The organism is Lysinibacillus sp. KCTC 33748, from assembly GCF_002237755.1.
Lineage (GTDB): Bacteria > Bacillota > Bacilli > Bacillales_A > Planococcaceae > Lysinibacillus.
Genome location: NZ_MWSJ01000030.1, coordinates 1 through 57,671, shown reverse-complemented (window position 1 = coordinate 57,671; position 57,671 = coordinate 1). Strand labels below are relative to the sequence as shown.

Annotated in this window: 57 protein-coding genes, 3 tRNA genes and 1 rRNA gene (1 of these 61 running past the window's edge); 6 read left to right on the top strand and 55 right to left on the bottom strand. The window is 38.2% G+C overall.

Features of this window, described 5'->3' with window-relative positions:
• The 8 genes from lysS to B1B04_RS23160 form a co-directional block, all read right to left on the bottom strand.
• Nucleotides 1–297: the 5' portion of a lysine--tRNA ligase gene (gene lysS, locus B1B04_RS23195; protein ID WP_170939063.1), read on the bottom strand. Its footprint begins 1,206 nt before the window's first position; only the first 297 of its 1,503 coding nucleotides appear in the window; its start codon is at nucleotides 295–297; its stop codon lies off the left edge, out of view.
• A 267-nt stretch (nucleotides 298–564) separates the two neighbouring features.
• Complete coding sequence (dusB, locus tag B1B04_RS23190; protein ID WP_079563713.1) at nucleotides 565–1,605, bottom strand: tRNA dihydrouridine synthase DusB; 1,041 nt, start codon at nucleotides 1,603–1,605, stop codon at nucleotides 565–567.
• 82 nt (nucleotides 1,606–1,687) lie between these two features.
• Nucleotides 1,688–2,209, bottom strand: a complete 522-nt coding sequence (gene folK, locus B1B04_RS23185) for a 2-amino-4-hydroxy-6-hydroxymethyldihydropteridine diphosphokinase (RefSeq protein WP_079563712.1) — start codon at nucleotides 2,207–2,209, stop codon at nucleotides 1,688–1,690.
• Nucleotides 2,209–2,574, bottom strand: a complete 366-nt coding sequence (gene folB / locus B1B04_RS23180) for a dihydroneopterin aldolase (protein WP_079563711.1) — start codon at nucleotides 2,572–2,574, stop codon at nucleotides 2,209–2,211. The genes folK and folB overlap by 1 nt, the downstream gene beginning before the upstream one ends.
• Entirely contained in the window at nucleotides 2,574–3,428 is an 855-nt protein-coding gene (gene folP, locus B1B04_RS23175; RefSeq protein WP_079563710.1) for a dihydropteroate synthase, read from the bottom strand. Before folP ends, folB begins: the two co-directional genes overlap by 1 nt.
• 13 nt (nucleotides 3,429–3,441) lie before the next feature.
• Entirely contained in the window at nucleotides 3,442–4,281 is an 840-nt protein-coding gene (pabC, locus tag B1B04_RS23170; RefSeq protein ID WP_079563709.1) for an aminodeoxychorismate lyase, read from the bottom strand.
• Nucleotides 4,282–4,863 carry an aminodeoxychorismate/anthranilate synthase component II gene (pabA, locus tag B1B04_RS23165; protein WP_079563708.1) on the bottom strand — a complete coding sequence of 194 codons (582 nt, stop codon included), beginning with the start codon at nucleotides 4,861–4,863 and terminating at the stop codon, nucleotides 4,282–4,284. It abuts the gene before it with no gap.
• Complete coding sequence (locus B1B04_RS23160) at nucleotides 4,860–6,269, bottom strand: anthranilate synthase component I family protein (protein WP_481817197.1); 1,410 nt, start codon at nucleotides 6,267–6,269, stop codon at nucleotides 4,860–4,862. Before B1B04_RS23160 ends, pabA begins: the two co-directional genes overlap by 4 nt.
• A 267-nt stretch (nucleotides 6,270–6,536) precedes the next feature.
• Between B1B04_RS23160 and B1B04_RS23155 the strand changes: the two genes are divergently transcribed.
• Complete coding sequence (locus B1B04_RS23155) at nucleotides 6,537–7,385, top strand: copper amine oxidase N-terminal domain-containing protein (protein ID WP_079563707.1); 849 nt, start codon at nucleotides 6,537–6,539, stop codon at nucleotides 7,383–7,385.
• Nucleotides 7,386–7,541: 156 nt separating this feature from the next.
• Here B1B04_RS23155 and cysK read toward each other — a convergent pair whose 3' ends face one another.
• The 9 genes from cysK to B1B04_RS23110 form a co-directional block, all read right to left on the bottom strand.
• On the bottom strand, nucleotides 7,542–8,471 hold the full coding sequence (cysK, locus tag B1B04_RS23150) for a cysteine synthase A (protein WP_079563706.1): 930 nt from the start codon (nucleotides 8,469–8,471) through the stop codon (nucleotides 7,542–7,544).
• A 327-nt stretch (nucleotides 8,472–8,798) separates the two neighbouring features.
• Complete coding sequence (locus B1B04_RS23145; RefSeq protein ID WP_079563705.1) at nucleotides 8,799–9,770, bottom strand: peptidyl-prolyl cis-trans isomerase; 972 nt, start codon at nucleotides 9,768–9,770, stop codon at nucleotides 8,799–8,801.
• Nucleotides 9,754–10,635 carry an Hsp33 family molecular chaperone HslO gene (hslO, locus tag B1B04_RS23140; protein ID WP_079563704.1) on the bottom strand — a complete coding sequence of 294 codons (882 nt, stop codon included), beginning with the start codon at nucleotides 10,633–10,635 and terminating at the stop codon, nucleotides 9,754–9,756. The genes B1B04_RS23145 and hslO overlap by 17 nt, the downstream gene beginning before the upstream one ends.
• A 21-nt stretch (nucleotides 10,636–10,656) precedes the next feature.
• Nucleotides 10,657–11,424 carry a type III pantothenate kinase gene (locus tag B1B04_RS23135; RefSeq protein WP_079563703.1) on the bottom strand — a complete coding sequence of 256 codons (768 nt, stop codon included), beginning with the start codon at nucleotides 11,422–11,424 and terminating at the stop codon, nucleotides 10,657–10,659.
• A 244-nt stretch (nucleotides 11,425–11,668) separates the two neighbouring features.
• Nucleotides 11,669–12,502: an aldo/keto reductase gene (locus B1B04_RS23130; RefSeq protein WP_079563702.1), complete on the bottom strand. Its 834-nt coding sequence runs from the start codon at nucleotides 12,500–12,502 to the stop codon at nucleotides 11,669–11,671.
• A 129-nt stretch (nucleotides 12,503–12,631) separates the two neighbouring features.
• The gene (ftsH, locus tag B1B04_RS23125) at nucleotides 12,632–14,656 is read right to left on the bottom strand and encodes an ATP-dependent zinc metalloprotease FtsH (protein WP_079563701.1); all 2,025 of its coding nucleotides are present in this window, start codon (nucleotides 14,654–14,656) and stop codon (nucleotides 12,632–12,634) included.
• A 434-nt stretch (nucleotides 14,657–15,090) separates the two neighbouring features.
• The gene (gene hpt, locus B1B04_RS23120) at nucleotides 15,091–15,633 is read right to left on the bottom strand and encodes a hypoxanthine phosphoribosyltransferase (RefSeq protein ID WP_079563700.1); all 543 of its coding nucleotides are present in this window, start codon (nucleotides 15,631–15,633) and stop codon (nucleotides 15,091–15,093) included.
• 64 nt (nucleotides 15,634–15,697) lie between these two features.
• Nucleotides 15,698–17,104 (bottom strand): tRNA lysidine(34) synthetase TilS, encoded by a 1,407-nt coding sequence (tilS, locus tag B1B04_RS23115; RefSeq protein WP_079563699.1) that lies wholly within the window; start codon nucleotides 17,102–17,104, stop codon nucleotides 15,698–15,700.
• 31 nt (nucleotides 17,105–17,135) lie between these two features.
• Nucleotides 17,136–19,526 (bottom strand): SpoIIE family protein phosphatase, encoded by a 2,391-nt coding sequence (locus B1B04_RS23110; protein WP_079563698.1) that lies wholly within the window; start codon nucleotides 19,524–19,526, stop codon nucleotides 17,136–17,138.
• A 686-nt stretch (nucleotides 19,527–20,212) separates the two neighbouring features.
• On the opposite strand from B1B04_RS23110, the gene B1B04_RS23105 reads away from it, so the two are divergent.
• From B1B04_RS23105 to B1B04_RS23090, 4 genes are all read left to right on the top strand, one after another.
• Nucleotides 20,213–20,287 (top strand) — tRNA-Gly (locus tag B1B04_RS23105).
• Between the two features lie 10 nt (nucleotides 20,288–20,297).
• Nucleotides 20,298–20,374, top strand: a tRNA-Met gene (locus B1B04_RS23100).
• Between the two features lie 5 nt (nucleotides 20,375–20,379).
• A tRNA-Glu gene (locus tag B1B04_RS23095) sits at nucleotides 20,380–20,451 on the top strand.
• Between the two features lie 402 nt (nucleotides 20,452–20,853).
• A complete protein-coding gene (locus B1B04_RS23090) occupies nucleotides 20,854–21,105 on the top strand; it encodes a hypothetical protein (RefSeq protein WP_079563697.1) in 252 nt (83 codons plus the stop codon).
• A gap of 211 nt (nucleotides 21,106–21,316) precedes the next feature.
• Here B1B04_RS23090 and B1B04_RS23085 read toward each other — a convergent pair whose 3' ends face one another.
• From B1B04_RS23085 to metG, 25 genes are all read right to left on the bottom strand, one after another.
• Entirely contained in the window at nucleotides 21,317–21,763 is a 447-nt protein-coding gene (locus B1B04_RS23085) for a S1 domain-containing RNA-binding protein (protein WP_079563696.1), read from the bottom strand.
• Between the two features lie 133 nt (nucleotides 21,764–21,896).
• Nucleotides 21,897–22,361, bottom strand: coding sequence for an FtsB family cell division protein (locus B1B04_RS23080; protein WP_079563695.1), 465 nt, complete (start codon nucleotides 22,359–22,361; stop codon nucleotides 21,897–21,899).
• 17 nt (nucleotides 22,362–22,378) lie between these two features.
• Nucleotides 22,379–22,870 carry a spore cortex biosynthesis protein YabQ gene (gene yabQ / locus B1B04_RS23075; RefSeq protein ID WP_079563694.1) on the bottom strand — a complete coding sequence of 164 codons (492 nt, stop codon included), beginning with the start codon at nucleotides 22,868–22,870 and terminating at the stop codon, nucleotides 22,379–22,381.
• On the bottom strand, nucleotides 22,867–23,166 hold the full coding sequence (gene yabP, locus B1B04_RS23070; RefSeq protein ID WP_004229167.1) for a sporulation protein YabP: 300 nt from the start codon (nucleotides 23,164–23,166) through the stop codon (nucleotides 22,867–22,869). The genes yabQ and yabP overlap by 4 nt, the downstream gene beginning before the upstream one ends.
• Before the next feature lie 108 nt (nucleotides 23,167–23,274).
• Nucleotides 23,275–23,565 (bottom strand): RNA-binding S4 domain-containing protein, encoded by a 291-nt coding sequence (locus B1B04_RS23065; protein ID WP_079563693.1) that lies wholly within the window; start codon nucleotides 23,563–23,565, stop codon nucleotides 23,275–23,277.
• Between the two features lie 4 nt (nucleotides 23,566–23,569).
• Nucleotides 23,570–25,030, bottom strand: a complete 1,461-nt coding sequence (gene yabN, locus B1B04_RS23060) for a bifunctional methyltransferase/pyrophosphohydrolase YabN (protein ID WP_079563692.1) — start codon at nucleotides 25,028–25,030, stop codon at nucleotides 23,570–23,572.
• A gap of 9 nt (nucleotides 25,031–25,039) precedes the next feature.
• Entirely contained in the window at nucleotides 25,040–26,662 is a 1,623-nt protein-coding gene (locus B1B04_RS23055) for a putative polysaccharide biosynthesis protein (protein WP_079563691.1), read from the bottom strand.
• Nucleotides 26,663–26,810: 148 nt separating this feature from the next.
• On the bottom strand, nucleotides 26,811–27,347 hold the full coding sequence (gene spoVT / locus B1B04_RS23050) for a stage V sporulation protein T (protein WP_079563690.1): 537 nt from the start codon (nucleotides 27,345–27,347) through the stop codon (nucleotides 26,811–26,813).
• Nucleotides 27,348–28,250: 903 nt separating this feature from the next.
• On the bottom strand, nucleotides 28,251–31,763 hold the full coding sequence (gene mfd / locus B1B04_RS23045) for a transcription-repair coupling factor (RefSeq protein ID WP_079563689.1): 3,513 nt from the start codon (nucleotides 31,761–31,763) through the stop codon (nucleotides 28,251–28,253).
• A 198-nt stretch (nucleotides 31,764–31,961) separates the two neighbouring features.
• Nucleotides 31,962–32,189, bottom strand: coding sequence for an anti-sigma-F factor Fin (locus B1B04_RS23040; protein WP_079563688.1), 228 nt, complete (start codon nucleotides 32,187–32,189; stop codon nucleotides 31,962–31,964).
• A gap of 307 nt (nucleotides 32,190–32,496) precedes the next feature.
• Nucleotides 32,497–33,057: an aminoacyl-tRNA hydrolase gene (pth, locus tag B1B04_RS23035; protein ID WP_079563687.1), complete on the bottom strand. Its 561-nt coding sequence runs from the start codon at nucleotides 33,055–33,057 to the stop codon at nucleotides 32,497–32,499.
• Nucleotides 33,058–33,306: 249 nt separating this feature from the next.
• The gene (locus B1B04_RS23030) at nucleotides 33,307–33,897 is read right to left on the bottom strand and encodes a 50S ribosomal protein L25/general stress protein Ctc (RefSeq protein ID WP_079563686.1); all 591 of its coding nucleotides are present in this window, start codon (nucleotides 33,895–33,897) and stop codon (nucleotides 33,307–33,309) included.
• Nucleotides 33,898–34,445: 548 nt separating this feature from the next.
• Nucleotides 34,446–35,405: a ribose-phosphate diphosphokinase gene (locus tag B1B04_RS23025; protein WP_079563685.1), complete on the bottom strand. Its 960-nt coding sequence runs from the start codon at nucleotides 35,403–35,405 to the stop codon at nucleotides 34,446–34,448.
• Between the two features lie 24 nt (nucleotides 35,406–35,429).
• Nucleotides 35,430–36,800: a bifunctional UDP-N-acetylglucosamine diphosphorylase/glucosamine-1-phosphate N-acetyltransferase GlmU gene (gene glmU / locus B1B04_RS23020; RefSeq protein WP_079563684.1), complete on the bottom strand. Its 1,371-nt coding sequence runs from the start codon at nucleotides 36,798–36,800 to the stop codon at nucleotides 35,430–35,432.
• 263 nt (nucleotides 36,801–37,063) lie between these two features.
• Nucleotides 37,064–37,366 (bottom strand): septation regulator SpoVG, encoded by a 303-nt coding sequence (gene spoVG, locus B1B04_RS23015; RefSeq protein WP_079563683.1) that lies wholly within the window; start codon nucleotides 37,364–37,366, stop codon nucleotides 37,064–37,066.
• A gap of 300 nt (nucleotides 37,367–37,666) precedes the next feature.
• Nucleotides 37,667–38,041, bottom strand: coding sequence for a RidA family protein (locus B1B04_RS23010; RefSeq protein ID WP_079563682.1), 375 nt, complete (start codon nucleotides 38,039–38,041; stop codon nucleotides 37,667–37,669).
• Nucleotides 38,038–38,871, bottom strand: a complete 834-nt coding sequence (purR, locus tag B1B04_RS23005; protein WP_079563681.1) for a pur operon repressor — start codon at nucleotides 38,869–38,871, stop codon at nucleotides 38,038–38,040. Before purR ends, B1B04_RS23010 begins: the two co-directional genes overlap by 4 nt.
• 56 nt (nucleotides 38,872–38,927) lie before the next feature.
• Complete coding sequence (gene ispE, locus B1B04_RS23000; protein WP_079563680.1) at nucleotides 38,928–39,794, bottom strand: 4-(cytidine 5'-diphospho)-2-C-methyl-D-erythritol kinase; 867 nt, start codon at nucleotides 39,792–39,794, stop codon at nucleotides 38,928–38,930.
• Between the two features lie 463 nt (nucleotides 39,795–40,257).
• Nucleotides 40,258–40,437 (bottom strand): small, acid-soluble spore protein, alpha/beta type, encoded by a 180-nt coding sequence (locus B1B04_RS22995; RefSeq protein WP_079563679.1) that lies wholly within the window; start codon nucleotides 40,435–40,437, stop codon nucleotides 40,258–40,260.
• Nucleotides 40,438–40,551: 114 nt separating this feature from the next.
• The gene (gene veg, locus B1B04_RS22990) at nucleotides 40,552–40,812 is read right to left on the bottom strand and encodes a biofilm formation stimulator Veg (RefSeq protein WP_049667356.1); all 261 of its coding nucleotides are present in this window, start codon (nucleotides 40,810–40,812) and stop codon (nucleotides 40,552–40,554) included.
• Nucleotides 40,813–40,969: 157 nt separating this feature from the next.
• The gene (gene rsmA / locus B1B04_RS22985) at nucleotides 40,970–41,851 is read right to left on the bottom strand and encodes a 16S rRNA (adenine(1518)-N(6)/adenine(1519)-N(6))-dimethyltransferase RsmA (RefSeq protein WP_079563678.1); all 882 of its coding nucleotides are present in this window, start codon (nucleotides 41,849–41,851) and stop codon (nucleotides 40,970–40,972) included.
• Nucleotides 41,844–42,410 (bottom strand): ribonuclease M5, encoded by a 567-nt coding sequence (gene rnmV, locus B1B04_RS22980; RefSeq protein ID WP_079563677.1) that lies wholly within the window; start codon nucleotides 42,408–42,410, stop codon nucleotides 41,844–41,846. Before rnmV ends, rsmA begins: the two co-directional genes overlap by 8 nt.
• A gap of 270 nt (nucleotides 42,411–42,680) precedes the next feature.
• Nucleotides 42,681–43,901, bottom strand: a complete 1,221-nt coding sequence (locus tag B1B04_RS22975) for a G5 and 3D domain-containing protein (protein ID WP_079563676.1) — start codon at nucleotides 43,899–43,901, stop codon at nucleotides 42,681–42,683.
• Nucleotides 43,902–44,038: 137 nt separating this feature from the next.
• Nucleotides 44,039–44,809, bottom strand: coding sequence for a TatD family hydrolase (locus B1B04_RS22970; protein ID WP_079563675.1), 771 nt, complete (start codon nucleotides 44,807–44,809; stop codon nucleotides 44,039–44,041).
• 252 nt (nucleotides 44,810–45,061) lie between these two features.
• Complete coding sequence (gene metG / locus B1B04_RS22965; protein ID WP_079563674.1) at nucleotides 45,062–47,038, bottom strand: methionine--tRNA ligase; 1,977 nt, start codon at nucleotides 47,036–47,038, stop codon at nucleotides 45,062–45,064.
• 437 nt (nucleotides 47,039–47,475) lie between these two features.
• Between metG and B1B04_RS22960 the strand changes: the two genes are divergently transcribed.
• Complete coding sequence (locus B1B04_RS22960; protein WP_079563673.1) at nucleotides 47,476–47,754, top strand: AbrB/MazE/SpoVT family DNA-binding domain-containing protein; 279 nt, start codon at nucleotides 47,476–47,478, stop codon at nucleotides 47,752–47,754.
• Nucleotides 47,755–48,367: 613 nt separating this feature from the next.
• On the opposite strand, the gene rsmI is transcribed toward B1B04_RS22960, so the two are convergent.
• The 13 genes from rsmI to rrf all read right to left on the bottom strand — a co-directional run.
• The gene (rsmI, locus tag B1B04_RS22950) at nucleotides 48,368–49,240 is read right to left on the bottom strand and encodes a 16S rRNA (cytidine(1402)-2'-O)-methyltransferase (protein ID WP_079563671.1); all 873 of its coding nucleotides are present in this window, start codon (nucleotides 49,238–49,240) and stop codon (nucleotides 48,368–48,370) included.
• Nucleotides 49,237–49,500 carry a GIY-YIG nuclease family protein gene (locus B1B04_RS22945; RefSeq protein ID WP_079563670.1) on the bottom strand — a complete coding sequence of 88 codons (264 nt, stop codon included), beginning with the start codon at nucleotides 49,498–49,500 and terminating at the stop codon, nucleotides 49,237–49,239. Before B1B04_RS22945 ends, rsmI begins: the two co-directional genes overlap by 4 nt.
• A complete protein-coding gene (locus B1B04_RS22940; RefSeq protein ID WP_079563669.1) occupies nucleotides 49,484–50,233 on the bottom strand; it encodes a tRNA1(Val) (adenine(37)-N6)-methyltransferase in 750 nt (249 codons plus the stop codon). Before B1B04_RS22940 ends, B1B04_RS22945 begins: the two co-directional genes overlap by 17 nt.
• Before the next feature lie 63 nt (nucleotides 50,234–50,296).
• On the bottom strand, nucleotides 50,297–50,653 hold the full coding sequence (gene yabA, locus B1B04_RS22935; protein WP_079563668.1) for a DNA replication initiation control protein YabA: 357 nt from the start codon (nucleotides 50,651–50,653) through the stop codon (nucleotides 50,297–50,299).
• Between the two features lie 27 nt (nucleotides 50,654–50,680).
• Nucleotides 50,681–51,496, bottom strand: a complete 816-nt coding sequence (locus B1B04_RS22930) for a PSP1 domain-containing protein (protein ID WP_079563667.1) — start codon at nucleotides 51,494–51,496, stop codon at nucleotides 50,681–50,683.
• Nucleotides 51,489–52,493 (bottom strand): DNA polymerase III subunit delta', encoded by a 1,005-nt coding sequence (gene holB, locus B1B04_RS22925; protein WP_079563666.1) that lies wholly within the window; start codon nucleotides 52,491–52,493, stop codon nucleotides 51,489–51,491. Before holB ends, B1B04_RS22930 begins: the two co-directional genes overlap by 8 nt.
• Nucleotides 52,494–53,010: 517 nt before the next feature.
• Nucleotides 53,011–53,451, bottom strand: a complete 441-nt coding sequence (locus tag B1B04_RS22920; protein ID WP_079563665.1) for a YaaR family protein — start codon at nucleotides 53,449–53,451, stop codon at nucleotides 53,011–53,013.
• Nucleotides 53,452–53,539: 88 nt separating this feature from the next.
• Entirely contained in the window at nucleotides 53,540–53,869 is a 330-nt protein-coding gene (locus B1B04_RS22915; RefSeq protein ID WP_049667342.1) for a cyclic-di-AMP receptor, read from the bottom strand.
• A gap of 231 nt (nucleotides 53,870–54,100) precedes the next feature.
• Entirely contained in the window at nucleotides 54,101–54,730 is a 630-nt protein-coding gene (tmk, locus tag B1B04_RS22910; protein WP_079563664.1) for a dTMP kinase, read from the bottom strand.
• Between the two features lie 17 nt (nucleotides 54,731–54,747).
• Nucleotides 54,748–56,172 (bottom strand): aminotransferase class I/II-fold pyridoxal phosphate-dependent enzyme, encoded by a 1,425-nt coding sequence (locus B1B04_RS22905; protein WP_079563663.1) that lies wholly within the window; start codon nucleotides 56,170–56,172, stop codon nucleotides 54,748–54,750.
• A 90-nt stretch (nucleotides 56,173–56,262) separates the two neighbouring features.
• Nucleotides 56,263–56,799: an HXXEE domain-containing protein gene (locus B1B04_RS22900; RefSeq protein ID WP_079563662.1), complete on the bottom strand. Its 537-nt coding sequence runs from the start codon at nucleotides 56,797–56,799 to the stop codon at nucleotides 56,263–56,265.
• A gap of 229 nt (nucleotides 56,800–57,028) precedes the next feature.
• Nucleotides 57,029–57,463 carry an SRPBCC domain-containing protein gene (locus B1B04_RS22895; protein WP_079563661.1) on the bottom strand — a complete coding sequence of 145 codons (435 nt, stop codon included), beginning with the start codon at nucleotides 57,461–57,463 and terminating at the stop codon, nucleotides 57,029–57,031.
• A 115-nt stretch (nucleotides 57,464–57,578) separates the two neighbouring features.
• Nucleotides 57,579–57,671: ribosomal RNA gene (gene rrf, locus B1B04_RS22890) — 5S ribosomal RNA — on the bottom strand; the annotation flags it as partial.

Genomic DNA, 57,671 nt, shown 5'->3' with positions numbered 1-57,671 from the left:
ATGATCTTGGCGAACGTAAATTTGAATTTGGCCACCTAAATCTTGAATATGTGCAAAGCCAGCTTTTCCTTTACCGCGCTTCGTCATAATACGACCCGCAATAATTACCTCTTGTAGGTTTTCCTCTAGCTGCTCTTTTGTTTGATCTGCAAATTGTTCACGAACTTCTGGTGATAAATGCGTACGTTCAAAACGACTACCAAATGGATCTTGACCATTTTCTCGAATAGCCGTCATTTTTTGGCGTCTCACCAAAAGCTGATCATTTAATTCTTCTATGTTTGACACTTGATTCACTCCTTATTAAATTGTCCGCGTTGTGTTTATATCCATAATATTTCTATTGTACACAATTTTATTGCTGTAATCATCTGTTTCGCTTTAATTTCCATAAGAGAAAAAATGATTAATAATTCTAAAAATTGACGTTGGCAGAAAAATAGACGTCTCAAAAACAACGAGACGTCTTTTTAATGTAATCAATTATACCTCGACATAATTGCCGCTTCACTTTCGCTGAGTACCTCTATTTCAGCCGGTGTTTTGGACACCCGCTGAAAGAAGTTATAGAATTAATTCTTTTGCTTCTGGAACTATTAATGTAGATTCAAGCTCTTCATAGTCTTGCACAAGTCCATTTAATAATGCACGAAGCTCTACCGCAGTTTCTGTTTGGTTAATCGCTTTACGCGCTTTACCATTACCGCGAATACCTTTTAAATACCATGAAGCATGCTTACGCATTTCACGTACTGCCACACTCTCTCCTTTTAATTGCATAAGGCGTTCAAAGTGAAGCAAACACACATCAATTTTTTCACGTACACCTGGCTCTTCCTTTAGCTCACCAGTTTCAAGGTATTGAACTGTACGATAAATCATCCACGGATTACCTAAAGCTGCGCGTCCAATCATTACTGCATCTACACCAGTAGTATCAAGCATACGTTTTGCATCTTGAGGAGTTTCTACATCACCATTACCAAGCACAGGGATTTTCACATTTTCCTTCACTTGTCGAATGATATCCCAGTTTGCTTTTCCTTCGTACATTTGTACACGTGTACGTCCATGAACAGCTATTGCTGAAGCACCAGCACGTTCAGCAGCTTGTCCGTTCTCAACAGCAAAAATATGCTCGTCATCCCAACCAATACGCATTTTTACGCTGACAGGTTTTTTTACTGCATCGACAACAGCGGCTACCATTTCATACAATTTATTCGGATCTAAAAGTAAACGAGCGCCCGCTTCACATTTAATAATTTTATTAACTGGGCAGCCCATATTAATATCGATAATATCGGCAGTTGTGTTTTCATCTACATACTTAGCTGCTTCCACTAGTGTTGCTTTATCACCACCGAAAATTTGTAAAGAAAGTGGATTTTCACGCTCATCGATATAAAGCATGCCCAGTGTTTTTTCGTTCTTCTGGACAATCCCTTTATCACTAATCATTTCTGCATACACTAGGCCTGCCCCGAACTCCTTAACAGTTAAACGGAAAGCAGAGTTACAAATTCCAGCCATTGGTGCTAATACGACACGGTTGTCCATGACGATATTTCCAATTTGAAACGGTTTCTTAGTTGTCTGACTCAACGTTGTTTTCCCCCTTCTATAGGTTTTCACCTATTTCTATATAAAAGCAACCACAGGAGGCTTTAATTTAAAGATTAGAAACCTAATTAACGGACTGCATCATTTTTAACTTCGCTGATGCTTGCCATAAAGTTACACCTTCCTCTTCACTATCCATATGTTGCATTATATCGTGTGCCCTTCTCAGCTGTTCTCCAACTGGCGCAGGCGTAATTTCTATGAGTGGTACTAGTACGAAAGCTCGCTCATACATTCTTGGATGTGGCACAATTAAGCTTTCAGTTTCAATATTTTCGTGATTGTAGAGCAAAATGTCAAGGTCAATGATTCGAGGGCCCCATCGAAATTCACGAACCCGCCCTAGTTCACCTTCAACCCATTGGCAAATTTTTAGCATTTCGGAAGATGAATGGCTCGTTTTAATATGAACAGCAATATTTAAAAAGTCTGCTTGGTCAGTGTAGCCTACCGCTGCTGTTTCATAAACTGAAGAAGTTTGTACAACTTCAATTTCATCTTTACCCTCTAAAAGTTTAACAGCGTGTTGCAGGTTTTCAAATCGCTCGCCCATATTTGTACCGATCGATAAATACACATCATTCATTAGTAATCACCTCTCGTTACCTCTACTGACACCTCTTTATAATAACCATGTATCGGTGGGTCCGGCTTAATAAGCTCCACGCGTACACCCTTAACCTTTTCTGAGTATGTCTCTAAAATACTATTTGCTATTTTTGAAACAAGTGCTTCAATAAGCTTGAAAGGCTCACCTTCTACGATATCACGGCATAACGCATAAACCTCTGCATAGTTTACCGTATAGTCCAAGTCATCAGTCTCTCCAGCCTTTGTCATATCTACAGCAAGTGAAACATTGGCACGGAAGCGTTGACCGAGTGTTGTTTCCGCCGCTAAAACACCGTGATAACCGTAAAACTGCATATCCTTTAAATGAATATAGTCCATTACGCTTCCTCCTTGTAGATACGCTTACCTACTAAAATATCAGCCATGTGTGTCGCTCGTGCCATTTCCTTTACATCATGCACACGAATCATATGACAGCCCTTTTCAATCCCGTAAACAACCGTTGCACCTGTACCTTCTATACGCTCCTCAACAGGCAGCCTTAAGACATTACCAATCATTGATTTACGTGAAGTCGCTAGCAAAACAGGATAACCCATCGCTACCAATTCATCTAAATGCTGCATCATTTCAATATTCTGAGCAGTAGTTTTCGCAAAACCTATACCCGGATCTAAAATAATATGATTATCTGGTACACCTGCATTTCGGGTAATAGCAATACTCTTTTCTAAGTCGCTCTTAGCCGTCATCCAGAAATCAGTACCATAATCAGTATTTTCTCGATTATGCATTAAAATAATCGGTACATTTAAATCTGCAGCCACTTGGGCGATCTCAGGTTCAGCTTTCGCTCCCCAAATATCATTAATAATATGCGCACCAGCTTCAATAGCCGCTCGAGCTACGTTCGCTTTATACGTATCCACCGAGATAATTGCCGGTACTTCAGCTACTAACGCTTGAATAACTGGCACAATGCGTGCAATTTCATCTTCATCGGATATACGTTCATAGCCTGGTCGTGTTGATTCTCCGCCAACATCAATAATTTTAGCACCATCAGCTACCATTTTTTTCGCTTGTTCAACAGCTGCCTCAACATTATTAAACTTTCCTCCGTCTGAAAATGAATCCGGTGTGACATTTAAAATACCCATCACAAAAGTTTCTGCTGTATAGTCTAACGTGATACCGTTAATAGTTAATGTTGTTGTATAGTTTTCTAGCATGTAAACTCTCCTTCTATTCTTGTCCCACTTCATTGGCAAATGCTTCATGTAAACGCGAATAAACAGGCCCTTTATTGCCTAATAATAGCTTGCTCTCTAATTTAAGAATTGGAACAAGTTCTTGTATAGAGTTAGTAATAAAGCACTCCGAGCTTTCCTCTACATCCTCACTAGTAAAGAAACCTTCTTCCACCTTAATGCCCAGAGATTGTGCTCGCTCAATTACCCACGCTCGGATAATTCCGGGTAAAATACCCGTCTCTAAGGAAGGCGTATATAGTATATCATCTTTCACCCAAAAAATATTTGATGTTACACCTTCAGCAACAAAGCCATCTTCCGTTAAAAAGAAGCCCTCTTGTTGCGCTAGAGATGGCATCTCAAAACGCCCAAGAACGTTATTACCATAATGGTGCGACTTCACTCGAAGCCCTTTTTCAGGAGTGTTACGAGGTGTTACAAGCCATTGTGCGTTTTTTCCCATGCCTCGAGGTGTAGCATGTAATTCTTTGCGAAAAACAATAACATTCGGTTGTCTATATTCAGTAGGCTGTAAACCGATACTATGTTCTCCAGCTGAGACGTTTATACGGAAATAACCATCTTGTCCTTTGTCCTGCTCATTTAATAGTTGAACAACCTTAAGTAAATCCGCTTCGGTATAGGACATATGAATACGATATTGAGAAAGCGCCGTTTGCAACCTTTCAATATGTGCTTCCCAGTAAAACACCTTTCCTTTATACGTTCGAAACGTTTCAAAAAAGCCTAGTCCGTATAAGAATCCATGATCAAAAGGTGAAATGCGCAAATCCTGCGCCTCTACGTAGTCCCCATTCATCCAGCACAGCATTTACTTCGCTCCCTCAACATACAAATCTATAAACTGGCGTAGAAGCTTTTTACCTTGTTCTGTCATAATCGATTCAGGATGGTATTGCACTCCCTCAATTGGATAATCCTTATGACGAATGCCCATAATTTCGCCTTCTTCCGTCCATGCCGTTACTTCAAAACATGCAGGTAATGTTTCCTTCTCTACAATTAAAGAATGGTAACGAGTAGCTTCAAACGGATTTGGCATCCCCTTATGCAAACCTATCTCAGCATGGTGCACAGGTGATGTTTTACCATGCATTAAACGCTCAGCTCGTATAACATTCCCCCCGAACACTTGAGCAATGGCTTGATGGCCAAGACAAACGCCTAAAATCGGAATATTTCCCGCGAAATACTTAATAATGTTCAGGCTTTCACCCGCTTCATTCGGGCTGCATGGTCCAGGAGAAATGACAATCATATCTGGCGCAAGCTGCTCAATATCTTTCACCGTCAATACATCGTTTCTTTTTACTACTAATTCATGACCAAATTCCCCAAAATACTGTACAAGGTTATACGTAAAAGAATCGTAGTTATCAATCATTAAAATCATTTTGCTCGCTCCTCTGCCATTGCCTTCGCCTGCCACATCGCCTTCGCTTTATTTAAAGATTCTTGGTATTCTCTTTCCGGAACAGAATCAATAACAATGCCTGCTCCCGCCTGAATATGTGCTACTCCATCTTTAACAAATGCTGTACGAATGACAATATTAAATTCCATATCACCTGTATAGCCTAGCCAGCCAATCGAACCCGTGTATAATCCTCTTCTTACAGGTTCTAATTCTTCAATAATCTGCATCGTACGAATTTTCGGTGCACCTGTTATCGTTCCTCCTGGGAACATGGCACGGATAACGTCTGCATTGGTTTTCCCTTCAGCTATTTCTCCTCGTACATTGGAAACAATGTGCATCACGTGTGAATAGCGTTCAATCACCATGAACTCATCCACTTCGACCGTCCCATACGTAGATACTCTCCCTAAATCATTGCGCTCTAAATCAACAAGCATTACATGTTCAGCACGTTCTTTGTCGTTATCAATTAATTCCTGCGCTAACGCTAAATCCTCTGCCTCGGATTTCCCTCTTGGTCGTGTACCAGCAATCGGTCGAGTAGACAATTCGTTACCGTGACGCTTCACCAAAAGCTCAGGTGAACCAGAAACGACAGCAAAATCAGGTGCTTCTATATACGCCATGTACGGTGAAGGATTAAATGCACGTAACGCTTCATATACATCCATTGCAGTTGCGTTTAACTTTTTAGATTGACGTACTGACAAATTCACTTGAAATACATCACCTTGCGCTATGTATGTTTGGATCTTACACACCGCTTCCTCAAAAGCCGTTCCAGCGAATGATACTAACAGTTCACTTTCATCATTTACGATTTCTATAGCACTTGCTTTTTCAAATTTACGAGTAAGCAATCCTTCTTGCGCTGCCCCTTGCCACACATTAGCCCATTCCTCCAAATTCACATTACAGTCTGCTAGCTTCATAAGCGTGACATTATTTGTTTTCACATCGTGTACCGCCCAGCAATCAAACATATAAAAATAGATATCTGGTACATGTAAATCATCTATAGCAGTATTAGGCAACACTTCAATTTTACGAGCGTAATCGTATGCTACAAACCCAATAGCTCCACCTTGAAAAACAGGAAGCTCAGCATTATAAGAAACGTGATATTTCTCCACTAATTTCTCTAATAAATCGAGAGGCTCACCGTTTAAATTTTCAGTCTCACCATTTCTCCACTTTATAAGTAAACCATTCTCAACCGATTGTGCTGTAGCTAACGGATTCCAAGCAGCTATCGTAAAATTTCCTCCGCGTCCACTTTCTAAAAAAATATGTGCCTGTTGCGCTTCTGTTTGCTTCTTATAACTATAAAAAAACGAGTCTGCATCCATCGATATTGTTTTCGTAAGTATTGTCTTCAAGTTGCTATTCCCCTTTAAGTCATATGATGTGATTCCATCTTAACTTGAATATTGCTTTGAAGCGAATATTTTTCAAGTGTCATATAAAAATTACCTTCTTTCAGCACATGTCTTCTTGTAGCGAAAGCGAAGCGTCAGCAACGAATGGCTTTTGAATATATGTCTACTTTATTAATTGGCTAAAAGAAGGGCATTTGCTATACTAATAGCAAATAGAATTTTTTACAAATTGTGTATATTTATTTCATAAAAAGGAGCTGTTATACCATGAAAAAGCTTTTTTCAGGGGTTGTCCTGGCAATGATACTCACGCTGATTTCTCTACCTGCATATGCGGCACATAGCACTATTAAGATCGATGGTGTTGTCGTTACTACAGATGCGGCACCAGAGACTAAGAATAATCGAACAATGGTACCTTTGCGTGTTATCAGCGAAAATTTAGGAGCAACAGTAAATTGGAAAGACTCAAAAGTAACACTAACGAATAACAAAATGCAGATTACGTTACAACCGAATAGCAACACCGTTATAAAAAACGGTAAAACAGAGTTACTTGATGTCAAACCGTATTTAAAGAATAATAGACTATTTGTTCCTATTCGATTTATTGCAGAGACCTTTGGTTGCCAAGTCAATTATCAAAATTCCACAGTAACAGTGAATACTGAGCCATTGGTTATAAACAATGTAAAAGTAAAAGCTATTCAATATGAATACCATATGACAATGGGTGGGATCGTACAGCAGATCCAAGGAAACACCTATAATAAAGCCTTATATAAAGTTTTCAATGAAAATAAAGGAAAAGTTGTTGATGCCCCTGCTAACTATTCATGGCAAATTAATCTAGACGTTCCGGGTTCCTATTATAAGGATGGACAATATAATTTTATGAGTCATGAAAATAAAAGCATTCAACAGTTTGACCTTTATTCTTTAAATGGACCCTTCTCGGAAGAAGAATTGAAAGGATACCCAGAAGTATTAATTCATGATGTTACTGCAGATAAATGGTATTCATCCACTGTTAAAGCACGTGAATCTATTAATCAATTAATTAAAACTGCCACTAACAATGGCTTCGTAAAAGTCTTAAGTAATACAGTTGTATAGTGAAGTCTATTCTAATCATATTTTTTGAACTGCCCCATAGATGTTAGTTATACTTCTAACATTTACGGGCAGTTTTTTTATGATCAATTATACTTTGCACAATTGATCATAAAAAAAAGACTCCTCGTTAAAGGAGCCCTTCATACATATAATTGATTAGTCTTCAAATTGATATAACGGTGTTGATAAATAACGTTCCCCGTTCGAAGGTACGATTGCAAGAACATTTGAACCCTTACCTAAACGTTTCGCTGCTTCAATCGCAACATGAATAGCTGCACCTGATGAAATACCACATAAGATGCCTTCTTCACGCGCTACTTTACGGGCTACATCAAAAGCAATCTCATTTTCAACTGGGAATACAGTAGAGTATACATCTGTATCTAATACTTCAGGTACGAAACCAGCTCCGATACCTTGAATTTTATGAGGCCCCGGTTGACCGCCAGAAAGTACTGGTGAATCTTTTGGTTCAACAGCAATAATTTCAATATTTGGGTATTTCTCTTTTAGCACAGCACCAGCACCAGTAATTGTACCTCCTGTACCAACACCAGCAACAAATGCATCTAATGTTAAACCTTCAAACGCTTCTACAATTTCTGGACCTGTTGTTAAACGGTGAACAACAGCATTAGCTGGGTTCGTAAATTGTTGTGGTAAGAAGTAGCCATGCTCAGCAGACAATTCCTCCGCCTTAGAAATTGCACCTTTCATACCTGCTGGTCCAGGTGTTAATACTAGTTCTGCACCATAAGCACGCAATAAGTTACGACGCTCTAAGCTCATTGTTTCTGGCATTACTAAAATCGCTTTATAGCCTTTAGCTGCAGCAATCATTGCAAGACCAATACCTGTATTTCCAGAAGTAGGCTCAATAATTGTACCACCTGGCTTTAATGTACCATCTTTCTCAGCCGCCTCAATCATCGCTAAAGCTAAACGGTCTTTTACTGAGCTGCCTGGGTTAAAGTATTCTAATTTTACATAAACAGTACCTTCATTTTCACCTGTTGCATGATTTAATTTAACAATTGGCGTTTTACCAACTAATTCAGCTACCGAATTTGCTAATCTACTCATTTATCAATCCACTCCTAATCCCTACTAATTTTATAGGTTTTACTTATTTTGATTTTATCAATTTTTCCATTCGATTGTCAATAAATATAACTTATATTTTCAGAATATTTATTACACCCGATCCAACCTCAACTTATAATAATTTCGCCTTGGCATAATCACGTCATAAAGCTTTCAGTCAACTTTTGCGAATAAAGAGAAATAAAAATCTGCTCAATATCCTGGGGTGGCCGTTACTCTGTGACGCTAAACGTCTGCAGGGGTTTCCCTGACTCACTTTCCCGCAGATATCTCGCAGATTCTTTAAGCTCATTTCCGAGCAATCTGTTATTTACCTTTTTTCGCTTCACCGTAATACCAAGTTGCATTAAATTCAGACCAAAATGCTTCTGGTGTAACAGATTGTGACAACTGCTCTAAGGCAAGCTCACGTTCAATATGTTCTTTCACATCATCATATGTAAAGGATTGACCTTCTAATATCTCTTGTACTTGTACAATTCCATAATGACCATTAGCAAGCTTAAACGCTTTACTAATCTCACCTGCTTTTAAAGCTTGCACTGCTTTTAAAATAGCCGGATCGATATTTTCCTGGTTTTCTGTAAGGAAACCGACATCTCCACCTAAGCTAGCTGATGCACTGTCTACGGATATTTCACGTGCCAATACCGAAAAATCAGAGGCATTTTTTATTTCACTTAATGCTTCCTCAGCAGCTTTTTTTGAATCCACCTCTATAAAATTCGTACGGTAGTTTGTTTTTGTATTATATAACGCCTGATTTTCCTCGTAGTATTTCTCAATACTACCTTTTTTTATAACCACATCTTTCGTCAACACTTTATCCAAAATAAGCTGTGAACGAAGTTTTTGTCGTAGTTGCTCTGATGAGAGGTTTTGCATGGCAGTATCAAATTTATCTTGAGCAGATCGCATTAAGGCTAACTCTAAATCAATCTCCTTATCTGTCACTTGAATTTTAAATTTTTTAGCTGCCTTTTCCATTACAGATTCGTTTACTAAATTTTGTAGCGTCTCTTTACCATAGCGTTCTTCCATGGCAATCATCCACTCTTGACGTGTAATAACTTCCCCGTCAACGGCAGCGACTTGCTCGTCGCTACCAATTTCCTGGTCTTTATTAGGGATTAACCAAGTAATAAACCATATAATATTTCCTAATAGCAAGATTGAAATAACTGTTAAAGCCGGTTTTGTCTTAAGGCGGCGTTGCAGTAAGGGCGTTTGGTTAGGTGTTCCAGCGGATAAAGGTCTTCGATTACGCGTTGAGCTCATCAATAAATCCTTCTAACTCTTCTTTTGAGAAACTGTATGTTTCTAAACAGAAGTGACATTGCGCTTCCGCTGCGCCATCCTCTTCAATCATTTCTCTAATTTCCTGTGTCCCTAACCCTAAAATCGCTGCACCAAATCGCTCTTTTGAACATTGACATTTAAATTCTACAGGCATGGAGTCTAAAATTTGTAGATGGCTCTCTCCTAATACAGCCTCTAAAATTTGCTCAGGTGTAAAACCTTTTTCAATCATTTTTGAAACCGGCTCTAAAGTAGCTAGATGCTGCTCAATTTCATTGATTGTCTCTTCTTCACAACCTGGCATTAATTGAAGGATAAAACCACCAGCTGCAAGAATTGTGTTATCAGGATTTACTAAAACCCCTAAACCAACTGATGAAGGCACTTGCTCTGATGTAGCAAAATAATAAGTAAAGTCCTCAGCAATTTCACCTGATACAATTGGCGTTTGCCCAGAGAACATATCTCTCAAGCCCAGATCTTTTACGACCGTTAATGCACCCTCTGTTCCAACACCTGCTCGAACATCAAGCTTACCGTGCTCATTTAAATCGAAATGAACATGAGGATTTGTCACAAAGCCGCGTACTTCACCGTGCGCGTTACTGTCAATTACCATTGGACCGATTGGACCGTCCCCCTCAATTTTAACAGTGATTTTTTCTTCACCTTTTAACATGGCACCCATCATCACCGCAGCAGTCATAGAACGACCAAGGGCTGCTGAAACAACCGGCCATGTATTATGACGTCGTTGCGCTTCTCCTACTGTTGCTGTTGTACAAGCCGCAAAAACACGAACCTGCCCGTTGAATCCTAAACCGCGTACTAAATAGTCTTTCATAAATGAAATGTCCCTCATTTCTTATTGATTGCGTTTATATAGCTTATATAAGCCTTTTAATGTTAAAAACGGGTCGACTACATCAATAGCTTGCGTCTCCCCAGCAATTAAATTTGCTAATCCTCCAGTAGCAATTACTAAAGGTTCTTCCTTACTTTGTGCTTTCATGCGATTAACAATTCCCTCAACTTGCCCAACAAAGCCGTAAAAAATTCCGGCCTGCATAGCAGATACGGTTGTCTTTCCAACAATATGTGTAGAGCGCAATATTTCAATACGCGGCAATCTAGCTGCCTGTGTATAAAGCGCCTCCGTTGAAATCGAAATACCTGGAGCGATAGCACCGCCCATATAATCGCCCTTTTCGTTTAAATAACAATACGTCGTGGCAGTACCAAAATCAACAATAATCAATGGTGCTTTATATTCATCAAGAGCCGCAATAGCGTTCACTATACGGTCCGAGCCAACTTCACGAGGGTTTTCATATTTAATATTCAATCCTGTTTTCACACCTGGTCCTACGACGAGCGGTTTTTTTCGAAAATACTTTTGACACATCGCTTCTAACGAAAACATGATCGGTGGTACAACAGAGGATATAATAATGCCTTTAACCTGTTCAAATGAAATGCCTGCATGATTAAAGAAAGATAATACTTGCATTGCGTATTCATCTTCTGTTTTATGAAGGTCTGTCACCATACGCCAATGGAAGGCCAATTGATTGTTGTCATCATAGACACCTAATACGATATTCGAATTTCCTGCATCTAAAACTAAAATCATCGTTGATGCCTCCTATTTATTGCCCCTCATCGTAATTGTACCTGTCACAATGCAATTGATACAACTAAAACAATGCATATTCATGCACAAAAAATCAAAATCAATTATACCTCGGTAAAATTCCGTCCGGAATCGGAAAGAAGTTAAAACACTTTAGAAAATGATACCACACTTTTATTCCTACGAAATAACATTCATCCACTACAAAAGGGAGCCACCCTCATCTTAGGTAGCTCCTTTCAAATTATTTAAAATTAAATTTCTCTGGGTCTGGTCCGCAACGCAAACCATCATTTAGTGCATCTAACTGAGCCATTTCTTCCTCTGTTAATGCAAAGTCAGAGACCGTTAGATTTTCCGTCATTCGTGCAGGAGTCATTGTTTTTGGAATAGTGACTACACCATGCTGAACATCATAGCGTAACACAATTTGTGCAGGTGTTTTGCCATATTTAGAAGCTAGCTGCTGAATCAATGATTCTTCCAATAGAGAACCATTCATTAGTGGTGACCAAGCTTCTGCCTGTATTCCTTTCTCCTTACAAAATGCACGTACTTCCTCTTGAGTTAAGTGCGGGTGAAATTCAATTTGATTAATAACAGGAACAACTGATGTTTCCTTTAATAAATGTTCTAAATGATGAACATGGAAATTACTAACACCAATTGAGCGTACACGTCCATCCTGATAAACTTTTTCAAGCGCCTTATAAACATCAACATAATTTGTATCTATACCAGGCCAGTGAACTAAATATAAATCTAAATAATCTAATCCTAATTTCTCTAAACTACTATCATAAGCTGCAAGTGTTTCTTCATAGGAGAGTCCATCGTTCCAAACCTTTGATGTTACGAATAGTTCTTCACGTGTTACTAAGCCCTCATCAATCGCTGCACGAATTCCTCGCCCTACACTTTCTTCATTGCGATATACTTGCGCTGTATCAATGCTGCGGTAACCTTTTGCAATAGCTGTTTTTACCGCTTCAGCCAAGTCATCTCCTTCAGGTACCCGAAAAACGCCATAGCCGATTAACGGCATTTCTAAACCATTATTCAATGTTACGTTACCCATGTTTCAACACTCCTATCTATTTTGGCTCTAAAATATTAAAGAACCTATATAAAATTATCGTAATACCTAATACAGAAAAAAGGCAAAGAAAAAGACTGCTTACTAAAATCGTAAACAGTCTTTCCCATATTAATCACGCTTTTCATCGATACCTTTTGGTGTATCATTCGGCCCTACGTCCTCTTTAGGTAAATCAGCTGTTGTTGGATTTGGTTCATTGTTAAGCAATTCTTTCTTAACAACTGGTTCACCAACTACATCTAATACTGGTTGAGCTTCAGCTTTAGGAGCTTTTTCTACAACCGGTTCTACCTCTGGTTCCGGTAAGACACCGTGATCACGTAAATGCTCGATTTCTTGCGCGTTCAATGTTTCTTTTTCCATCAACGTGTTAGCAATTAAATCAAGTAATCCACGTTTTTCAGTTAAGATTCGTTTAGTACGCTCATATTGCGAATCGATAATTTTTTGCATTTCCTTATCAATTTCATAAGCGATTGAATCAGAATAGTTTTGATCTGAATTAAAGTCACGACCAAGGAATACATTCCCACCCTGACTTGAACCAAACTGCATTGCACCAAGATTTTCACTCATACCATATTCAGTGACCATGGCACGTGCAATACTTGTTACCTTTTGGAAGTCATTGTGTGCCCCAGTAGATACTTCGCCAAGGACGATTTCCTCTGCTACACGACCACCAAGAAGTCCAGCAATACGGTCTAATAGTTCTTGTTTTGTTGTGAAGAAACGTTCTTCCTTCGGTAACATAATCGCGTAACCTCCAGCTTGGCCACGAGGGACGATCGTTACTTTGTGTACTGTATCTGCTTCATCTAGCTCTAAACCAACAACTACGTGGCCGGCTTCATGGAACGCTACAAGTTTCTTCTCTTTCGCTGAGTAAACGCGGCTAGCTTTTGCTGGACCTGCAATCACTCGGTCAGATGCCTCATCGATATCTGCCATATTAATTGTACGTTTGCTTTTACGAGCCGCTACAAGCGCAGCTTCATTTAACAAGTTCTCTAAGTCGGCACCCGAGAAACCTGGTGTACGTTGTGCAACAGCTGCTAAATCCACTGTATCTGATAAAGGTTTGTTGCGCGCATGTACTTTTAGAATTGCTTCACGACCTTTTACATCAGGGTGTCCTACTGTAATTTGACGGTCAAATCGACCAGGGCGTAATAAAGCTTTATCTAAAATATCTGGGCGGTTTGTTGCAGCGATAATAATAATACCTTCGTTTGCCCCGAAACCATCCATTTCAACTAACAATTGGTTCAGTGTTTGTTCACGCTCGTCATGGCCACCACCAAGACCTGCGCCACGTTGACGACCTACTGCATCAATCTCATCTATAAAGATGATACAAGGTGCATTTTTCTTTGCATTTTCAAATAAGTCACGAACACGTGATGCACCGACACCGACGAACATTTCTACGAAGTCAGAACCTGAAATCGAGAAGAATGGTACGCCTGCTTCCCCTGCTACTGCTCGTGCAAGTAATGTTTTACCTGTACCAGGAGGACCTACAAGTAAGATACCCTTTGGAATACGAGCACCAATTTCAGTGAATTTACGGTGATCTTTTAAGAAATCAACAACTTCAACAAGCTCTGCTTTCTCTTCATCAGCACCCGCTACATCTGTAAAGCGAACTTTTTTCTTCTGATCGTCATAAAGTTTAGCTTTACTTTTACCAAAGCTCATCACTTTATTACCGCCACCTTGAGATTGACTCATTAGGAAGAAGAATAAGAAAATGATAATGATGAAAGGAATAATCCCTGTAAAGAACTGAATCCATCCACTTGTTTCTGGCGCTGTTAAAAATGTAATATTACTATTCTTATCCTTAGCAGCCTCATCGATGCGGTCCATTAAAGATGGGTTATTGGTAGGGATGTTTGCAGTAAAGCTTTCTCCTTTTTCATACCCCTTCAATGTACCTTCAACGATGTATACTGATTTATCAGGTTGAATTGTAGCACTTGTTATTTCTTTCTTATCTAGAGCTTCTATAAACTCATGATAAGTTAACTCTTTCGTTGGTGAAGTTCCACCATTGAAAGTACCAAAAATACCGATAATCACTAAGAAAATCAGTAAATAGAATATGGTATATCGAAATATTCGATTCATCTCCAGCCTCCTCATTACAACAGAAAAATTATAAGTAAAATCTTAACATATCATGATTTCATCATACAACGAAAAGCCCTACATAAAAAAAGTTTCGTGCGATTTTTGTCGAAATCGAAACATATTTATGCATTTATTTACTATGTTCCAGCGTTTGTATCCGACACTTCATTCAGTACAATGTGCCTAGATTTTTAAATTTACGATCAATTACGCCTCGGCATAATTGCGTCCAAAATCAGCTTTAGGTCAACGTGGTGTTGGTTACTCAGTCGCGTGCTGTCTACTGTTGTCGCACAGATAAAACCTTGTAGCTGACGTTTCACTTTCGCTACGTAAACACTGCTGAAGGAAGTAAAAAAACTAAAAATCTATGTCCTTCGCTGGAGGCTCTTACTTTTCATAGCTGGTGTTCTTTCGTTAACTTCTTTCTTTTAGAAAGAATAAACTTCTGGCTTTAAAATGCCGATATACGGTAAATTACGGTATTTTTCTGCGTAGTCTAAACCATACCCTACAACAAAGCCGTCTGGCACTTCAAAACCAACATAATCAGCAGCTAAGTTTACTTTACGACCTGATGGTTTATCTAACAATGTAACGATTTTGATGGATTTTGCTTTGCGGTATTTAAATAAGTCGACTAAATAGCTCAACGTTAAGCCACTATCAATGATATCCTCGATAATTACTACGTCACGCCCCTCGACGCTTGTATTTAAATCCTTTAGAATTTTTACTTCCCCAGATGAAACTGTAGCATTACCATAGCTAGAAACATCCATAAAATCTAACTCGATGAAAGAATCGAAACGTTTCATTAAGTCTGTCATAAAAGGCATAGCCCCTTTTAAAACACCAACAGCTAACGGGAATGAATCTTTATATTCCTCTGTCAATTGTGCTCCTAATTCAGCGATTCTTTCTTGCAATTGTTCTTCTGTAATCATAACTTTTTCGATGTCATTTTGTAACATTTTGATTCCTCCTCGTGTGTATAAAAAAATGTTCAACCATGTGCGGTGAAATTTTACAAAGACCTTAGTCTACGATGAGCACTGTATCATCGTTTGGTTGCGGAGAGGTTGAAAACAACATTCCCATGCGCACACCAATTACCGCTACGACCTCTTCAGATTGAGAAATCAGTAACGGCCAGCTATTCCGCTCATTCAAAGGAATCTTTTCATCTATAAAAAGGCGAGATAAGCGTTTTGGCCGATCCATTCCTTTTAACAGCATTCTATCCCCTTCCTTACGCGCTCTAACATGGAGTGGAAGTTTGAGTTTGCTAGCGTTAAAATAAAAAAGTTGTGCAGTATCCGTCAGCATTTTAGACGATAAATCAGGCAACTCGACTACGCATAAACGTTCACCATTCGTCAGTGTTGTCCACCCATTAGCAGTCGAAATAATCTTTTTTTCAGGAGAAGCTTGACCTTCTAATGTATCTTTCTTCTGAATCGTAAATTTTCCATAACGGCGAACTGCTATAAAATTTTCTGGCAAGTGAACTTCAGCATACCCCGCTGTCGTATCAAAAAGCTTTGTAATAGAAGTCAATAAAGCATAACTTTGTATCGTATTTGAATCTTTGTAAAGATAGTTTAATAGTATTAAAATGATCCTCCTTTGTAAAGCAAGTGGTTCCAATTGAAGAGCCTTAATTTCCATGCTATATGTATTTTCGTCAATTCTTTTTACTATTCTAGAAAATACATCCTCCGCTAAATTCATTAAATAGGCATCGTCTTCTTGCAATTGCTTTGTAAAATGGGTTACCTGCTCTGTTACTCGCGGATTTTCTGCCTCCAACAATGGCACCACATGATGTCTAAATCGATTTCGTACATAGGTGTCCTTAGAATTGCTAGCGTCTTCACGATAATCTAACCCCTGCTTAAGTAAATATTCCCTTATTTCAGACTTTGTAACCGTTAAAAACGGACGAATTAATGTTTTTCCTTCAAAAGTACGTTGTGAACGTATACCTTGCATACCATTTATCGTTGCATTTTTCGTCAGGGCCATTAATACTGACTCCAGTTGGTCGTCCGCATGATGTGCAGTTACAAGCTTGCTAGCATTCGTTTTTTCCATGACCTCTTTAAAGTATTGATAACGTTCTCTACGGCAAATAAGCTGTGTATTGCCATTTTCTAAAGCCATAATCTCTGGTATTGGAATAGCCTTTGCATATAAGTATATACCATACTCATCACAATATTTTCGGACAAAAGCTCTGTCCTCAGCCGATGCTTCACCTCTTAGCATATGATCAACATGTACGGCTTCAACCGTAATTCCCCATTGATCTTTTGTTTTTACAAAATAATGGAGTAAAGCCATTGAATCCACTCCACCTGAAACGGCGATGAGAAGATGGTCGTCTTGCTGTAATAATTGCTCTTTTTCAATAATTTTTTTGACCTTTAATTCGAGTGACAAACGCTTCTCCTCCCCTTTTCGTTCTCTATTATCATGAATTGCTCATAGAGTGCTGAACTGGTCTAAACACGGCCCACGTTGGGACAACATGTGTAACCTCTAGCATCAATACAGTGCAATCGTCTTCAATGTCATAGTAAGACTGGAAAGATTGCATAATCGTCGTTAATTTTTCCTGTATAGTTTTAGTAGTGCTTGCTACCTGCTGAGCATACGCTAAAAATGTCTCTTCCTGCTCGTCCCAATCATCAACACTTGAAAACAATCCATCAGAGTGCATCAAAATTACATCGCCCGCCTTAAGCTTTCTTTTTTCTGCCTCTACTGCTGAAATGGATAAAAACCCTACAGGAGCTGCATTGCTTTCAACCTTCAGCACCTCTTTCCCACGTAAAATATACGTAGACATACCACCAGCCTTCCACGACCATAAATCACCGTGTTGTAAATCGACAAGTGCAAAATCAAGCGTTGCATACATATCACTTTGTTGCTTTAAGGACATGACATAATGCAACGTGTGCATCGCAGTCTCTGGGTTCATATTGTAATTTAAACATTCTCGCATTAAATGTATTAACTTTCTACTCTCATGCTGTGCTTCTTTACTCTGCCCCATACCATCTGACAATAAAATTGCAAATAGTCCTGGATGTAATTGAAATAATGCATGGGAATCACCGGAATATAACGTCGCATCTTTAGACATGCTATATATATCATACTCTACTTCAAAGCTAATAGCTGATCTAAAACTTACTTGAATATGACGAAATGGTATATCGCTTGCTACTACCTTTTCAATTTCAAATGGTTCTTCAAAAATATCATATAAAATCGGCAATATCATCCGTTCAGCTAATGTTGTGTCTTCCTCCCAATTGACGCGTGCTGGTGCTAAAGCGCAGACAATTTTTCGTGCTCCCGGCTTATTACTTAACACATCTAGTTGAAAACATTCAATATGTGCATCCTTTAACCGTTGAGTAATGTCCTTTTCCACACTAGCGAATGAAATAGTCTCTTCTTTCATCTCCGCTATTAATTGATTTAGATGATTGCTCATATCACGTAACTGAAGGGCAATCATTTTCTTACCATGAAAATACTGACCATTAATACGCTCTCTGTACAGCTCTGTTTCCAATTCTTCGAAAATTTTTGTTGATTTCACACATTTATAACGTATTTGTTCTTCGACACGATGCATACCAGAATCCTTTCCAACGCCTTTCATATGAAACCAGTCTGTCATTAGCTTGTCCATTCCGTTATTTTGCGCTCCCCAACAGTGATCATAGCGGAAACAGCTTAGGCATGTATTCATCGGCGAAACTTCCTTCGCCTCTTCTATCGGGGCCGTCATAAAGCGCTCAAACACAAGCTCCTTCATAAATTGTACAAAGTGCTGAAAATGCTCTAATTTAAACGTAACATGCTCCGTTAACCAACTTTGACGGGCGAGTAAGACCTCCTCACGCTGCGGAAACAGCTTGTCCCGCACCTTATCAGAATATTTTTTCGGAATGGATAGAAAAGCAATACTCCCAACTGCAATCGATGTAAAATAAACGCTATCTAACGGCAATGTTGCATCGTAAAATAAAAAAAACACACTCGGCAAAATACTGCCAATTGCTACACCAAATCTTCCTACGCGGGCCCCCATCCCTGCACACAATCCAGTTAACGTGGCCACAGAAAGCATACCCGTAAACGAAAGTTTTGCAATACCAATAAGCGTTCCGAGCACTGCTCCGATAACTGTCGCTAATGGTACACTTCCTACTAATGCACCAAAGCAAATTAATAGTTGTAATAAAAAAATGGGGAGTGAAAAATAGCTAATGACAACTGCTTGCATCCCTGTAAGCATAGCAGCAAATACAACTAATCCAGAACCCAACTTCTCATAAGTCCAATGGCTCGTAAACCATTCATAAGAATTGACAAACAACACTTGCATAAACAACGTCATAATAAGAGCTAAAGCCACTTCACAACCTACATAAAATTGCACAAGCACCGGCGGTAAACCTTGATGCATAACTCCCTGCCACATTATTTGCACAAGCAGTACCGCCAAAGAGACTGCTATACTTTGTGGCAACTGCCAATAACGGAAGCGCATGATACATTCATACATAACGATTTGTAATGCTAAAATAAAGACTTGTCCAAATCCAAGAAAAAAACATCCTATCAGACCACCAAACAAAACATACTTGGCGTATTCCTTATACTTCGTTCGAATAATTGCCCAAAAAGGAACCGAGAAAGGTACGGCCGCTTCGAATACAACGGACTGAGCTAAAAAGAAGGATGTTAAAAAAAATAAAGAGCCTATTAACAATTGCCTTTTTTTCACTCCTAATTTTTGTTCGTCTACATTTGCCGTGTTATACCATTCAATACTCGTCATTTCACTAACCCCTTTCTGCACTTTTGGAGCTATTATAAAAAATTATGTATGGAAAGATTGTCTGACGGTGGCAGAAAAAAATATAAACATTTCGACGAATACATATGCATAAATACGAGAAATGGCAACAATTTCTACACAAAATATAAGTTGTACAGATTAGAAACATCACTTTCTATGAGGTTGGTTTTTAAATAACAGAAAATTTAGGTAATTATTCCCCATTGTCGTTGTATACGATACTTTACAAAATCTATGCCATAAGCGGGCTAATGCCCTCTCACCCTTTCCTTTTCACCGATCGACGTTCCATTATTCGTCATAATTACTATAGTCAGCTGTGTCGATGATACTTTTCTACTTAAGAACAAAAAGTTTGATAAATTTCCCATAAAAAGGGTTCATAACCAAAAGTTGTGGATGGCATTCATTATAAAGTTGATCGAAGTGGGGACTAGGTAACTCCTTGGGGGCTAGCGTCACAGATGAGCCCTTGCAATGCATAGGGGAACGGAAATCGACCACACATCATGGTGATGAGCCATCATACTCCCCCTTTTTGTTAGCAAATCTTTAATTAATGAATAAAACCATATATTTTTATTAATTTTTTTCAAAAAACTACTTGACGTTAGTAACAAAGGCTTGTATTATATAACTTGTTGCTAAAACAAATTGTTTAAAATGCGGAAGTAGTTCAGTGGTAGAACACCACCTTGCCAAGGTGGGGGTCGCGAGTTCGAACCTCGTCTTCCGCTCCATAATCTTATTGGCGGCCTAGCTCAGCTGGCTAGAGCGTACGGTTCATACCCGTAAGGTCGGGGGTTCGATCCCCTCGGCCGCCACCATAGTAGGCCCCTTGGTCAAGTGGTTAAGACACCGCCCTTTCACGGCGGTAACACGGGTTCGAATCCCGTAGGGGTCATCTCAAACAGGCGTCTCAGAATTATTTCTGAGACGCCTGTTTTTTGTCGGTTAACAGTACAACAGCCTTTTAAACTATAAAGTAACCTATTAGCAATATCACATTACTTATTTTTCACTGTATGAGACGCAGGGGCAATAAATAGAGGAACAAAGGTTAAAAAACATCCTAGCCTATGATAACGGCTTCTTGAACAACTCTCCGTTGTTGCTGTCGCTTCGCTTTCGCACAGACAAAACCCTTGTTGTTACTGTCGCTTCGCTTTCGCACAGACAATTTGTTGCTGCCACCCATCGGAAAGCGCCCAGTAGGAATAGAATCAGCCACACGTTATGGTGATGCGCTTGAAAATATGGCATACTAATAATGAAAAGAGCGCGTTATCTAGGAGGTCTATTTCCTTTGAATTCATTAACGAAAGCTGCTTTAATTTGCGGAAGCGGCTCTATGATCATTCTCGTATCCATTCTTATTAATTTACCATTCGCTGTACAAATACTTTTACTTCTTACTGGACTAGCCGTTAGTGTATACGGAGTATTTTTACTTGTTAAAATGGTTGTTCATCCAACCGAAAAGTCTTCAGAGACACCTACCGAACAAACTCCCGTACCTACTCCTAAAAAGAAAAAGAGACCGACATCCACGTTGTAAGAATCGTTTATCTTTACATACGTCGGAGGCTTTAGCCAACAAATTTCTTTTCTTTCGCTACGAAAACACTTACTGAAAGATTTTAAAAAGTACTCATGACTTATGGATAGACGAAATGTATACAGAAATTATTAAAAAAAGGGATTAGCTTAATATAAGCTAATCCCAACTCTATTTACACACTTTTTCTACGATTAAAACAGTCAGCAAACTACCCTCTTCTAGCTCCGCGACCACCACGTTTTGACTCTGTAGCACGTTTTAGTGTTGCTAGACGTTCATCACTATCTTTTAAGAAACGGGCCATTTTTTGTTCAAAATTCTCTTTTGGTTGATGGCGCTCGTTACGATCATTAGAACGATTATCGCGACGTGGACGTGCTGGACGCTCTGGACGCTCCGGACGTTCTGGTCTCTCTGCTTGAGGCTTTGCTTTACGGATTGAAAGACCGATCTTTCCGTCCGCTTCAACATTCATCACTTTTACTTCAACTTCATCTCCAACTTTTAGATGCTCATTGATATCTTTTACATAATTGTCAGCAACTTCACTGATGTGTACTAAGCCTGTTTTGCCATCTGGCAGCTCAACGAATGCTCCAAAATTTGTGATTCCTGTTACTTTACCTTGTACCTTGCTGCCTACTTCAATTGACATAAAAAAAATGCTCCTCCTTAAAAATTAAGCGACTCTTTTGAGTCATGTAATCAATTTATCAAACTTTTTACTACAATAAGTTTCTCTCTTCATTATATATAACAAAAAAAGAGTGTCAACAATACATAGCTTTTCAGTCGTCTTTTTTACCTTTCTTTTCTGATACGGCGTCTTTTTTATCTGGTATATCGCCCTTTTTTTCTTTTTCACCTTTTTCATCCGGTAAAATAAAATTTATTTCACCTTCTTTAGATAGGAAATACTCTTTGCGTAGTAACTTTGCGATATACTCAGGATCCTCTAACTGTTTAATTCTAAGATTTAACGATTCTCGCTCTTCTTTCAAATCAGCAAGATGCTCCTTCGCTTCAACCTTTTCTTGCTCTTTTGCAGCTAGCGTTTCATTTTGATTCAAAAGTATATTTCCGAGAACGGCAATAATAACGACTGGTACAATCGCAAAAAAGGCAATGCGGCGCATTTTCCGTTTCCGCCCTTCAATTTTACGATTTATAGCTTTATCCGTGTTACGGACATAGTCATTATCAAGCTTAGTATAGTTTTGTTGGCGATCATTTGATGAACGACGCTTAGTCATGCCCGCACCTCCGAAAGTTATTGTTGTCTTTTATTATACTTGATAAATCGAAATTTTTTTAAAAAAGTGTTGGACAAATACGAATAAATTTTGACAAAAGGTCTTAAAACAAATGCTCCAATATTTATTAATAAATTAAAAATTTGTCGAATGGTAGCAAATATTAATCGTATGATGAACCACAAAGGTCTCCATGTTATATTCACCAAAACCCTTGCGATGAAACGTAAAAAAGTCTGAAAAAATGTTTGATACAAAAAAATTCCGGCTATTTGCGCTAGCGGGTCATAAGCCCGCCAAGCGCCATCTTTTAGCCAAAATAATAAATAGTATGTCATGCCCCCAAGCAGAATCCAGGTAAGTAGTTCAAATACCATCATCCATCTTCGAAGGCTTGACCTTTTTGGAGTTGAAAAAACAATAAGCCTTACACTATCAATAATGAATCCAACTGCTATACCGCTCAAAACCATGACTAATAGTTGAACAAATTGTTCACTAACAATCATCCAAATAACTTATGAAGGAAACCTTTCGAGAAGCCACTTTCCTCCTCGTCATACTGTAAGGTTTTTACAGTTCCTTCAAGTGTCAATAACCCTTTGTCAACATCTAAATGAACGATATGCAGTTCTTCTCCACGGATTAACAAATGCCCTTGGGACGTCTTAATGAAAAACTCTTCCTGATCAAAGCGTTCAATTGATTTTACAGAAGTCATGTCCATTCTTTTACGATTACGAATCGTTAAAATATGCTCTCCAGATGGAATTGTGTAACGGTTACTTTCTTGATGTAGCGTCATTTTCTTCCTCCTTTAGTCGTCCTAGCTTCTGTTCACTTTATGCGGACAACCTTAAAAGCATGACAACTTTATTAAAGTTGCTACACTTTTATCAGAGGGATAATTGATTTAATCTTCGTCATCAATAAATTCAGGCTCAATTTTTTCAAGACGCTCTTCCTTCAAAATCGTAAACATTTTTGCGGCATCTTCTTTTTTCACAGTATCACGTAATTCTTCTACACGCGCTGTCACAATCTTTTGTCCAAAACGAATGGCTAGCTCGTCTCCAGCTTTAACAGCACTACTAGCCTTCGCGATCTTATCATTGATCGTAATACGGCCTTGAACTGCTACTTCTTTTGCTAATGTACGACGTTTAATTAAACGTGATACTTTTAAAAATTTATCTAATCGCATACTTTTACTCCTTTTCCAGTTGCTTCGCTTCATTCCAAAAAGCATCTAATTGTTCTAATGTATAATCAGAAAATGACTTTCCACTTTCCTCTACCTTTGCCTCCACATAACCAAAGCGTCTCGCAAACTTCTCATTGGCATGTAACATAGCCTCTTCTGGATTTAACTTGTAGAAACGCGCTAAATTCACAAGCGTGAACAAGACATCTCCAAATTCATCTAGACGTGACGCACTTGTACCTTTCGTCACCTCATTACGAAATTCCTGCCATTCCTCCGCAAACTTGTCCCATGCTCCATCTACATCGGGCCAATCAAACCCAACCTGCGCAGCTCTTTTTTGATAATTATAGGCAGTTTGTAGAGCAGAGGACGCCCGGTATTCCTCTTCCAATAGCGGCTTATCACTTATACCCTTTTCTTCTGCTTTTATAACTTCCCAATTCGCTACAACACCCTCTGCATCTTCTACCGATACATCTCCAAATACGTGCGGGTGTCGACGAATCATTTTTTCACTTATTGAAGCTAATACATCTTCCAATGTAAAGTAACCTTGATCTTCTCCGATCTGTGCATGAAGGAATACTTGTAATAGTACATCTCCAAGCTCCTCGATCATCGCAAAGTCATCCTCTGCATCTACCGCCGCCAAATATTCGTGCGCTTCTTCTAGTAAATATTTTTTCAGTGATTCATGCGTTTGCTTTTGATCCCACGGACAGCCATTCGGACCTCGTAAAACAGCAATAATTTGACGGAAGGTTGCCCAATCTCGTAAAGCCTCCTCTTGCGATTTCACAGGTGGCACATATACCGTTGTTAAATTATTCACCTCAACACTTTGGTCAAGCTCATAAAGTGGTACCGTCACTAATTTTTCCTGTGTCGAGCCTGCTGCAGTAACTACTGTAACAGGGTATTCGTCATCGTATTTCTCCATTAACGTAAGCTTTACTTCTGACGCACTGAATGTATCATACACTTGAGCAATTAAAATATGCTGACGCATGTTAATGTCATGCATAGAAAAGCTAGTGCCATCCAGCAGCTGGAAACCCTCAATCGGGTCGATCTTTAACGCGCCGAATATTGGATCTAAGAAGCTTTGTCCACCTTCAATGACTAATTTTACTTTTCCCGCATCCGCAGCAGCAATCAACAATTGTACAGTCTGCTCCGCAACAAGTGGATGTCCTGGTACAGCGTACATTACATCTTTAATCGCCGCAGCAGCCACAAGCGTTTCTGCAATTTCTTCATACACAGGCTGGAACGAGCTATGTTTTTCATAGATCGTGTCAAAGCTTTCAAATTGTAAGCCCTCAGCTGATAATTCTTCTAATACCGGATGATCCACTGTACGAACATATAATTTTCTAGCCGCTTTTAATTTTTTATAGACACCCATTTGCAGCTGATTAAAATCACCCGCACCTAGACCAATAACTGTTAAAGTATTCAATAAATCCACCTACTTCTTCCGATTTAACCATAATTGATAAACTGCCATCTTGCGCCCAAACGGTAGTAAGTACCACTCTTTTTCGCCTAGCACACGTAGCTTAGCAATTATTGTGACCATTACAAATGCCCCTAGACTAACAGCTGTAAAACCTGCTACCACTGCAACAAATCGAGGTGTTAAAAATTGGCTTAATAACGATGGTATAAACTGTAGCCAAACTAGCACTACAACTGCCATGCTTAGTGATGCAATTCCAACTTTTTTATAAAAACTAGCTGGTGCTAATTGGATTGCAATTATTTTCTTTAAATAAAAGACAAGCATGAGGGCAGTAAACAGTAGACCCACATTATTAGCAATAGCAGCACCTAATACACCAAATAAACTAATTGTCAGCACATTCAATATTACTTTTAATATAAAACCTACAATTAAAAATAAGGCTGGCTTTTTTAATTTACCATAACCTTGCAGAATAGCTGTAAATGTCAAAATAATCGACAAAGGCACAATTTGTAACACATATACCATAAGTACTTCCGACAGCGCATCTGTTTTAAAGAGCATTACGTTAATATAAGGCATAACGAGTATTAAACCTAAAGATGCTGCCCACCCAAATAATACAGACGCTCTATACGTTAATTGTATAAACGGAATTGCACTACGGCCTTCTTGTCTTTTGGACATATGTGCGACAAGCGGTACAATAGCCAGTGAAAGAGAAGAAGCAATGACGACTCCGAGCTGCACTAACGGCTGCCCACGATCATAAACGCCTTTTGTTACCTTAGCGACCTTTTGATCCATTCCACCCTCTACTAATAGTGAATAAATTGTAAAGGAATCAACTAGCTGATAGCCAAGTAACAACAGACCACTCATGCTTACACTTAAACTTAGCAATGTGACCTCTTTAATAATGGGAAAACTTTCGATACGTCGCCGCTTTTTCTTATCGTTAAATAAACCGAAACGTTTTTTAAAGATAAACGCAAGTAATATAAAACCTACAATTTCACCAACAACTGTACCTATTATAGCCATTTGTCCAGCACTATATAGTGATTCTGTCGTCTTCATAATGATAAATGTGCCCGCTATAATGACGGATACTCTCACAGCTTGTTCAACGACTTGTGCATAAGCAACCGGCTCCATAATACCTCTTGATTGGAAGCCGCCCTTTAAAATAGCAAGAGCTGGCATGACAAGTGCAATAAATGAACCTGTCCGTATTAAAGGAGCAAGCTGCGTATCGCCCATAAGCCTTGCAATTATTTCAGCTCCACTAAATAAAACAACAAAAAACAACAACGATAGTACTGTTAAATAACGAAAAACAATACGCATAATACCGCTTCGTTTTTGATTTCGCTCTAGCGGGTCTAAAATACAATCATTATCTGCAAGCATCTTAGAAATAGCTACTGCAAATCCACTAGATGTCCATACGACAAAAATGGATATAATTGGATACACTTGCTGATAAATATAAAATCCTTCATCACCAACAAGGTTTTGAAAAGGCACACGATAAATTGCACTTAGAACCTTCACAACAAGGGCAGCAATTGTAAGTAATGCCGCGCCCTTCATGTAGCTTTTCATGCCAAAACGTTCCGACATAAATTGCCCTCTTTCCTTCTTTAACAATGCCAATAGTATAGCATATCTCAAAAGTTTAACGCGCGCTGGTAGGATTACCATAAAACTATGTACGAAAAAAAGTTATTGTTCAGCCTAAAAAGGTCAGCGCAATAACTTTCAATTCTTATCAACTATTCATTTGTTTAGCTAAGAAGTTAGCAGCTGTTTCTGCAACTTTCACTTCAACTTCACCAACAAAATGTACTTTAGATAAAACGATAATACAACCGATTGGATCACCATTCACCATAATAGGTGTTGCACAATAAGACTTCACTTGCTCATATTGTCCAGGAACAATCTCGATAGTTGTTTCCATTTTTTCTATTTTTGTTGAACGCTCTTCCATAAAAGTTTCCGCAAAAGATGTAATACGACGATTAATATACTCTTTCTTACCGATTCCTGCGACAGCAATTACTTCATCACGGTCGGTTACAAACGCTGGAGTACCTAATGTTTCATATAATGTTTCTACATATTCCCTTGCAAATTCCCCTAAATCGTTAATTGGAGAATATTTCTTTAAAATAACTTCGCCTTCACGGTCTGTATAAATTTCTAACGGGTCACCCTCGCGAATACGTAGCGTCCTACGAATTTCTTTTGGAATAACCACACGCCCTAAATCATCAATACGACGAACAATTCCTGTTGCCTTCATTCATAATCCTCGCTTTCGCTACAATAAAAATTTTTTTCAACTCTAGTATGGTTATTTATGAAGCAATCTATGCAAAAACTGAAGAAAAAGGATTTCACACCCAACAATATTTTTCAAAAAGGCCTTAAAACCTAAATTATTGTACTTCAAATACATTTAGCATATAGAATTTTTAACTTCAATCAACTTATCTTAGATTAACCACAAAAACTAATTTTTATAAATAATTTATAAAAAAATTTTAACAAGAAATAATAATAATCCAACCTACATTATTGCGTCAATGAGCCAAAAGGTTTTTTATTACAAAGGTATTTTCACGCAATTTAATCCTTTTCACCTCCTCGCTCCTATCAGCTAGATCCACAGTCTTATTTGTAAAAACGACACCTAAGAAGTCGCTCCATCTACAGTCCAATCAAAATTTCAATTCGTATGCACCTTTTGGCATATCATCCAAAGTTAATAATGGTAAAACGAAACTTCTGCAATGTACCTGCACGAAAGCAAGGGAGCAACATCAACTATTTTTTGTGCGTATGTGTAGTGCTAACGTTGCGTCTGCAACATATATTTTCTGTACAAAATTGTAGTGCTAACGTAGGTTTACAGAATTTTTTTATTGCGAGAAAGCGAAGCGACAGCATCGGATATTTTCAGTGCGTAAATGTAGCGTTAACATCGCAACTAATAAGGGTTTCCTGTGTATGAGTAAGCGCTAAGTTGCGCCTGCAATAAAGGTTTTCTGTGCGTAAGCGTAGTGCTAACGTTGCGTCTATAACAACAGTTTTCTATGCGTAAGCACAGCAACAGCGTCAACATTCATTAAGATCTCCTAGATCGTTTTGCTTTTCTATAATAAAAAGCTGACCATTATCCTAGTTAGATAAGGTCAGCTTTTTATTATTTTTGTTTTTTTGCGTTAGCAATAATATGCATCATATCTTCTAAAATTTCAAAGGGTTGATATTTCCCACATTTCCGTTCATCAATCGTTAATTTCAGTTGCATACCATCCATACCAAAACCGACAGCTCGCTCGAATTTCATGGATTCTTCAACAACTTTACTGCCATCAACTTGTACTGTTCCCTCTTCAGACAACAATATTGTGATAATTTTTTGCTTTTCCTTCACCGACAATACGCCTGCACCTAGGCCCCATACCTTCATACGTGCTATTCGCAGTAAGCGCTCAGTTTCAATCGGAAGATCTCCGAAGCGATCCTCTAATTCCTCCGTGATTTCGCCATACTCCTCCACTTGATCCATCGCTTTAATACGTTTATACATTTGAATTTTTTGATAGCCATCAGGAATGTATACATCTGGAATATACGCATCAATACTCAATAAAATTTCGATGTCAGGCTTTTCTTCTTTTTTCACACCTGTTTGGCGCTCAGCAATCGCCTCTTGTAGCATTTGTGAATACAAGTCAAAACCGACAGAATCAATAAAGCCATGTTGCTGCGCTCCTAGCAGATTCCCAGCACCGCGAATAGATAAGTCACGCATAGCAATCTTAAATCCTGAACCTAACTCTGTAAATTCTTTAATCGCCTGTAATCGTTGCTCAGCTACATCTGTAAGAACTTTATCACGCTGATACATAAAGTACGCATATGCTACCCTATTAGAACGCCCAACACGCCCACGCAATTGATAAAGCTGCGCTAAGCCCATTCGATCAGCATCGTGAACAATCAATGTATTAACGTTCGGTATATCTACTCCTGTCTCAATAATCGTTGTTGTTACAAGCACATCATAGGCACCTTCTAAAAAGGCTAATATGACAGATTCTAATTCTGACTCCGTCATTTTCCCATGTGCATGCCCGATACGCGCTTCGGGGACAAGCGTTTGAATTTCATCAACTTTACGAGCCATATCCTCTACACGATTATATAAGTAGAATACTTGCCCGCCACGTGCCATTTCTCTCTCAATAGCTTCCCGCACTAATGCACCGCTATGCTCCATTACATAGGTTTGTACAGGGAAACGGTTTGCTGGTGGCGTTTCAATTACCGATAAATCACGAACTCCTACCATCGACATATGAAGTGTTCTTGGAATCGGAGTTGCCGTTAGCGTTAATACATCAACATTCGTCTTAAGTTGTTTAATTTTTTCCTTATGCGTTACACCGAAACGTTGCTCCTCATCAACAATAAGCAATCCAAGGTCTTGGAATAACAAGTCTTTAGATAAAATTCGATGCGTTCCAATAACAATATCAACTTGCCCTTCTTTTAAGCCCTTTAACGTCGCTGTTTGCTCTTTTTTTGTGCGGAAACGAGACAGGAGACCTACATTAATAGCAAAGTCTTGGAATCTCTCACGAATCGTTTCGTAATGTTGTTGCGCTAAAATCGTAGTCGGCACAAGGAAAGCTACCTGCTTGCCATCCTGAATTGCTTTGAATGCAGCACGAATCGCTACCTCAGTTTTACCATATCCCACGTCTCCACATACGAGGCGATCCATAGGACGTTCACGTTCCATATCACGTTTCACTTCGATAATTGAACGTAACTGATCCTCTGTTTCTTCATAAGCGAATGAGGCCTCAAAATTGCGCTGATCGTCATTATCAATCGCAAATGCATGACCCTTCTCTGCTTCACGTTTCGCATACAGCTTGATTAAATCATCAGCAATATCTTGCACGGCAGAGGATACTTTAGCTTTAGCTTTTTTCCACTCTGCTCCACCTAATTTATGTAGCTTCGGTTCACGGTCTTCAGATGCTACATATTTTTGGATTAAATCTATTTGCTCTACTGGAACATACAACTTATCATCTGCGCGATATCGAATGTGTAGGTAATCTTTATGTGTACCATTTACCTCCAGTGTTTCTAAGCCAATATATTTCCCAATACCGTGATGTACATGTACAACATAGTCGCCAGGTTTAATTTCTGTATAGCTTTTAATACGTTCTGCGTTCGTCATTTTTTGAGGACGTGCTTTTTTCTTCGCCTGCTGTTTAAACAGCTCATCCTCTGTTACTACCACTAAGCGCTGTAACGGTAATTCAAAGCCACTAGATAGCGAGCCATCCACAATATAAATACCCGCTTCTGTCGGTTGACCAATTGTCGTATGAATATCATATTCCTCAAGCATTTGCTGTACACGTTTAACACGGTCTTTATCTCTCGCCACAATTAGTACAGTAAATTTACCGAGTAGCCAGCGTTCAACCTCGCTTTGTAACAATGACATTTGGCCATGAAATTGTTGCATTGGTTTGCAAGAAAAGTTCGTCGTCTTATTGAAGGATACACCTGCAAAAGTTCGCGAAAATAATGAGAAATATAGTTTTTGCTGAGATAACATTGCTAGAATCTCTTTTAAAGAGAATGCGGGCTTTACATCATGCACCATTTTCCCTTCTTCAATTAGAGATAAAAACCACTCATCTTCTTCACGCTCCCATGCATCCATAACCTCCTGAATGCGCCCGAGCTCATCAAATAGCACAATGCCGTCGTGTACAAAATAATCTCCTAAATAGGCTGTTTTCTCATACAATAACGAACCATATTTATTTACATAGTCCGGTAAATTCCCTTGCTGTAACAATTCAATATCATATTGAATATGTTGATACAGTAACTCCTTCGTCTCCTGCTTCTTGACTTTCTTTAAGCTTGTCGCTAATGCAGCTTCTAAACGACCTGCCAATGCCGTTCTTTCTTCCTTTGTCAAAATAACTTCTGAAGCAGGGAGGATACGAATCTTCTGTAATTTATCGATAGAACGTTGATCGTCCGCAGAAAATGTTCGAATCGAGTCCACTTCCGTATCAAATAATTCTATACGAATCGGTGACTCTAAATACGGAGGATAAATATCTAATATGCCACCACGTAACGCAAATTCTCCAGGTGTCGTCACCATCGAATTACGCACGTACCCCATCTCTACTAATGTTTGGAGCCATTCATCAACCTGAATATCCTCACCTACTGCTATTTGTAAAAAATACTGTAGCCAATGCTCTTTAGGCTGCATTATTTTACGTAAGCCCGCAACCGGTATTACATAAACAGCTTTTTCACCTCTAGCAAGACGATCAAGTGTTGCGATACGCTCAGCACGTAGCTCTGGGGAAGCAACAGATAAATCAGCAGCAATAAACTCATCGGCAGGATAATAATGAACATGCTCCTCACCTAAAAGTCCCGCCAGCTCGTCGGCCATTTTCTGAGCCTGCAATAGATTAGGAGATATAATATAAATTGGTTTTTTTACATATTCAAATAAAGCATCGACCATTACTGGGCGTGCGCTTCCAGTTAATCCTGTAATAAGCTGTGTTGCAGAATGACCGCTCTGAATCTCCTGTAAAAATGATGTGATATGTTTGTCCTGCATCACAAGCTGTTGTAAAACTTCCAATGTCAAAAGCTCCTTTCAACGCATAATTCTCGTCACCATTACTAGTAATCTAGTACTATATTACGTATTTTTATTGTTTATTTTATCCATTATACCTTGGCATAATTTCGTCTGGAATTGGCTTTAAACCTAAACCTGAGCGAAGTTAAACGGAAAAAGCTTTGGACGCACGTAATGTGCGCCAAAGCGTCCTTCCAATTATTGAATCCATTTATTGAGTGCGTGATAATCTGGATATTGTTTCAGCGAATCCTCACATTGCTCACAAATGCAGTGCACCGTCGTTTTTCCATGTTGATCTTTCTCAACATAATCATCCGCTTCACCCAATTCGAAAATATGTAGTTTTCGAATTGTATCATCTGCATCAAATGGTAGCGTCCCTATTTCTACTTCACAATGCCGACATCGATATCGAACTGACATCTCCAAATCATCCTCCTTTAAGCAACTTACTACTTAAAGTATAGACATTTCGAAAAAAGATTATGCACTTCCAATTTTGTCTTAGAGGTCATTTTAGAAATAGAGAATAGTTTTGCACTGTGGTTAATACTATATATTTAGTTAGCTGTTGTCGCAGAAAAAAACAACATCAATTATACCTCGGCATAATTGCGCCGGGAGACGGCTTTGTGCTTAGGCCTGTAGCTGACGCTTTGCTTTCGTTACTAAAAAAATTTGCTGAAATCAATTAAATCGTCATCCTAAACAACTGTAATATCCATGATTGTTATCCGTTAAAGCGATTCATCACATCAAGAAATGGATTTGAAAGAGATGCTTCCACAGCATTTACACACTTTTCTATAGCTTCGCCAACGACGGCTTGATCTTCTTTTGAAAATTTTGATAACACGTAATCTGCTACCTTCATGCCTGCTGGTGGGCGATTAACCCCAACTCGTATGCGATTAAATTCTTGTGTACCTAAATGCTGAATTAATGATTTAATACCATTATGTCCACCTGCACTACCTTTTTGACGCAGGCGTAATTTACCTGTCTCTAAATCTAAGTCGTCATAAATAACAATTAAATCTTCCACTTCAATATCAAAATAGTTCATTAGGGGACCAACACATTCCCCCGATAAATTCATATATGTTAAAGGTTTAACAAGTAGAACCTTTCCTTCAGGACGATGTACCGTTGCATACATACCATTAAACTTTGAATTAGTTAAAGGTGCACCCCATTTTTCAGCTAATGCATCTATAATATCGAAGCCAATATTATGTCTTGTATGCTCATAAGGTTTACCTGGATTTCCTAAACCAACGATAATTTTCATAAGTACCCCTCTTCTTTCAAATCTAATAGTCATTATTTTACCATATCATGCACTCAGAAAGCAGTTTGGACAATTTTTGAAAGTAAAAGTTCAATAACGTCTTGATATTATTTAAAATCTTCACTTCAACCATATATATATCGCGAAATCGTTATGACTTAAAAAGGAAACCAATGCCCTTGCTAAATAAAATAAAAAAGCTACTGAAGAAGCTTAGCTTCCTCAGTAGCCTTTCCTTAACAAATATTTTTACTCTTGTACCTGCTCACTATCCACTGTCGATTCTTCAACGACTGCTGGAGCCATAATTGATACCAATGTATGACCATCTTCACTAATAATATCAAAATCAATCGTGTCTCGAATATCTGCTACTGTGATTGTTTCGCCAATTTTAAGTTCAGTAATATCCACTTCAATAGCTTCTGGTATATCTGCTGGTTTTACATTAATCTTTACATCTAAGTTAGGCTGCATTAATATGCCACCCACACTAACACCAACTGACTCCCCTACAAGTTTAATAGGCACTTCAGCTTCTATCGCCTCGGACATATTAATTGCTAAAAAGTCAATATGATTTACTTCATCTTTCATGGAGCATTGTTGGATTTCTGATACAACAACATTCACTTTTTCTCCATCTAAATCCATCGAAAACACACCGTTTTGTCCATTTTTTTGAATGGATTTTCTGAATTCCTTCGCTGAAATAGAAATTGGGGTAGAATCTAATTTATAGCCGTAAATAACTCCAGGAATGGCTCCCCCTTTTCTAAGTTGGGTTAATGTCGAACGGTGCCCAGCTTCGCGCTTTTTAACACTTAATACTGTACTCATATCTATACTTCCCCTTCCAAGAAAAATTATTTACGCCTTATTATAAATGTCTCTACTTTCAATGACATTTATTAAGGCTATAATAATATTGACTACCATTTTAGCTCATCACCATAACGTGGGGTTGATTTCCGTTCCAGCCAGGCGCTTTCCCGAGGGCGTCCGATGCCGCTTGGGGCAACAGATGTTTTTTGCGCGAAAGCGTAGTGCTAACGTAGCGGCAGCAGCACGATGTTGGTCACGAAGGCATTATCACAGGATGTGATGGTTTTAGCCTTTGTTCCTCTATCATCTAATCCCCAAGGAGTCGCCCTGCCGTAACGAAGATCAACTTATTCACATAACTTACGCTTTAACAAAATATATCCCAACCTTAGGCGAAGTAAACTATTTTTCATAAAGTAGTGTAAATATTATTAAGTCACAACTACCATATACCCTTTTATAAGAAAATTCAAACAAAGTAAACCTAGAAAAAAGGACAAATCTAATTGCAAACGTAGATTTGTCCTTAATAAGCCACATATCGGCTCTTGTTTATTTATATATTAATCAAATAGAGTACTTACAGATTTGTTTTCATAGACACGAGAGATTGCATCTGCCATTAATTTAGCTACTGAAAGCTCTGTAATTTTTGGAGATTTTTTCTCTTCTGGAAGCTGGATTGTATTTGTTACAACTAATTCTTTAATCGAAGAGTTTTCAATACGCTCGATTGCTGGACCTGATAGTACTGGGTGAGAGCAACAAGCATAAACTTCTTTCGCGCCAGCAGCACGTAATGCGTCTGCGCCGATTGTAATTGTACCAGCAGTGTCAATAATATCATCAATCAAGATTGCCACTTTACCATCAACATTACCAACAATGTTCATTACTTCTGCAACGTTTGGTTTTGGACGGCGTTTGTCAATAATTGCAATAGGTGCTTTTAAACGTTCTGCCATTTTACGAGCACGTGTTACACCACCATGGTCTGGTGAAACAACAACGATTTCATCTTCTGGAATACCTTTTGATTTGAAGTGATCAGATAGTAAAGGTACTGCCATCAAGTGGTCGATTAAAATATCGAAGAAACCTTGGATTTGCGGTGCGTGTAAATCTAAAACGATAACACGTGTTGCACCAGCTGTTTCAAGTAAGTTTGCTACTAATTTAGCTGTAATTGGCTCGCGTGCTTTTGCTTTACGGTCCTGACGAGCATATCCATAGTAAGGCATTACAACGTTTACTGTACGAGCAGATGCGCGTTTTACAGCATCTACCATAATTAAAAGCTCCATTAAATGTTCGTTTACAGGTGCAGAAGTAGACTGCACGATAAACACATCACAACCACGAATACTTTCTTCAATGCTAATTTGAACTTCTCCATCGCTGAAGTGTTTAACAGAAGATTTACCTAATTCAACACCCATTTCCTGCGCAATTTCTTGAGCAAGTGGATTGTTAGAGTTAAGTGAAAATATTTTTAATTGTGAGTTTGCATAATGATACGGCATGATGGCCTCCTGTTTAGTTGATAATTATTTTGAATTTAATTTGCTTACATAATTCGGTTTGTTTTCTTGTCTTGCACGAGCAATTGCAAGTGCATCCTCAGGAACTTCTTTTGTAATTGTAGATCCTGCTGCAATAAATGAACCTTTTCCAACTTTCACTGGCGCTACTAAGTTAGTATTACATCCTACAAATACATCATCTTCAATAATTGTTTGGAACTTGTTTTTTCCATCATAGTTTACTGTAATGGAACCACAGCCAACATTGACATTGCTTCCTATTTCAGCATCGCCAATATAGCTTAAGTGGGATACTTTCGTGTCATTACCTAGTTTACTTTTCTTCACTTCTACAAAGTTACCAATTTTCACATGGCTACCTATATCAGAAAGTGGTCGAATATTTGCAAACGGTCCTATAGCTGTGTCTTCTGCTACAGCGCTTTCACGTACAACAGAAGAATGTACAGTTGTTCGGTCACCGATACGGCTATCAATGATTTGTGTGTTTGGCCCGATTATACAATCTTCACCAATAACAGTTGTACCTTCAATCATAGAACCTGGTTGGATGACAGTATCACGACCAATCATTGCCTCAGCGCTAATATATGTTGCTTCTGGATTAATAATTGTGACACCATTACGCATATGCTTTTCATTAATTCTTGTACGCATTAGCGCCTCTGCTTGAGACAGAGCAACACGATCATTAACACCAAGTGTTTCTTCGAAATCTCCCGTTACATATGCTTCAACGACTTCGCCTTGTTTTTGTAAAATTTCAATGACATCAGGTAAATAATATTCACCCTGTGCATTGTCGTTTTTCACAAGTTTTAATGTCTCAAATAAGGCCTTATTATCGAAGCAATATGTGCCCGTATTAATCTCTTTCACTAGTTGTTGCTCAGCTGAAGCGTCCTTTTGTTCAACAATTTGCTCCACTTGTCCATTGTCGCCACGTAAAATGCGACCGTAGCCTGTTGGATTTTCAGCAATAGCTGTTAAAATTGTTGCCTTGGCTTTCTTTGCTTGATGATGCTCAAACAAAGCTTGCATCGTTTCAGGGCGGATAAGTGGTGTATCACCACAAACAACTAATGTTGTCCCTTCTTCGCTACTTAAAATTGCCTCAGCCTGTTGTACAGCATGAGCTGTCCCTAACTGTTCAGCTTGTAAAACATACTCGCTTTTATCGCCAAGCTGTTGTTTCACCATTTCTGCACCGTGTCCTACAACCGTTACAATGCGCTTCACATCTAACGTTTGAATGTGATCCACCACATGTTGCACCATTGGTTTCCCACATACTGGATGTAGCACTTTATATAATTTGGACTTCATACGTGTACCTTGACCTGCAGCCAAAATGACAGCAAAAATGTTGCTCATCTGTAAGTCCTCCAATACGCTCATTTTCTCTTATGACTATATAGCAAAATCCATCTATTTTCAAGGCATGTTGACTTGACAAAAAGATGAATTTCCAAATCAAATGCACCTTATGCTCGAATGTTAATATGTATGTCCTAAAAACTGCTCGTTTTCTCTAATTCTCAAAATAAAAAGAACTCTCCAAATATGAAGAGTTCTTTTTACTCACTTCCATCATAAGTATAAATTGCCGTAGTTAAATTTACACTTATCCCCTTTTACTATACGCCAATTCCTTCTAATTCTTCTGTCTTTTCTGTCGCGTCTTCCTCGCTTGAATTATGGTACTCGTTTAAAATAATCTCTTGAATTTTATTACGAGTAGTAGAATTAATAGGATGCGCAATATCTCTAAATTCACCGTCTGGCGTCCGTTTACTTGGCATAGCAACGAATAAACCTGTATTGCCATCAATCACACGAATATCATGCACTACGAACTCATTGTCGAGTGTAATGGAAGCAATCGCACGCATGCGACCATCAGTCTGTACACGACGTAACCTTACATCAGTAACTTCCATTTTCTCACCACCTCTCTTCTTAGATGCCTAAATATAACTATAATATTCTTTATTACCGAATATTTTCCTTTTTATAGTCTATCAAATTTTCTAAAAAATTTGAATACTTATTAGTGTAATTTCCTCTAATTTACGTAATTTTTGACAATTGTTTGTCAGTCACCCCGACGCTCCACTTTCGCCAGAAAGCATTTGTTGCTATCGCTTCGCTTTCGTCTACAAAAACATTTTAGAACGGAGAATAAAAAAGGCCCACTAAAAGAGTTAATCATTTCTCTTTCAGTGAGCTTAATTTATTTCTTATTTAACGATAGCAATAACTTCAATTTCTACACTTACATCTTTTGGAAGACGCGCAACTTCCACTGCTGAACGTGCTGGTTTATGATCCCCGAAGTGGCTAGCATATACTTCATTCATCGCAACAAAGTCGTTCATATCCTTCATAAAAACGGTCGTTTTAACAACGCTGTCTAAAGATGCTCCAGCAGCTTCTAAAACGGCTTTCAAATTAGCAAATACTTGATTTGTTTGAACAGTGATATCACCTTCCACTAATTCGCCTGTTGCTGTTAGTGGAATCTGACCTGAGCTATAAAACATGCCATTTACAATAATTCCCTGTGAATATGGTCCAATTGCTGCTGGTGCATTTGTTGTTGCTACTACTTTCATTTGTCATTTCCCCTTTTAGAAAAATAGTTACCTTCACTTAATGCAATTGTACGGTCTTTTTCATTGACCTCATGAAGCTTCACTAGTGAATAATAATCATCTACTAAAGTTTCGTCTGCATGCTCAGCCTCTACAAGCACTGCAATACCAGCTAGTTGACAGTCAAACTCCTCTAATAGATTTTTCATGCCGTTCATTGTACCGCCGACCTTCATAAAGTCGTCAGTAATAAGCACTCGTTGCCCACTCTTCATGCTTCTTTTTGATAATACCATTGTCTGGATTCGTCTGGAAGAACCAGATACATAGTTGATGCTAACTGTAGATCCTTCAGTTACCTTACTATCTCTTCTGACAACAACAACCGGTACATTTAAATGTCTTGCTATCGCATGGGCAATAGAAATACCCTTTGTAGCGACAGTCATTATGACATCAATTTGTTGATCAGCAAATGCGGATGCAAATACCTTACCAACTCGATTAATTAAATCTGGATTGCCGAGTAAATCCGTCATAAATAAATAACCGCCTGGTAATAAACGATCTGAATGCTCAAGCTCCGCTTTTAAATCATGAATAACTAAACGGACCTCGGCTTCGGACATTTTAGGAATATACTTTACTCCTCCTGCAGCGCCCGGTACTGTCATCAATAACCCGATTCCTTTTTCTTCGAAAGTTTCTTTTACAATCGTCAAATCTTCACTAATGGAGGACTTTGCAGATTGATATAGTTCAGAAAAATAAGTTAGCGGGATCAGCTGATGTGGATGTTCTAGTAAATAGTACGTCATATCAACTAGTCGTTCACTACGCTTCCATTTCATGCGACCCTCTCCTAAACACGAATATTTATAGGTAAAATTAACACAAATTTGCGGTTTTAAGCAAGCGTATTTCGCTCGCCTAAAATCCGAACCGCATATACTTCTTCGCAAAAACCACGTAAACCATTATAAATGCGACTTACTCGAGCTTCACTATCCACTAAACCGAACACCGTCGGACCGCTTCCACTCATTAATGTTGCATCTGCTCCAAAGCGCTTCATCTGTTCCTTTAACATTACTACCTCTGGATGCAGATTAAATGTTACAGTTTCCAAAACATTTCCTAATGATGCACATAGTAGCTCATAATCTTCCGTTTCAATAGCACGAATCATTTGCTTCGTATTTGGATGTTCTAACCCTTCAACCTTTAGCCCTCCATATACTTCTGCAGTAGAGACACCTATTTTAGGTTTAGCTAAAACTACCCAGCAGTTTGGTGGTGCAGGCAATTCCTGAATTTTTTCTCCACGCCCCGTTGCTAATGCTGTGCCACCATAGACACAAAACGAAACATCTGAACCAATTTTCGCACCTAATTCAGCTAACTCATCTATAGATAACCCTAAATTCCACAGCTCATTTAAACCCTTCAGTGTAGCAGCCGCGTCACTACTGCCACCCGCTAATCCCGCCGCGATTGGTATTTCCTTTTCTATAGTAATGGATACACCTTGTCCAATGCCGTATGTATCTTTAACTAGACGCGCTGCCTGATAAGCAAAATTCCGATGATCGTTCGGTACGAAATTATCAGTCGAAATTATTTCTATTACACCATCTTCCCGAGATTCTAAACAAATACGATCAGCTAAATCCACAGTCGTCATGACCATCTCTACTTCATGATAATTATCTGGTCTTTTATAAAGCACATCTAATGTTAAATTTATTTTTGCAGGCGCCTTTACATAAAGCATCTTTCTTCCTCCTTATAGCTCCACTTAACAATTACCGCCAGATCATTCAGTCGATACTTGAACCTCCCACTATCTTAAATGTAGGATTCTTCTGTTACAAAATATCAGCAGCCGGCGTTCATTTTAGCTATATTAAAGATTTTCTGAATGAAGATAAATCTGTTGTTCATCTTTTAATTCATTTTATTTTACCATAATGGGAAAGCGAAAATGGAAAAAAAGAACCGTATACCCCTAAATGGTGTAACGGTTCTCTCTCGTCAGTTGTGTTGTTGTGTCTACAGGAAGCTTTCATCCCTGCTGAAGATCAATTAAGCCTCGGCATAATTGCGTCCGCCGAAGGCATTAGGCAAACACGGCGTTGGACCTCAGGCACTTTCAAAGATGCCTGGACTCCCGCTGAAAAGTGACTCCTCTCACCACTATAGAGATGAGAGACTTCTAATAAGCAGTCTAGTTCAGGCTACTTATTATTTTCTTGCTCATTAGCTCTTTCAGCCATTTCGATGGCACGTTTGACCATATTACCGGCGTCTCGAGCTTTAATGCCGCCCCAACCTTCTCGTTGCACAACATCATAAAATCCAAGCTCTTTAGCGATCTCTTCTTTTAAACGAGGTGACATGATACCCTTTCTAGGCATAATAAACTCCTCCTTTTACAACTGACGAATTTAGTATGTCCCAGAAAACGTAAAACACTCATGTAGTTTTTAACATACATGAGTGTTTCAAAATATAGAAATAAGTACTAGAAACTATTTTGCGATAGCAGCTTTTGCTTCGTCTAAAAATGTAATCTCTACTGCTTCAGTTAAAATATCTGTGTAACTATACGATACGCGCTTGCACGTATTGTCTTCTTGATCAAGCTCAACCACAAAGATAGCGCGATACGTCTCACGCAATACCCCTGCACACTCGACCGTTTTCTTGCGACCTCCGTTTGCTCTTAACTGCAAACGTTTACCCAAATGACAATCCAACGACTTTTTAATGTCCGCTAAAGTTTTTGGCATTTTCGCTTACACCTCACTATTTATTAGTATAAGCGATACGCCCAAAAATGTCAACAAAATATAATATTTTATCAGCAGATTATAAATATTGTCAACTTATTTTTCATAAAAACCTCATGTTTTTTTACGTATACTCAAAAAAGTTAACAAAAATTTTTTACTTTGCGAACGTAGGATATAGTACATCGGCTAATTTTCCAAACTCTTGAATAGTTAATGTCTCTCCTCGACGTGTTGGTTCAATATTTACCGCTTGTAAAGCATCCATTATTTTTTCTTTGTTTGCCTTACCATTTGGTAAACCCGATTGTAAATTATTGAAGATTGTTTTTCGTCTTTGTACAAACGACGCACGAGTAACAACAAATAAAAAGTCCTCATCAATTACTTTTACTGGAGGTTCATCATGTTTAATAAGACGAATCACTGCAGAATCAACATTTGGCTGGGGCATAAAAACAGTTTTCGGCACTGTCATGGCAATATCAGCCTTCACATAATATTGAATCGCAATTGATAAAGAGCCGTACTCTTTCGTTCCAGGTTTAGCCGTAATACGGTCTGCTACCTCTTTTTGCATCATGACAACAAATCCGCGAATTGGCAAACGATCATTAAGTAATTTCATTAAAATCGGAGTCGTCACATAATAAGGTAAATTTGCTACAACCATAATATCCTCAATACCCGGCATCTCTTCCTGAATTACTTTAGCAACATCCGCTTTTAAAATGTCTGAATGTACAATTGTAACATTATTATATGGACTAAGTGTGTCTTCTAATACAGGTAATAGTCGCTGATCAATTTCAAAAGATACAACCTTTTTTGCACTTCTTGCTAAATGCTCTGTTAGTGCTCCAATACCTGGACCAACTTCGATTGCACCACTATTTTCAGTTAAATTTGCGTGACTAACAATATTTCGTAAAATGTTCGGATCTACTAAAAAATTTTGACCTAAGCTTTTTTTGAATGAAAACCCATATTTTTTTAAGATTTCTTGTGTTCTAATTGGTGTTGCAATATCCTTATGCATTATTTTCCTCCTGATCTACCTGTGCGATTGCCGCACCAAATTGCTTTTCTGTGATTTGAAACATTTTTAATCTTTTATGGAGTTGTTTACCGTTTGTTGTACCAATATTCAAAATTTCTCCAAGACGATCACGACGAGCTTTCGCCTGTGGGTGGCCAATTAAACGTGCCGTCATTAAATCTTCGAGCGTAATGTCATCATTGGTTGGCTCAACATCATTAGGGGTATAGACATGCCGTAGCGCCTCGCGTATATCTTCATCTGCTGCATGCTCTATGCCTAGTCCTTTACCGTTTTTCGCAATTGTTTTAGCTTTTGGTAAAAAAGCGTGTTTTACACCTTTTACATGCTCCTCGATAATGGCACGAATTCGACGTCCTGGATAGTCTGGGTCAGTAAAAACAATAACACCTCTTTTATCCTGTGCATGCTGAATTCTCTTTAGTGTTTCCTCTGAAATAGCCGACCCATTTGTTTCTATTGTATCTGCTTGCACAGCTCGCTTAATAGCCGTTGTATCATCTTTCCCTTCAACAACGATGATTTCTTTTATTTGCAAAAAGGCCCCTCTTTTCTACCTTATCTTCAGACCATTTTACAACTGCACTGTATGATTGTACAGAAATTCACGGCTACTTACCTTATGCTTTTGCTTGTACTTTCTCTTTCGAGTAAACCGAGCAGTTGATGTTCCAGCTTAATTTCTGTAGATAGGACTATATTTATCCTCCAGTACAAATACTGAAAAAAGATAAAAAAAGCTCCCCCGCCAGTCAAAACGGGAAAGCCAGTAAGTGAAAAAACATTTTTGATTAATTTTACAATTTTTTTAATTTAATACTTTTATGCGAACTTTCCTAACTCCCCAAGAACTTGCTTGAGATTCCGTTTGTACAAGTATGTCGATCTTATTACCCTTAATTGCACCACCAGTATCCCCTGCTATAGCTGTTCCATAGCCTTCGACCCAAACTTTTGAGCCAAGCTTAATAACAGAAGGGTCTACTGCAATTACTTTCAAACCAGAGTTTGATCGTAAATCAATGCCAGTGGCAGATGTCCCCGAGCAGCCATTACAATACGGTGTATAGGCAGTTGCCGTTACATAAAATTCTCTACCGCTAGCTGGCTCTGTTGACCCACGTGAAACTGTCGATGCACTAGCAACAGTAGCTACTACTGTTTTAGTCCCTACTGCAACTACTTGCTTCTGCGGTTCTTTTACAACATTTTTAGATTGTAGATTTTTAGCTACAACTTGGCCGTTCTCTTTTACGATTTCATACGTTTTAGTCATTAAACCTTTTTGGCCTGCTGTTACAATTTTTTGTTTTCCCTTTTGCAATGAAGCATCTTGCTTCTTTTCAATTGTGAAATCTAAAGAGTCTTCCACTACATCGATAACCTTTTCTACGCGAACTACTGTGATTTTACTCTGTGGAGTGATTACGTCCTTCAGGTTATTCTCGACACGATCGAATTCATTTAGCTGAATTCCTTGTTGTTTTAAAAAGTTAGCGACCGTAGTCGAAGTGGACCATACTTGTCTTTTGTTTACGCCATCGACAAGTGATACTTGAAACGCTTTTTGAATATCGATCTTGTTGTCTGCTCCTACTTCTGTATCTATGCCTTGTTTTAAAGAATCATGCTCTGATACTTCAATATTCGCTTCTTTCAAAATGTCTTTCACTTGTGTTTCAGTTGTCCAAACTTTTGACTGATTTCCATCAACTGAAATAGTTACTTCTTTTGCCTGTTCCCATGAAATTGCTAATCCATTAACAATTTTGGTGTTCAGAGAGGGTGATATTTTGTCATGCTCTGCTACGTCTATATTTTGACCTTGTAATAATTGTTCTACAGTTTTGGCATGTGTCGTTACTTCGATTGCTTCTCCGTTCGCATCCAGCGTTACGGTTTTTTTAGTACCTTGATAAAGTACGAATGAAATTACAGATACAAACAGAATAAGTGAAATAACGCTTATTACTGTTTGCTTACTCCTCAATGATCCTAAGAACAAGTTTTTCATGGAATTATTTGACATGAAAAAACGCCTCCTTAATATACAAGGTTGGATTATACGTACTAGATTTGGCACTGTCAACCCGAATGTATTTCTAAGAAAATTGACATAGCCTTTTTAGCCAACCACAAACCTAGTATTGGAGGCGTCTCAGCTAGTTAATTGTCAATCTTAAAAAATTTTTTCGCATTGGTTGTCGTTACCTGTGCAATTTCCTCAATCGGTAAACCCTTTAAACGTGCAATTTCTTCTGCAACTAACGGTACGAAAGCTGGTTCATTACGTTTTCCTCGATATGGATGGGGCGCTAAATACGGTGCATCTGTTTCGATCATCAAATGCTCTACTGGTATTTCTGTCGCTACTTCTTTCGGCATTCGTGCGTTTTTAAATGTCACCGGTCCACCAAGACTAATCATAAAATTCATAGCAATACATTCATGTGCGGTTTCCACGCTGCCACTAAAGCAATGCATAACGCCTCCCACGGAAGCTGCATTTTCTTCTCGTAAAATTTGAACAACATCCCCAGTTGCATCTCTGTTATGAATAATGATTGGTAAATTCAACTTTTGTGCCAAATGAATCTGCTTGCGGAAAAGTGCTTGTTGAACATCTTTCGGTGATTTATCCCAATAATAGTCCAACCCAGTTTCACCAATACCCACTATCTTTGGATGTGCTGCTAATTCCTCAATCCAATCTAAGTCCTCTTGTTTACAATCAATGGCGTCAACCGGGTGCCAGCCTATGACACCATAAACAAAATCATATTGCTCAACTAGTTGCATTGTTTTTTCAATGGTTTTGCGATCGAAACCAACAACAACCATCGTTTCTACTTTGGCCTCAAGAGCTCTATCTATAACCTCTTGTAAATCCTCTTCATACTGATCTGCGTTTAAGTGTACATGTGTATCAATGAACATCGTCATTCTCCTAACATAGATTTTATTAAAAATTATTATTTCGTATTTTACATAACTGTTACAAATTTATTACAAACAATTTTGTATTATAACATTTCGCATAACCAAAGCGCCCTCATTTGTTACTTTTTACCTAAAAAAATCTAATTTTTACCGCAAATAAATTATTTCGAGATAATAAATTACTCATTTTCAAATGGATTTTAAAAGCCTGCTGAACTTTTTTTATTCAGCAGGCCTTCCTAAAATTGTTTACTTTACTTTTGCGCCATTCTCTAGTTTTGAATCCACCGATGCTAATTTTAAAATCCCATCTTTTTCACCAGCTAGAATCATTCCTTGCGATAATTCACCGCGTAATTTAACTGGCTTTAAGTTAGCGACTACAATCACTTTTTGACCAATTAATTCATCTGGAGAATAGAACTTTGCAATACCTGAAACTACTTGTCGTTGCTCATATCCAAGATCCACTTGAAGCTTTAATAATTTGTCTGCTTTCGGAATCGTTTCACACGCTGTTACAGTGGCTACACGTAAATCCACCTTCATAAAATCATCAATTGTAATTTCAGGAATTTCTGGAATATCCGCAGCTTTCTGATCAGCTTTTGATTCTTCTTCTTGCGGAGTTTTCACTGAACCACGCATTTCCTCACGAATATACGTAATTTCAACTTCATTTTCTAGACGAGGGAAAATCGGAATTCCTTTTTCTACCACTTTAATGTTTGCTGGAATAGTATTGCCGAATGTTTCAATTGTTTCCCATGCTAAGAATTTGTCATCTAACCCTAATTGTTCAATAATTCGCTTAGGAGTAGAAGTCATAAATGGTTGTAACATGACAGCAATTTGGTGTAAACTTTCCGCCAAATTTCGCATAACAGCTCCTAATTTTGGCTTATCAGTTTCCTCTTTAGCTAGCACCCATGGTTGAGTTTCATCTATATATTTATTTGTTCTTGAAACTAGCGTCCATAAGTCGGCTAATACGACACTAAATTGCATTTTTTCCATACTTTCTTCATATTTAATACGAACTGATTCAGCCTGTTCTTTTAAAGCTGCGTCAAACTCTGTCGATTGAAGATTTTCACTTGGAATAATGCCATCAAAATATTTATTAATCATTGAAATAGTACGATTCAATAAATTTCCTAAATCGTTTGCTAAGTCGAAGTTTGTACGTTCAACAAATGATTCTGGCGAAAATACACCATCAGAGCCGAATGGTAACTCACGCAATAGGAAATATCGTGTTGCATCTAAACCATAACGCTCTATTAACATTTCAGGATAAATAACATTGCCCTTTGATTTAGACATCTTACCGTCCTTCATCATGATAAATCCATGAGCAAACACTTTTTTAGGAAGTGGTAAATCTAGTGCCATTAAGAAAATTGGCCAATAAATAGTATGGAATCGAACGATATCTTTACCAACTACATGTACATCTGCCGGCCAATATTTATTGAATAATGTTTCATCCTCTGATAGATAACCTAATGATGTTATATAGTTAGTTAAAGCATCTACCCATACATAAATTACATGTTTAGGATCTCCTGGAACTTTAATGCCCCAATCAAATGATGTTCTTGAAACAGATAAATCTTCTAGCCCTGGTTTAATAAAGTTATTAATCATTTCATTTTTTCGAGATTCAGGCTCAATGAAATCAAGGTTTTCTTCATAATAAGCTAAAAGACGATCAGCATATTTCTTCATATTAAAGAAGTAAGATTCCTCTTTAACTTTGTGTACTGAACGACCACAGTCTGGACAGTTACCGTCTACTAATTGTGTCTCAGTAAAAAATGATTCACATGGTGTACAGTACCAACCTTCATACTCACCTTTATAAATATCACCATTATCTAAAAACTTTTGGAAAATCTTTTCGACAGTTTTCGTATGACGCTCTTGCGTTGTTTGAATAAAGTCATCGTATGAAATGTCCATTAATGCCCAAAGCTTTTTCGCAGCATCTGCAATCTCATTTACGTATTCTTGAGGATGCTTGCCCGCTTCAGCGGCTTTTTCTTGAATTTTTTGCCCATGCTCATCCATTCCAGTTAAAAAACGTACATCATACCCGAGTAAACGTTTATAACGTGCAATTGTATCTGATGCTACAGTTGTATACGCTGTACCAATATGGAATTTCCCACTTGGGTAATAAATAGGGGTTGTTATATAGAATGTTTTATTTTGTTCGCTCACTAGAACTGCCTCCATTGTTTCACAGTATACTATCTATTCTAACTAAGTACGAAATTCGTTTCAACTTCTTTCAGTGGGTGTCACGTAATCAGAAAGGAGCTTAATATAGGATGTTAGTCGATTCCAGACGCAATTATGCCGAGGCATAATTGGTTGAAAGTTTCTCGAGCGCGAAAAATGTCGAATAATATAATAAATCCATTTAATGTATTAAATAAGAAGCTTTTTTACTATAAATTAAAATATATAATAAAAACCTTTTAAAAAAACCAAAATATCTGTTTTCTTCTCAAAAAATTTTTTCGAAACAATAATATTAGTGTATTAATTAATTGACGTTTATGGCATTACTTGGTATGATAACTATCAGACAAGGAATTATGTCGAAATTTGACGAAATACCAATATAACTTTTAACATTAGGAGGAAATATAATTATGAAATCAACAGGAATCGTTCGTAAAGTCGATGAATTAGGTCGTGTAGTAATTCCAATCGAATTACGCCGTACATTAGGTATTGCAGAAAAAGACGCTTTAGAAATCTATGTGGATGACGACAAAATCATCTTAAAAAAATATATGCCTAACATGACATGTGCTGTAACTGGTGAAGTTTCTGATGATAACTTCCGTCTAGTTGGTGGTAAATTAATTTTAAGCCCAGAAGGCGCAGAAATGTTAGTGAATGAAATCCAATCTAACTTAAAAAAATAATTTGATACACACCTAAATCAAGCACAGTGATTTGGGTGTTTTATTTTTTATCAATTTCTCCTTAGCGTAATTGCGTCCAGAGGCGTTATTATTTAATAGAAGATAACTATAATATAACCAATTTTTAAGTCCCTTATAATGTCCATGTCAGACCTTTCATAGTTAAGGGTACTATTTTTTACAATTATTATCAATTAAATAGTTTATATGCTCCTCAGCAAAACGTATGGTTGATTTCCGTTCCGACTGGGCGCTTTGTTGCTGCCGCTTCGCTTTCGCACAGAGCAAAGCTTCCTGGGGGCGTCCGATGAGCCGCTTGGGCCAACAGATGTTTTTTGCGCGAAAGCGTAGTGCTAACGTAGCGGCAGCAGAGGGTTTTGTTTGTGCGAAAGCGCAGCGACAGCAACAGCATGATGTTGGTCACGGAGGCGTTATCACAGAATGTGATGCTTTTAGCTCCGTTCCGCTATTGCTGATCCTCAAGGAGTCGCCCAGCCTCCACTCCAATCAGCTTAAATACATGGCATGGCCTTAATAAATTGGTGTTAACCACCTATTTGAATAGATATACAAAAAAAGAGGTGCCTATATTAAGGCGACCTCTTTCTTTACATTAACTATGGTATTCATTATAGATTTCTCGCTTAGCTACTTGACGTAGTTTGGCCACTTCTTTTATAGCTTCTTTTGATGTAACACCATTTTGATCAATAATATAATCAACATGTTCAACAATAGACATTGTCATCCAATAGGCTTGTTCATCATTTTCTTCCTCATCATTTTCATTTCCTTCAAGGACAATACAAAATTCTCCTCGAATTTCCTCTGTTTGTGACCATTCCACTGCTTCAGCCAACGTACCACGTAAAAACTCTTCGAATTTTTTAGTTAGCTCGCGAGCTAATACAATTCGACGATTACCAAGAATAAATTCCATGTCTTTCAAGGTTTCCTTTATACGGTGAGGAGCCTCGTAAAACAAAATGGTTTCCTGACGTTTTTTTAGTTGCTCTAATTGCTGTCGACGTTCCTTTTTTCCTCGATTTAAAAATCCATAAAAGAAAAATGGCTGCGGTGTTAATCCGGAGGCGATTAATGCTGATATTGCAGCATTGGGACCTGGCACCGGCACAACTGGAAAGTCTTGCTCAATTGCTTTTTCGACTATATCTGCACCAGGATCGGAAATACACGGTAGACCAGCATCACTAACTAATGCAACTGTTTTTCCTTCACGTAAGAATGCTAATAACTTCTCTCCCCCCACCTCTATATTATGTTCATGATAGCTGATCAGGGGTGTTGCTATATCAAAGTAGTTGCAAAGCTTTTTGGTATTACGTGTATCCTCAGCAGCAATAATATCTGCTTCCTTTAAAATACGTAACGCACGCACACTCATATCCTCTAGATTACCAATAGGTGTTCCAACTAAATATAAACAACCTGTATGATTGTGCATTGTACTTTTTTGAGATTTCATAACGCATCCCTCCCTATATATTTCATTTTTTGCGTTCGTGTTAGCTGTTTAAAAGCATATTCTGCACGCATCGCCTCTTGTTTCGTATCGAATTCCTCTACATAAATACATTCCACTGGTCCTCGTGCTCTCGTATATTTTGCTCCCTTACCAGCATTATGTACAGCGACACGCCTGTCTACATTATTCGTGTAACCAGCATAAAAGGATTGGTCGGCACATTCTAACACATAAAAATAATGGTTACTGTTCTTTTCCATAAAGAATTTCTCTCACTTCTGCTGTATATTCATTATCCGCATTATAAACATACAGGGGTGGTAATATTTTCAGATCCGGTTTACCGTCCTTAATTCCTTCTATTAATAGTGTGTTGGCCTCCTTACCCTCTTTCGGGTAAATAAATTGCATACGTTTAGGCTCTATACGATTCGCTCGCATCGCCGTAACAATATCTAACAACCGACCAGGACGATGAACAAAAGCGGCCTTTCCGCCCTGTTTTAATAATTTACTTGCTGACTGTATTGATTCCTCTAACGTTAAATATAGTTCATGGCGGGCAATAGCGTAATGCTCACTTAAATTTTTATCACTAGCTTCATGTGCTAAAAAATATGGCGGATTACATGTTACAACGTCATACTTTTCAATACCAAGCTCCTTAGGAATTTCCTTCACATCACCAAGGACCATATGAATTTGCTCTTCCAACTTATTGTAACGGATACTTCGCTCAGCCATATCAAATAAGCGTGGTTGAATTTCTACTCCTGTAATATGTCCCTTTGTTCTAGCACTTAGAAAAAGTGGGATTACACCATTACCTGAGCATAAATCAACAATTTTTCCTTTATGGTATGGGACACTAACAAATTTAGAAAGTAGCACTGCATCCAATGAAAACGAAAATACAGAGGGGCTTTGAATAATACGTAAATCCTCAGCTAATAAATAGTCTAACCGTTCGTCATCTTTCAACCATTCTTCCATGTTTCTTCCTCCTACTATACAAAACAAAAGACTGACACCACCATAGTGGGAATCAGCCTTCTATTACACATTTTGTTTATTTAAAAATGATAGACAAAACAGACAGTCTTCACCTTTACGTGAACTTCCGAAATGAACATGACAAACATGGAAGCCTTCATGGTACAAACGTGCTAGGTTATCATAACCCTCGCCAATATCTAACGGATTCTCTTTCTTCTCATCAGTAGTCTGTTCAGAGTTTTCATTAGAAAGTAATTCTTCTAGACGTGTACGAAGGTGATGATTTTCTGTTTCGAGTGTCTTATGCTCCTCCATCATTAACGCTACAAATTGTTTCAATGCACCAAATTGCTCCTGCATTGCTTCGAGCTGTTGTTCGAACTCCATAACGGTATCTAAGAAATTACGGTCCTTCACCCAAGCCACCTCATTCAGTTCTCTATCTTATATAAGATTTTTTTCGCATGCTAGCAGTTCTTCTAGTGTATACTCGACTGTACGCTCCTGCTCATGTAAATATACTTGAATGAGTCTCTCCAGTACATTTAAACCTACAACTTTACCTCGTCCATCTGGTGTCATCGTTAATTCACCGATGTCTGGCATGCCCTCTTTAGCTTCCTCATATTCATCATTTTCATATTTCAAGCAGCACATTAAACGACCGCAAAGACCTGAAATTTTAGATGGATTTAAAGATAAGTTTTGATCTTTAGCCATTTTAATAGAAACCGGCTCAAAATCTCCTAAAAATGTTGAGCAGCAAAGCATCCGGCCACATGGACCAATACCACCTAACAACTTCGCCTCATCACGTACACCAATTTGACGAAGTTCGATACGTGTTCTAAAAACGGAAGCTAGATCTTTTACAAGATCTCTGAAATCAACGCGTCCTTCAGCCGTAAAATAAAAGATGATTTTATTACGATCAAATGTATATTCAACATCAACGAGCTTCATTTCTAAATTATGCTCAATGATTTTTGTACTTGCTAGTTCAAATGCACGCTTTGATTCGGCAGCATTTTCCTCTACTTGAATACGATCACGTTCATCCGCTGGTCGTAGAACTTGTTTAAGTGGTAAAACAACATCATTATCCTCAACAACCTTTTGAGGGACAACTACTTTACCATATTCTACACCGCGAGCTGTCTCTACAATAACATATTGACTGTCCTCTAGTAGATATGATGCTGGATCAAAATAATATATTTTACCCGCTTTTTTAAAGCGGACTCCCACTACATTATACAAATGTATACCCCTCCTGCAGATTTAGCATTAACTGCTCCATCATTAACGTCCTATTCATGTTACGCTGTAAAGATGAACGCGCCTGTAAAATAGACTCCATTTGACTAGATAGACGTTCATAAGTCGAATGTAACGCAGCTTCTTTAAATGTCTGTAACATGTCTGGGTAAGTACAAGCTGATTCGGGATTAGCTTTTATTGACACTATATCACGGTAAGCAAATAGTAGTAAATCTAATGCCTGTTCCATCTCGCCTTTTTCTTTAAATAATGGCAACCATTCTTCATGTACAACAAGCATTGCTTCATGTACGTTCTGACGAATTGCCTCTACTAATTTTAACACTGTTTTTCGAGCATGTGCAAACTGCTCATCATTTGCTAAAATCATAGCTGTTTCGAGCTCGTTCGTCATCATGCTCACTGTAGAAGCCATCGAATAAGAAATATTATTATCTTGTAGATGCTTTAACAATAAATGTCGAGGCATTTTTTGAAATTTAATATGCTGACAGCGAGAGCGAATCGTTGGTAAAATTGACTGCATTTGCTCCGTTAATAAAATCGCAGTTACCTCACCATCAGGTTCCTCTAAAAATTTAAGAATCATGTTTGCAGATGCAATATTGAGACGGTCTGCATGATGAAGTACATAAATCTTACGTCCCTCTTCAACACCCATCATCTTCATTTCTGCAATTAATTCACGTATTTGATCAATTTTTATAAATTGACCCTCGGGATAAATTTGATGAATATTCGGATGATTACCCGAATCAACACGTCTGCAATTTCGACATGTTTCACATGGAACATTTTGAATTGGTTGCTCACAAAGCATTAATTTGACAAAAAACTGCATTATATCTACTTTGCCTGTCCCTTTTTCACCATCAAAAATGTATGCATGTGCTAATCTATGTTTGTCAAAAATCGTTTGAAGCTGCTTCATTACGACTGGTTGCAGTGCGAATAGCTCTTCAACATTCTTGGCCATATATTAAAATTCCTTCCTATATCAATTACACTTATAGCATAATTGTTTCCTATTGCTCAATTTTATAGATCATCACCAAAACGTGTGGTTGATTTCCGTTCCGACTGGGCGCTTTGTAGCTGCCGCTTCGCTCGCTCCAGGGTCTCGGGCCAACAGATGTTTTTTTGCGCGAAAGCATAGTGCTAACGTAGCGGCAGCAGAGGGTTTTGGTTTTGTTTGTGCGAAAGCGCAGCGACAGCACCGATGTTGGTCACGAGGGCATTATCACAGGATGTGATGCTTTTAGCCTTCGTTCCTCTATTACTAATCCCCAAGGAGTCGCCCAGTCGTAACGAAAATCAACTTATTAACATAGTAGACGTATTAATAAAAGTCATCCACAACTTTTGGTGATGAACCAATTTTCGTACAGAAATATCTACAGTTTTAGAGCAGATAGATTAGTTTCATCGTGAATTGAATTCATACCATTCAGTTTGAAAAAAGCCCGCGCCTACAAGAGAACGAGACACGGGTTTTACATATACAAATTAATTAATAAGCCTTTTATCTCACCGATTTTATCGAGAAGATCAATTGCTTCCTTTTCTTCATCTAAAATATCTTGAGCAAGCTCCACAAGACGCGTATCGATAGTTTCAATAATTTTCAAACGTCTTCCTTCACCAAAACGATTCCATGAATGCGATTGTTTTAAATCCATACCATGCTCTACTGTTTCTTGTAGAAACCGTTTAACAAGCATTTTAAAACGAGCAAGCTCTCGTAAATTACGCGATCTTGCGACACGATCACCTGCTGTAGAAATATCCCCTAGCAATCGCGTAAGCTGTTCAGTTTGCAATTTGGTGCCTTGCTTGACGACCATATCTCCAAATCGGTTATTTTGATTATTGTTATGCAGTGGTTCTTTACGATTAGTATTTAACCCGACACGTATATCTTGATTGATCTTCAAGCTGTTTCGCCCCCACTTGCTTTCTATACCAAATACACAAAAGCTAAATTATAATGTGTTTTTCTTCCCATTTAACGTGGCAAATAATTTAAAAATGATGGAACTGTTCAATTGGTAATACAAAAACTGTCGCTCCACCTACCTCTACCTCCACAGGATAAGGTATATAGGAATCTGTATTCCCGCCTAATGGCGAAACAGGTGCAACCATTTGTTCTCGTGCACGACAATTATCACGAATAATATCTAAAACTTTGGGTATGAGAGAGTCTTCCGTTCCAATAAGAAACGTCGTATTTCCAGAGCGTAAAAATCCTCCAGTGCTCGCTAATTTAGTTGCACGAAACTGATTTTTCGTTAAAGCATTCGATAAGCGGCTGCTATCCTGATCTTGCACTACAGCTACTACTAACTTCATTCGCACTCACCCCTTCGATAAAATTCATCTAAATAGATTTTAGTTACCTTTTCCGTGACATAGGTTAGAGTTCCTCTGTTTCAGTAGGTGCTCGGAACATCTACTAAAATAAAACTACTTCTTCATTCATCTCAAAACATTCGCTACTGTCGCGCAGAAAACATTTTCTGAATGAAAATAAGATTATAGTTGTTACCATTATATCACATTGTGGTAGACAACTTCATGCATTTACTGTATTGCTTCATATATTAATGACCATACATCTTCAACAACATGATCAATATTTTGGTCCGCATTGACGACATGTATACGCTCAGGATAACGCTCCACTAGCTGTAAATATCCTTCCCGAACCTTGTTATGAAAAGCTAAGCTTTCAACATCTAAACGATTGACCTCTCGCTCTCCATGAGCATGAATCCGTGCCAAGCCTACCTCTGGTGCAAGGTCAAATAAGATTGTCATATCAGGTAACTTCTTACCGATTGCAAACTCATTAATAGATAATACTTCATCAACGCCGATACCACGTGCATATCCTTGGTATGCTAAAGAGGAATCGATAAAGCGATCGCAAATAACCATTTTTCCAGCATCCAACGCAGGTCGAACTTTTTCAAAATAATGCTGACTTCTCGCCGCTGCGTATAATAACGCTTCTGTATGCTCATCCATGGCTGTATGTTCGGGGTCTAAAATTACGCTCCTAATTTTCTCAGCAATCTCAATACCACCAGGTTCTCTCGTTGCTAATACATCAATCTTTTCCTCCGCAAGTCGCTCGGCTATTTTTTGAATGACTGTTGTTTTTCCAGCACCTTCTGGACCTTCAAATGTAATAAATAAATTGCAATTCATGCTGTTATAGCCTCCAACTATTTAATGATCTTAATCATCTTTTCTTCTAAACGGTGATTTCCTTGAAACGTTGCACCAGTAGCTAGTAACTCCTCTAACTGACTCAGCTTTGCCACGGTTATTTTTTCTCCTGGAACAAGCAGTGGAATACCGGGTGGATACGGAATAATCATACTTGCAGAAATACGTCCCATCGTTCGCATATACGGTAACCATTCTGTTTCCGCCTTTTCCATTTCATCAAATGTATAGGAAGATTCCGTAATGGCCACAAAATTATAGGCCATTTGTGAAGCAGTTACGATTTCTGCCTTTGGTGTACTTAATAACAATGTTATAGCCTCTTTAATACGGACACGTATTTCTGCAAATGGATAGTTATGCCCCTGTTTCAACAAAGGTAGCACAAGCAATACTTGATTTGCATCTGCCAGTTCTGCATATACATGCTTTGCTTCTAATGCTTCCTGTAATTGAAAACCTGTATACCCCTTAACACGTAATAATAATTTGATAGGGTCGTCTACCTCAATAACTTCCAAAGAGCCAATAGCTCGTAATGCCTCGATCCATTGATTTCTTTTTTCTATTATATATGCACCGTCACTCTCCATATATGTCTGTACATAATAACGTGCATCATCTAAAGAAGCCAATAAAAGATAGGACGGGCTGCTAGATTGTAGCATACGTAAATAGTGATTTATTTTGTCGACATCGACTAAGTTAGAATTAACATGCATAAAGGATGCCATTGTCATCGCTGGCAATGTTTTATGCGCAGACTGTACTACTATATCTGCACCAAATGTCAATGCAGATGGCTGAAATAAAGTACATGCACTAAAATGAGCTCCATGTGCTTCATCCACTAAAACTGGAATACCTTTCTCATGACAATACGCAATCTGCTGCTGTATTTCTTTCGATGTCATACCATAGTAAGTAGGATACGTTAATACTACTGCACGTGCGTCTGGATAATAATCAACTGCTTTTTTCAAATCTTTATAAGAAACATGGGTTGCTGTTAATGTTCGTTCATCCCATAGCGGGGATACAAATACAGGCTTTGCCCCAACAAGCTCAATCGCGTGAAATATAGACTTATGTGCATTACGTTGGACAATAATCGTATTACCTTTTTTACATGTGGCATAAATCATTGCTAAATTCCCGACTGTAGATCCACCTACTAAAAAGAAACTTTTCATCGCCCCATATGTATCTGCCAATAAGTTTTCTGCTTCTAATATCATTTCCTCTGGATGATGTAAGTCATCGAGACCTGATAATTCAGTCACATCATATCGCATTACATCTTTAAAGGGCTGAGGAAGATGGGATAGTTCTCCGTGTTTATGCCCTGGTACATGAAAGGAAATATTTTGTTGTTGTTGAAAGCGCTCTAATCCCTCTACAATCGGCTTTTTCTTTTGCAAAACAAAACACCCATTTCCGTTATATTCTTATTTAATTATAACACTTACGTTAGAAAAAAATTTACTGAATGGATATAAATAAGTTGAAATTCATATAACCTTTTTCCCGATCCAATGTGCTAGTAATGCAATAGGGATCAATAAAAGACAAAATGGCAAGCAAACAAAAATAATGTTCCATGTTATGACGTTATTAATTAATAACGAACGATACAACATTAAACTATATGGAATGACGATTATCAAAGATGTGAGTGCACCTGGTGTAATGGAACGAAGAAAAATAGACTGTGCAAGGTGAGTGAACGCATGTAGAAAGTAGGTTAGCGTAACAACAGTGAAGAAATAGATATCTCCGAACGGCCCTTGATTCACATATTGATTTGCTACAAAAGTGGAACTACTTACAAACATAAATACTACGACTACTGCTACGGCAAACTGTGCTGTCGACATCGAGAACTGTTTAATAACTCGATTAGCCATTTTTTTAGGCAATCTTTCATACAAAATCGTAGAATTCTTATTCAACCACTTTTCAACCATTATGATTTCTTCAAAATCATGGAGAATAAACATAATAGGGAATAACCAAATGAGTGTTTGAATACCTATCCATTGCTCCATAATGATTCCTCCTTTTTAAATTATATTGAGTAATTACTCAAATATTTCTCAAAAAAATAGCTCCTCTTTCAATACGATGTGGTTGATTTCCGTTTCGATTGGTCGCTTTCATGGCGCGTGCTTGATAAGTCAGAAAGGTCATTGCAACTAAAAGCAATGACCTTTTCTATGACATGACACTCTTCTTTTATCAGTAACAATTATGCCGAGGCTAATTATGTCGGAAATACTAAATACTAGCCTTTATTGCCATCTCTTGTACTAGCTGTTCTACTAATGGCGGTACAAACTTTTCTAAAATTGGATTCATCATTCCTGCAAGGAAACCACTTGCCTTTAATGTTAAATTACCTTCTAACTGACATGTACCATCCTGATTTTGTGTAACTTCAAAGTATCCATCACCATTTAAAGGATCTGATAAGCCTACCAAATCAAATATAACCTGATTAGGATTTGATTCCTTACACTTAAGTTCAACCTTTACAGCTTTTTGGATCATTCCAAAATCCCCTTGAAATACCCAAATCATATTTCGTTCACTTGGGAATTCATGATGTAAATAACCAGGTATTAGTATAGCCCACTCTTCTTTATTTCGAATAAACTCCTGTAGCTTAGCTTTTTCAATTTGAATATTTTCTCTATATACCCCTGTTGCCATTTAAATACACCCCTATATTTGTTTATTTAAATCAATTAAATTCTAACATTTATTGGGTGTTATTACTGATTTTTTTAAAATAAAAAAACCACTGATTTCTCAGTGGCTACTTTGTGCCTAGCGACGTCCTACTCTCACAGGGGGAAGCCCCCAACTACCATCGGCGCTAAAGAGCTTAACTTCCGTGTTCGGTATGGGAACGGGTGTG

Excerpts from the sequence above, each read along its gene's own strand:
- folK (WP_079563712.1), bottom strand. The coding sequence starts at position 2,209 with ATGAATGATGTGTATTTATCGATCGGTACAAATATGGGCGAGCGATTT.
- folB (WP_079563711.1), bottom strand. The coding sequence starts at position 2,574 with ATGGACTATATTCATTTAAAGGATATGCAGTTTTACGGTTATCACGGT.
- folP (WP_079563710.1), bottom strand. The coding sequence starts at position 3,428 with ATGCTAGAAAACTATACAACAACATTAACTATTAACGGTATCACGTTA.
- pabC (WP_079563709.1), bottom strand. The coding sequence starts at position 4,281 with ATGCTGTGCTGGATGAATGGGGACTACGTAGAGGCGCAGGATTTGCGC.
- pabA (WP_079563708.1), bottom strand. The coding sequence starts at position 4,863 with ATGATTTTAATGATTGATAACTACGATTCTTTTACGTATAACCTTGTA.
- B1B04_RS23155 (WP_079563707.1), top strand. The coding sequence starts at position 6,537 with ATGAAAAAGCTTTTTTCAGGGGTTGTCCTGGCAATGATACTCACGCTG.
- cysK (WP_079563706.1), bottom strand. The coding sequence starts at position 8,471 with ATGAGTAGATTAGCAAATTCGGTAGCTGAATTAGTTGGTAAAACGCCA.
- B1B04_RS23145 (WP_079563705.1), bottom strand. The coding sequence starts at position 9,770 with ATGAGCTCAACGCGTAATCGAAGACCTTTATCCGCTGGAACACCTAAC.
- hslO (WP_079563704.1), bottom strand. The coding sequence starts at position 10,635 with ATGAAAGACTATTTAGTACGCGGTTTAGGATTCAACGGGCAGGTTCGT.
- B1B04_RS23135 (WP_079563703.1), bottom strand. The coding sequence starts at position 11,424 with ATGATTTTAGTTTTAGATGCAGGAAATTCGAATATCGTATTAGGTGTC.
- B1B04_RS23130 (WP_079563702.1), bottom strand. The coding sequence starts at position 12,502 with ATGGGTAACGTAACATTGAATAATGGTTTAGAAATGCCGTTAATCGGC.
- ftsH (WP_079563701.1), bottom strand. The coding sequence starts at position 14,656 with ATGAATCGAATATTTCGATATACCATATTCTATTTACTGATTTTCTTA.
- hpt (WP_079563700.1), bottom strand. The coding sequence starts at position 15,633 with ATGTTACAAAATGACATCGAAAAAGTTATGATTACAGAAGAACAATTG.
- B1B04_RS23110 (WP_079563698.1), bottom strand. The coding sequence starts at position 19,526 with ATGACGAGTATTGAATGGTATAACACGGCAAATGTAGACGAACAAAAA.
- B1B04_RS23085 (WP_079563696.1), bottom strand. The coding sequence starts at position 21,763 with ATGTCAATTGAAGTAGGCAGCAAGGTACAAGGTAAAGTAACAGGAATC.
- B1B04_RS23080 (WP_079563695.1), bottom strand. The coding sequence starts at position 22,361 with ATGACTAAGCGTCGTTCATCAAATGATCGCCAACAAAACTATACTAAG.
- yabQ (WP_079563694.1), bottom strand. The coding sequence starts at position 22,870 with ATGATTGTTAGTGAACAATTTGTTCAACTATTAGTCATGGTTTTGAGC.
- yabP (WP_004229167.1), bottom strand. The coding sequence starts at position 23,166 with ATGACGCTACATCAAGAAAGTAACCGTTACACAATTCCATCTGGAGAG.
- B1B04_RS23065 (WP_079563693.1), bottom strand. The coding sequence starts at position 23,565 with ATGCGATTAGATAAATTTTTAAAAGTATCACGTTTAATTAAACGTCGT.
- B1B04_RS23055 (WP_079563691.1), bottom strand. The coding sequence starts at position 26,662 with ATGTCGGAACGTTTTGGCATGAAAAGCTACATGAAGGGCGCGGCATTA.
- spoVT (WP_079563690.1), bottom strand. The coding sequence starts at position 27,347 with ATGAAGGCAACAGGAATTGTTCGTCGTATTGATGATTTAGGGCGTGTG.
- B1B04_RS23040 (WP_079563688.1), bottom strand. The coding sequence starts at position 32,189 with ATGTCAGTTCGATATCGATGTCGGCATTGTGAAGTAGAAATAGGGACG.
- pth (WP_079563687.1), bottom strand. The coding sequence starts at position 33,057 with ATGAAAATTATCGTTGGTTTAGGAAATCCAGGTAAACCTTATGAGCAT.
- B1B04_RS23030 (WP_079563686.1), bottom strand. The coding sequence starts at position 33,897 with ATGAGTACAGTATTAAGTGTTAAAAAGCGCGAAGCTGGGCACCGTTCG.
- B1B04_RS23025 (WP_079563685.1), bottom strand. The coding sequence starts at position 35,405 with ATGCCGTATCATTATGCAAACTCACAATTAAAAATATTTTCACTTAAC.
- glmU (WP_079563684.1), bottom strand. The coding sequence starts at position 36,800 with ATGAGCAACATTTTTGCTGTCATTTTGGCTGCAGGTCAAGGTACACGT.
- spoVG (WP_079563683.1), bottom strand. The coding sequence starts at position 37,366 with ATGGAAGTTACTGATGTAAGGTTACGTCGTGTACAGACTGATGGTCGC.
- B1B04_RS23010 (WP_079563682.1), bottom strand. The coding sequence starts at position 38,041 with ATGAAAGTAGTAGCAACAACAAATGCACCAGCAGCAATTGGACCATAT.
- purR (WP_079563681.1), bottom strand. The coding sequence starts at position 38,871 with ATGAAATGGAAGCGTAGTGAACGACTAGTTGATATGACGTACTATTTA.
- ispE (WP_079563680.1), bottom strand. The coding sequence starts at position 39,794 with ATGCTTTATGTAAAGGCGCCTGCAAAAATAAATTTAACATTAGATGTG.
- B1B04_RS22995 (WP_079563679.1), bottom strand. The coding sequence starts at position 40,437 with ATGCCTAGAAAGGGTATCATGTCACCTCGTTTAAAAGAAGAGATCGCT.
- veg (WP_049667356.1), bottom strand. The coding sequence starts at position 40,812 with ATGCCAAAAACTTTAGCGGACATTAAAAAGTCGTTGGATTGTCATTTG.
- rsmA (WP_079563678.1), bottom strand. The coding sequence starts at position 41,851 with ATGCATAAGGATATTGCAACACCAATTAGAACACAAGAAATCTTAAAA.
- B1B04_RS22975 (WP_079563676.1), bottom strand. The coding sequence starts at position 43,901 with ATGTCAAATAATTCCATGAAAAACTTGTTCTTAGGATCATTGAGGAGT.
- B1B04_RS22970 (WP_079563675.1), bottom strand. The coding sequence starts at position 44,809 with ATGTTCATTGATACACATGTACACTTAAACGCAGATCAGTATGAAGAG.
- B1B04_RS22960 (WP_079563673.1), top strand. The coding sequence starts at position 47,476 with ATGAAATCAACAGGAATCGTTCGTAAAGTCGATGAATTAGGTCGTGTA.
- rsmI (WP_079563671.1), bottom strand. The coding sequence starts at position 49,240 with ATGAAATCTCAAAAAAGTACAATGCACAATCATACAGGTTGTTTATAT.
- B1B04_RS22945 (WP_079563670.1), bottom strand. The coding sequence starts at position 49,500 with ATGGAAAAGAACAGTAACCATTATTTTTATGTGTTAGAATGTGCCGAC.
- B1B04_RS22940 (WP_079563669.1), bottom strand. The coding sequence starts at position 50,233 with ATGGAAGAATGGTTGAAAGATGACGAACGGTTAGACTATTTATTAGCT.
- holB (WP_079563666.1), bottom strand. The coding sequence starts at position 52,493 with ATGGCCAAGAATGTTGAAGAGCTATTCGCACTGCAACCAGTCGTAATG.
- B1B04_RS22915 (WP_049667342.1), bottom strand. The coding sequence starts at position 53,869 with ATGAAGTTAGTAGTAGCTGTAGTGCAAGATCAGGATAGCAGCCGCTTA.
- tmk (WP_079563664.1), bottom strand. The coding sequence starts at position 54,730 with ATGAATTGCAATTTATTTATTACATTTGAAGGTCCAGAAGGTGCTGGA.
- B1B04_RS22900 (WP_079563662.1), bottom strand. The coding sequence starts at position 56,799 with ATGGAGCAATGGATAGGTATTCAAACACTCATTTGGTTATTCCCTATT.
- B1B04_RS22895 (WP_079563661.1), bottom strand. The coding sequence starts at position 57,463 with ATGGCAACAGGGGTATATAGAGAAAATATTCAAATTGAAAAAGCTAAG.